Annotated in this window: 46 protein-coding genes (2 of these 46 cut by a window edge); 15 read left to right on the top strand and 31 right to left on the bottom strand. The window is 32.2% G+C overall.

Annotated features, from left to right (window positions below; all coding sequences use genetic code 11):
* Positions 1-1,601, bottom strand: the 5' portion of a protein-coding gene (locus tag IPK88_06990; protein ID MBK8243152.1) for a tail fiber domain-containing protein. Its footprint begins 658 nt before the window's first position; 1,601 of the gene's 2,259 nt are visible here — the first part of the coding sequence; its start codon is at positions 1,599-1,601; its stop codon lies off the left edge, out of view.
* A gap of 349 nt (positions 1,602-1,950) precedes the next feature.
* Here IPK88_06990 and IPK88_06985 point away from each other — a divergent pair, with 349 nt between their 5' ends.
* On the top strand, positions 1,951-4,926 hold the full coding sequence (locus tag IPK88_06985) for an insulinase family protein (GenBank protein MBK8243151.1): 2,976 nt from the start codon (positions 1,951-1,953) through the stop codon (positions 4,924-4,926).
* An 808-nt stretch (positions 4,927-5,734) separates the two neighbouring features.
* Here the strand turns inward: IPK88_06985 and atpG are convergent.
* The 6 genes from atpG to atpB all read right to left on the bottom strand — a co-directional run bounded on the left by atpG (position 5,735) and on the right by atpB (position 11,026).
* The gene (gene atpG / locus IPK88_06980; GenBank protein ID MBK8243150.1) at positions 5,735-6,631 is read right to left on the bottom strand and encodes an ATP synthase F1 subunit gamma; all 897 of its coding nucleotides are present in this window, start codon (positions 6,629-6,631) and stop codon (positions 5,735-5,737) included.
* A 14-nt stretch (positions 6,632-6,645) separates the two neighbouring features.
* A complete protein-coding gene (locus IPK88_06975) occupies positions 6,646-8,232 on the bottom strand; it encodes a F0F1 ATP synthase subunit alpha (GenBank protein MBK8243149.1) in 1,587 nt (528 codons plus the stop codon).
* A 12-nt stretch (positions 8,233-8,244) separates the two neighbouring features.
* Positions 8,245-8,814, bottom strand: a complete 570-nt coding sequence (atpH, locus tag IPK88_06970; GenBank protein MBK8243148.1) for an ATP synthase F1 subunit delta — start codon at positions 8,812-8,814, stop codon at positions 8,245-8,247.
* A 10-nt stretch (positions 8,815-8,824) separates the two neighbouring features.
* Complete coding sequence (gene atpF / locus IPK88_06965; protein ID MBK8243147.1) at positions 8,825-9,352, bottom strand: F0F1 ATP synthase subunit B; 528 nt, start codon at positions 9,350-9,352, stop codon at positions 8,825-8,827.
* 65 nt (positions 9,353-9,417) lie between these two features.
* Positions 9,418-9,624, bottom strand: a complete 207-nt coding sequence (atpE, locus tag IPK88_06960; protein ID MBK8243146.1) for an ATP synthase F0 subunit C — start codon at positions 9,622-9,624, stop codon at positions 9,418-9,420.
* 22 nt (positions 9,625-9,646) lie between these two features.
* Positions 9,647-11,026: a F0F1 ATP synthase subunit A gene (gene atpB, locus IPK88_06955; protein MBK8243145.1), complete on the bottom strand. Its 1,380-nt coding sequence runs from the start codon at positions 11,024-11,026 to the stop codon at positions 9,647-9,649.
* A 224-nt stretch (positions 11,027-11,250) separates the two neighbouring features.
* On the opposite strand from atpB, the gene IPK88_06950 reads away from it, so the two are divergent.
* The 7 genes from IPK88_06950 (at position 11,251) to IPK88_06920 (ending at position 26,298) form a co-directional block, all read left to right on the top strand.
* Positions 11,251-12,993, top strand: coding sequence for a hypothetical protein (locus IPK88_06950; protein MBK8243144.1), 1,743 nt, complete (start codon positions 11,251-11,253; stop codon positions 12,991-12,993).
* Positions 12,994-13,013: 20 nt separating this feature from the next.
* On the top strand, positions 13,014-13,511 hold the full coding sequence (locus tag IPK88_06945) for a sigma-70 family RNA polymerase sigma factor (GenBank protein ID MBK8243143.1): 498 nt from the start codon (positions 13,014-13,016) through the stop codon (positions 13,509-13,511).
* Positions 13,501-14,886, top strand: coding sequence for a hypothetical protein (locus IPK88_06940; GenBank protein MBK8243142.1), 1,386 nt, complete (start codon positions 13,501-13,503; stop codon positions 14,884-14,886). Before IPK88_06945 ends, IPK88_06940 begins: the two co-directional genes overlap by 11 nt.
* A gap of 107 nt (positions 14,887-14,993) precedes the next feature.
* A complete protein-coding gene (locus IPK88_06935; GenBank protein ID MBK8243141.1) occupies positions 14,994-17,708 on the top strand; it encodes a T9SS type A sorting domain-containing protein in 2,715 nt (904 codons plus the stop codon).
* A 469-nt stretch (positions 17,709-18,177) separates the two neighbouring features.
* Complete coding sequence (locus IPK88_06930) at positions 18,178-20,823, top strand: T9SS type A sorting domain-containing protein (protein ID MBK8243140.1); 2,646 nt, start codon at positions 18,178-18,180, stop codon at positions 20,821-20,823.
* A gap of 432 nt (positions 20,824-21,255) precedes the next feature.
* Positions 21,256-25,086, top strand: coding sequence for a T9SS type A sorting domain-containing protein (locus tag IPK88_06925; GenBank protein ID MBK8243139.1), 3,831 nt, complete (start codon positions 21,256-21,258; stop codon positions 25,084-25,086).
* Between the two features lie 126 nt (positions 25,087-25,212).
* Complete coding sequence (locus IPK88_06920) at positions 25,213-26,298, top strand: VWA domain-containing protein (GenBank protein MBK8243138.1); 1,086 nt, start codon at positions 25,213-25,215, stop codon at positions 26,296-26,298.
* Positions 26,299-26,413: 115 nt separating this feature from the next.
* On the opposite strand, the gene IPK88_06915 is transcribed toward IPK88_06920, so the two are convergent.
* From IPK88_06915 to IPK88_06895, 5 genes are all read right to left on the bottom strand, one after another.
* The gene (locus tag IPK88_06915; protein ID MBK8243137.1) at positions 26,414-27,016 is read right to left on the bottom strand and encodes a TlpA family protein disulfide reductase; all 603 of its coding nucleotides are present in this window, start codon (positions 27,014-27,016) and stop codon (positions 26,414-26,416) included.
* 125 nt (positions 27,017-27,141) lie between these two features.
* Entirely contained in the window at positions 27,142-27,654 is a 513-nt protein-coding gene (locus IPK88_06910; protein MBK8243136.1) for a DinB family protein, read from the bottom strand.
* A gap of 11 nt (positions 27,655-27,665) precedes the next feature.
* Entirely contained in the window at positions 27,666-28,427 is a 762-nt protein-coding gene (locus IPK88_06905) for an rRNA pseudouridine synthase (protein MBK8243135.1), read from the bottom strand.
* The gene (dnaB, locus tag IPK88_06900) at positions 28,402-29,898 is read right to left on the bottom strand and encodes a replicative DNA helicase (GenBank protein ID MBK8243134.1); all 1,497 of its coding nucleotides are present in this window, start codon (positions 29,896-29,898) and stop codon (positions 28,402-28,404) included. Before dnaB ends, IPK88_06905 begins: the two co-directional genes overlap by 26 nt.
* Before the next feature lie 341 nt (positions 29,899-30,239).
* Positions 30,240-30,899, bottom strand: coding sequence for a hypothetical protein (locus tag IPK88_06895; protein ID MBK8243133.1), 660 nt, complete (start codon positions 30,897-30,899; stop codon positions 30,240-30,242).
* Positions 30,900-31,063: 164 nt separating this feature from the next.
* Here IPK88_06895 and IPK88_06890 point away from each other — a divergent pair, with 164 nt between their 5' ends.
* The 4 genes from IPK88_06890 to IPK88_06875 are packed head-to-tail and all read left to right on the top strand — an operon-like array spanning position 31,064 to position 36,111.
* Entirely contained in the window at positions 31,064-31,972 is a 909-nt protein-coding gene (locus IPK88_06890; GenBank protein ID MBK8243132.1) for an ATP-binding cassette domain-containing protein, read from the top strand.
* Positions 31,965-33,278, top strand: coding sequence for an ABC transporter permease (locus tag IPK88_06885; protein MBK8243131.1), 1,314 nt, complete (start codon positions 31,965-31,967; stop codon positions 33,276-33,278). The genes IPK88_06890 and IPK88_06885 overlap by 8 nt, the downstream gene beginning before the upstream one ends.
* 43 nt (positions 33,279-33,321) lie before the next feature.
* Complete coding sequence (locus IPK88_06880) at positions 33,322-34,272, top strand: hypothetical protein (protein MBK8243130.1); 951 nt, start codon at positions 33,322-33,324, stop codon at positions 34,270-34,272.
* Between the two features lie 30 nt (positions 34,273-34,302).
* On the top strand, positions 34,303-36,111 hold the full coding sequence (locus tag IPK88_06875; GenBank protein ID MBK8243129.1) for an excinuclease ABC subunit C: 1,809 nt from the start codon (positions 34,303-34,305) through the stop codon (positions 36,109-36,111).
* A 7-nt stretch (positions 36,112-36,118) separates the two neighbouring features.
* Here the strand turns inward: IPK88_06875 and IPK88_06870 are convergent, their stop codons facing one another.
* From IPK88_06870 to pyk, 19 genes are all read right to left on the bottom strand, one after another.
* Positions 36,119-37,129, bottom strand: coding sequence for a tetratricopeptide repeat protein (locus tag IPK88_06870; protein MBK8243128.1), 1,011 nt, complete (start codon positions 37,127-37,129; stop codon positions 36,119-36,121).
* Between the two features lie 43 nt (positions 37,130-37,172).
* Entirely contained in the window at positions 37,173-38,534 is a 1,362-nt protein-coding gene (locus IPK88_06865; GenBank protein ID MBK8243127.1) for an NADH-quinone oxidoreductase subunit N, read from the bottom strand.
* 3 nt (positions 38,535-38,537) lie between these two features.
* Positions 38,538-39,989, bottom strand: coding sequence for an NADH-quinone oxidoreductase subunit M (locus IPK88_06860; protein MBK8243126.1), 1,452 nt, complete (start codon positions 39,987-39,989; stop codon positions 38,538-38,540).
* A gap of 11 nt (positions 39,990-40,000) precedes the next feature.
* The gene (gene nuoL / locus IPK88_06855) at positions 40,001-41,878 is read right to left on the bottom strand and encodes an NADH-quinone oxidoreductase subunit L (protein MBK8243125.1); all 1,878 of its coding nucleotides are present in this window, start codon (positions 41,876-41,878) and stop codon (positions 40,001-40,003) included.
* 34 nt (positions 41,879-41,912) lie between these two features.
* Positions 41,913-42,242 (bottom strand): NADH-quinone oxidoreductase subunit NuoK, encoded by a 330-nt coding sequence (gene nuoK, locus IPK88_06850; GenBank protein ID MBK8243124.1) that lies wholly within the window; start codon positions 42,240-42,242, stop codon positions 41,913-41,915.
* Between the two features lie 20 nt (positions 42,243-42,262).
* Positions 42,263-42,763, bottom strand: a complete 501-nt coding sequence (locus IPK88_06845) for an NADH-quinone oxidoreductase subunit J (GenBank protein MBK8243123.1) — start codon at positions 42,761-42,763, stop codon at positions 42,263-42,265.
* A complete protein-coding gene (locus IPK88_06840; GenBank protein MBK8243122.1) occupies positions 42,760-43,221 on the bottom strand; it encodes an NADH-quinone oxidoreductase subunit I in 462 nt (153 codons plus the stop codon). Before IPK88_06840 ends, IPK88_06845 begins: the two co-directional genes overlap by 4 nt.
* Positions 43,222-43,274: 53 nt before the next feature.
* The gene (nuoH, locus tag IPK88_06835; protein ID MBK8243121.1) at positions 43,275-44,297 is read right to left on the bottom strand and encodes an NADH-quinone oxidoreductase subunit NuoH; all 1,023 of its coding nucleotides are present in this window, start codon (positions 44,295-44,297) and stop codon (positions 43,275-43,277) included.
* The gene (locus IPK88_06830; protein MBK8243120.1) at positions 44,294-45,262 is read right to left on the bottom strand and encodes a (2Fe-2S)-binding protein; all 969 of its coding nucleotides are present in this window, start codon (positions 45,260-45,262) and stop codon (positions 44,294-44,296) included. The genes nuoH and IPK88_06830 overlap by 4 nt, the downstream gene beginning before the upstream one ends.
* Before the next feature lie 81 nt (positions 45,263-45,343).
* Positions 45,344-46,681, bottom strand: a complete 1,338-nt coding sequence (gene nuoF, locus IPK88_06825; protein ID MBK8243119.1) for an NADH-quinone oxidoreductase subunit NuoF — start codon at positions 46,679-46,681, stop codon at positions 45,344-45,346.
* 2 nt (positions 46,682-46,683) lie between these two features.
* Complete coding sequence (locus tag IPK88_06820; GenBank protein MBK8243118.1) at positions 46,684-47,187, bottom strand: NAD(P)H-dependent oxidoreductase subunit E; 504 nt, start codon at positions 47,185-47,187, stop codon at positions 46,684-46,686.
* A gap of 42 nt (positions 47,188-47,229) precedes the next feature.
* Positions 47,230-48,456, bottom strand: a complete 1,227-nt coding sequence (locus tag IPK88_06815) for an NADH-quinone oxidoreductase subunit D (GenBank protein MBK8243117.1) — start codon at positions 48,454-48,456, stop codon at positions 47,230-47,232.
* 9 nt (positions 48,457-48,465) lie between these two features.
* On the bottom strand, positions 48,466-48,972 hold the full coding sequence (locus IPK88_06810; protein ID MBK8243116.1) for an NADH-quinone oxidoreductase subunit C: 507 nt from the start codon (positions 48,970-48,972) through the stop codon (positions 48,466-48,468).
* Positions 48,973-49,518 (bottom strand): NADH-quinone oxidoreductase subunit B, encoded by a 546-nt coding sequence (locus IPK88_06805; protein ID MBK8243115.1) that lies wholly within the window; start codon positions 49,516-49,518, stop codon positions 48,973-48,975. It lies immediately after the preceding gene.
* Positions 49,519-49,552: 34 nt separating this feature from the next.
* Positions 49,553-49,942 carry an NADH-quinone oxidoreductase subunit A gene (locus tag IPK88_06800; GenBank protein ID MBK8243114.1) on the bottom strand — a complete coding sequence of 130 codons (390 nt, stop codon included), beginning with the start codon at positions 49,940-49,942 and terminating at the stop codon, positions 49,553-49,555.
* A gap of 257 nt (positions 49,943-50,199) precedes the next feature.
* Positions 50,200-51,354, bottom strand: a complete 1,155-nt coding sequence (locus IPK88_06795) for a peptidoglycan DD-metalloendopeptidase family protein (protein MBK8243113.1) — start codon at positions 51,352-51,354, stop codon at positions 50,200-50,202.
* A complete protein-coding gene (locus IPK88_06790; GenBank protein MBK8243112.1) occupies positions 51,347-52,120 on the bottom strand; it encodes a DUF4292 domain-containing protein in 774 nt (257 codons plus the stop codon). The genes IPK88_06795 and IPK88_06790 overlap by 8 nt, the downstream gene beginning before the upstream one ends.
* A complete protein-coding gene (locus IPK88_06785; GenBank protein MBK8243111.1) occupies positions 52,117-53,802 on the bottom strand; it encodes a hypothetical protein in 1,686 nt (561 codons plus the stop codon). Before IPK88_06785 ends, IPK88_06790 begins: the two co-directional genes overlap by 4 nt.
* 131 nt (positions 53,803-53,933) lie before the next feature.
* The gene (gene pyk / locus IPK88_06780; GenBank protein ID MBK8243110.1) at positions 53,934-55,358 is read right to left on the bottom strand and encodes a pyruvate kinase; all 1,425 of its coding nucleotides are present in this window, start codon (positions 55,356-55,358) and stop codon (positions 53,934-53,936) included.
* A gap of 151 nt (positions 55,359-55,509) precedes the next feature.
* Here pyk and IPK88_06775 point away from each other — a divergent pair, with 151 nt between their 5' ends.
* The 3 genes from IPK88_06775 to rnc all read left to right on the top strand — a co-directional run.
* Positions 55,510-55,746, top strand: coding sequence for an acyl carrier protein (locus IPK88_06775; GenBank protein MBK8243109.1), 237 nt, complete (start codon positions 55,510-55,512; stop codon positions 55,744-55,746).
* A gap of 89 nt (positions 55,747-55,835) precedes the next feature.
* Positions 55,836-57,077 (top strand): beta-ketoacyl-ACP synthase II, encoded by a 1,242-nt coding sequence (gene fabF / locus IPK88_06770; protein MBK8243108.1) that lies wholly within the window; start codon positions 55,836-55,838, stop codon positions 57,075-57,077.
* A protein-coding gene (gene rnc / locus IPK88_06765; GenBank protein MBK8243107.1) for a ribonuclease III crosses the window boundary here: on the top strand, positions 57,071-57,671 show its 5' portion. The gene runs 155 nt beyond the window's last position; only the first 601 of its 756 coding nucleotides appear in the window; it begins with the start codon at positions 57,071-57,073; its stop codon lies off the right edge, out of view. The genes fabF and rnc overlap by 7 nt, the downstream gene beginning before the upstream one ends.

The following is a 57,671-nucleotide window of genomic DNA, read 5'->3' as shown; positions in this document are numbered from 1 at the left end:
CCATTAGTCTGTAATGCAGTAGCATTAACACTCAATTGTGAAGCTGCAAAATATCCACCTGGTCCTTGATCAGAAGTTCCGAAAACTCCTGCTCCATTTCCTGCATTGTATCCTGATATTACATTTCCAGATGCATTAGCTCTCGCTAATATGGCGCTTTTAGTTGAGAAGTTAGTCCCCACTGTTAATAAAGTATTCACATCAGGAATTAAATTGCCAATACCAACACTTCCTTCAGGAAGGATGGTTAATCTTGGAATGGCTTTAGTCGTAAGGTGTAATTTACCGTTTAAATTGACATTAGATGTTCCCAAATCATAATCTTCGTTTTGACCACTCACAGATCCTATATAACCTCGATATTCATTATTTTCATAAATGCGTATGGTGGTATTTGATGGACTATTGAAATCTGCAACATTTGAACTTGTACTATTCACATCCATTGCTACATCTGGATTAAGTACACCAATTCCAACATGATCATCTAAAGCTGTTAACAATGCCGGTCCCGAACTACTTTCCAAAAAACAAGCAGCAGAGTTACCACTTTTAGCATGTAATCCATAATTATTCGAAGATTCAACCTGGATTCCTTTACCGGCAGTATTTGTGATATCAATCAATGTTTGACCCAAACCAAATGTGTTCAAATAAGGTATTGTTATTCCTGTTCCTCCAAGATCATTGCCAGGTGTCCAGGATAATCCGTTCCATTTTAATACCTGACCATTCACCGCGCCTTGAGGAGCTAAAGTCATAGGATTAGAAGGTAAACCATTTCCTGAGAGACTGGATTGGGTTTGTACAACTTGATTTCCCCAATTATCACCAACTCCTCCTCCTGTATTATCTGTAGCGGGAACCCAACTTGTTCCATTCCATTTAAGTACTTGACCATTTGTAGCGCCTTGTTGACTTATGCTCAACCGATTATTTGCTGTACCATCTCCAGCTATTGTTGAATTGGTCAAAGCTACCTGATTCCCCCAGTTATCACCTGTTCCACCTCCACCCATGTTATCAGTTCCAGGTTCCCAGGTGTTATCTATGGCATTCCATTTTAAAACCTGCCCACTGGAAGGTTGAGAAGAAGAAACCATCCTGCCTTGTAATCCAACAACCTTATTGGCATTATGTGGACCTGAAGCGTCTCCTCCTAATGGTAAATTGGGTATAATCCCGTTAGCGGTAGTAGCGTGATTAGCTTCCAATGCATAAGGAACACTTATTAATTGAGTTGGAGTACCCATCCTGACATAATTAGTTCCACCTGCTAGATCCATTTCTATAAGTAAATAATAGGTCCCTCCTGACCATAAAATAGCATTAAAAATACCGGATTGAACTAATCCTTTGCCTATTTTAATTGTAAATAATCCAAGGGAACTGGTTACTACATTGTGTATTTCAGAATACATTACCGGACCAATGGTATCATTTTGAAGGATAGACATTTTTAAACTAATCGATTGATTAGGATAAATTGCTCCTGATCCATTTCGAGCAACTCCTTGATAATTAAATGCTTGCGGTGCTTGTCCAAAAACTTCAGTGCTGAACATAAAGATACTGAACATTAAAATGATAAAATTCTTCATATGATTAAAGTTATTTGATGTTATAATAAAAACTTAAAATTGGAGCTTTATTCCTGAAATCAAAAAGGCTAAATCAGGCATTTATAAGCCTTAAAACCTCACTTTATAAACTGTAAAAAGTGCCTTAATTCTAATGTTGAAAGGCCTTTTGTCAAAATATACAGGAAAAGAAGCCCTAAATTATTTTAACAAATGTGGGTTTATCAGCTATAAAGTTACACATTATTATTGATTAGGAAAAAAAATTTTCAGTTACCAAAATTCTATTTAATATATAATAAATTAATAATGGATTCAAGACAATAATTTGTTAATAATTCCGTAGGAGTTTGATCAAATAAAATTATTTATGAAACGGTTGAATTGTATCCTTCTTTTTTTGAGTTTATCATTTTTTAGTTTAAACCTATTTTGCCAAAATAGTTATCAAGTCACATCCAACACAAGTAAGGACGGAAAGTATCATTGGACTGAAGTTACAAATGACCCTTCTCATACTCGATTTTATACTTTAGCAAACGGGTTTCAGGTAATCTTAACAGAAAATCATAATGAACCAAGAATTATGTGTCTCATAACTACAAAAGCTGGAAGTAAAAATGATCCTCCATCTCATACAGGATTGGCACATTACCTAGAGCACATGTTATTTAAAGGGACAGACCAATTTGGAACATTAGATTATACTCAAGAAAAAATGCTCTTGGATCAAATCGAAAATTTATATGAAGTTTATAATTCAACTCAAGACCAACAACAACGAAAATCAATTTACCATAAAATTGATTCCATTTCTGGAGTAGCTTCTAAATTTGCAATTGCAAATGAATATGATAAAATGCTAGGAAATATTGGTTCAAATATGACTAATGCGTTTACTTCATTTGAGAATACTACCTACATGGAAAACATTCCATCAAATAATCTAAATAAATTTTTAGAAATTCAAAAGGAACGTTTTAGAAATCCTGTTTTGCGTTTATTCCATACCGAGTTAGAGGCAGTTTATGAAGAAAAAAATATTTCTTTGGACAATGGTTCGAACAAAATATTTGAAACCATGTTCGCAAGTCTATTTAAACATCATCCTTATGGAACACAAACAACTATTGGAACCATAGAACATTTAAAAAATCCATCTCTAAAAGAAATACAAAAATATTTTTATAAATATTATATTCCAAATAATATGTCAATGATATTATCTGGCGATTTTCAAATGGATCAAGCCATAACATTAGTCGACCAATATTTTGGGGATTGGGCTAGTAAAGAAATTCCAGATTTTAGCTACATACCTGAAGTTCCGAGAACAACAATTGAAGAGTATAATGTCACAAGTCCTGATGAAGAAAGTATGGCGATAGGATTTTTAATGCCTAATCAAAATGACAAGGAAGCAATAGTAGCTGATTTGGTAAGTAGCATTTTATACAATGGCAAAAGCGGTTTAATAGATAAAAATTTAGTTAAAAATCAAAAAGTGTTATCGGCTTTTGGTTTTACTTATTTATTAAAAGATTATGGAATGATGTATTTTGGTGGAAATCCTCTAGAAAATCAATCATTAAAAGAAGTAAAGAATTTGGTCATTGAACAAATTGAACATATTAAAATGGGAAATTTTGATGAAGATTTAATCAAAGCAAGTATAAACAATCTAAAAGTTCAACGTATTAAGGAACAAGAAAGTGCTACAAATATGGCTTTCGTATTAAATGATCTTTTTACTGTAAACAGATCATGGGAGAACTATTTAAGTAGTATGGATGATATGAACAAAATTACTAAAAAAGATGTGATCCAATTTGCAAATAAATGGTTCAAAAATAATTATACCGTAGTCTACAAATTAACAGGAAACGATACTACGGTTCAAAAAGTTGACAAACCAACTATCACACCAGTATCTGTTAATAGAGAATCTCAATCACCATTTCTCAAAAAAATCATTGATAATCCTTCTCCCGCAATCAAACCTGTTTTTGTCGATTATAAAAAAGATATAAAATTTGGAGAAATTAAAAAAGACCTTCCAGTATGGATGGTTCCTAATACTAGAAATAAATTATTCGAATTATATTATGTATTAGATATGGGCTCCAATCATAATCAACTCTTACCATTAGCTATTGAATATTTAAAATTTATTGGCACTTCCAAAAAAACGAATGAACAAATAAACAAAGATTTTTACAATCTTGCAGTGAATTTCAATATGTACTCAAGTAAAGATCAGACCTATATCGGTCTTTCTGGTTTAGATGAAAATTTTGATGCAGCTGTTCAATTAATGGAGGAAATATTGAATGATCCAAAACCAGATCAAAAAGCACTTGATGAATTAATCAAATCGAAAATTAAATCTAGAAATGATGCTACGTTGAATAAGGATATTATTTTTTATGATGCTTTAGATGAATATTTAAGGTATGGTAAAAATAATTCCTACAATAATGTCATTAGCAATCAGAAACTAAAAACCATCAAAGCGAATGAATTAACTTCAATCATTAAATCTTTAAAATCATATAAACATCGAATATATTATTATGGACCTAGATCTTTAAACACGGTAGTTCGCGATTTTAAAAAATCACATAAGACTCCTGAAATTTTAAAAAATTATCCGGTGGAAAAAAAATATCAAATGCAAGTACCTAAAGAGAACACCATATATTTTGTCAATTACGATATGGTACAAGCAGAAATACAATTAAATCGAAGTGATAAAAAATTTGATTCGAAATTATTGCCTTATGTAAAGGCATTTAATGAATATTATGGAGGCGGTATGGCTTCAGTTGTATTTCAGGATATTAGAGAATCTAAAGCATTAGCCTACTCAACTTATGCATCATTTGTGAGTCCGGACAAAAAAGAAGATCCGTATGAAGCAACATTCTATGTAGGTACACAAGCTGATAAATTAGGTGATGCTTTAACCGCAGTAAATCACCTACTTAATGAAATGCCTGAATCAGAAAAAAATTGGGAAATCGGAAAAAAATCTATTAAACAAGGCATTGAAACCAAAAGAATTTCTAAAAGTCAAATCATGTTTAAGTATGAACAAGCATTGAGGTTGGGATTAAAAGAAGACAGTCGAATCGAAACCTATAATCAAATAGATCAAATAAGTTTGAATGATATCAAACAATTTCATAAGGAACATCTTAAGGACAAACCATGGAATATGAAATTACTTGGTTCTAAAGATAAAATCAACATGGAAGAATTAAAAAAATACGGAAAGGTAGTAGAATTAAGTCTCAAAGACATTTTTGGTTATGATGTCGAAAAAACTGACGGTGTAAAGCCTTAAAATATTGGTTTTCTAATTGATTTCTTTTGAGTATGTTAATGGCTAAAATTAATTCTAACGTATTAAATAGTTTGATAGCACAAGATTTAAAATAAGGTTTATTTAGAGTCACGATCATTTTCTGGGGAGCAATGTATATTAATTATATTATTTCAGAATCTAGAAAGGATACATTTAGTACCAATAAATTATGTGAAACTTAAAATGCGTTGTGTAAGCTTATTCAGACATTGTTTACTTATAGAACTTGACACTCGTTCGCATGATAGATAGAACCATGATGAGTGCTTAGTATTAACATCTATCTAAACCTCTGCTTCCATAGTATCTTAGTTGGTATCAAACCTACCCTAAAGGAGTACATACTTGTGGTATACTTGTGCCTAAGGTCATGGCAGGGTATGATTCAATTATAGGTTCTCCAAGACAACATCCTTAATAATATCTACCAAGACAATTAAAATAAGGTATCTCTGTAAACCTCCCTCCCTATTTACGCTTGACATATGCTAGTTTAGGAAAATTAAATAAGTCTTCTAATAATTAACGAAAAATCCGGAAATATTTTACGTCTGCGGCCTCTGTTGTTATGCTCTAAATGTCAAAATTAATCCACCTCAGTCCTTTTGCAACATTTTAAACAATTCCCTTCAATTCATGATTTTGAGTATTATTTCTACTTGCGTTAGTCCCCAACTTTTAAGGCTAACCCCCTTATTTATTTTAAAAAATTCTATTAAATGATTGCATCATCAATATAAATACACATGATGACTTCAAGAAAGTAGGATTGAGTTTTTTCTTGAAATTAACCTCCCAATGCCGCAGCACCACCAACGATTTCAGAAAGTTCTTTGGTAATGGCTTCCTGACGTGCTTTATTGTAGTTGATCTTTAACTCAGAAAGAATTTCTTCAGCATTTTCAGTGGCTTTATCCATTGCTGTCATACGGGAACCATGTTCTGAAGCTAAATTATCTAAAACACATTTATAAAGTTGCGACTTTAGAATGGATGGAATCAACTCTTTCAATAAATCAGCTTGAGTTGGTTCAAAAATAAAATCCGGCTTGGAAGAAGCACCAGATGTTGCTGGAATCTCAGCTTTTTGTACAGGTAAAAACTGCTCACCTTGTGGAAATTGAGTGGCAGCATTTTTAAATCTATTGTAAAAAACTTCTATTTGATCTGTATTTCCTATCGAAAATTCGTTCATGATAAAAATAGCAATATCAGATACCTTCTCGTAATTCATCTCGCTGAATAAATTAACATAGGTACTATTCATTGCACAATTAGGAAAACGTCTTCTAAAATATTCAAACCCTTTTTTACCAATACATAAAAATCCTAATGTTCCATTTTTTGCTTGTTCAAAATAATGGTCTGTAATGGTCTTATGAGCTAACTTAATAATATTAGAATTGAAACCGCCGCACAAACCCCTATCCGATGTAATGACAACCATTAGAGGTTTCTTTTTTTCGGTTGCTTTTCCAAAGTTTCCAGCTCCCTGGCCATCAGAAAACGACATAATATTGCTCATCATTGCATTAAGCTTATTTGCATAAGGTCGCATCTGAACAATACTTTGTTGAGCTCGGCGCAATTTAGCAGCAGAGACCATTTTCATAGCCTTAGTGATCTGCTGGGTTGAGATCGTTGACTTGATCCGATTACGTACTTCTTTTAAATTAGCTGCCACGTGATGGTACTTTTTTATTTACTTGACTTCGAACTTAAATCAGCTGCAAGGTCTCTTAATACTTTTAAATCTGCTTCGTCCAATTTACCATTTCTTAGATTTTCTAAGACAGATGGGTGAAGTTGAGTTAAACTTGTAAAAAACACGGATTCAAAATCTTTTACTTTTTCAACCGGAATATCTTTAAGCAAGTTATTTGTACCCAAGTAGATAATAGCAACTTGTTTTTCAACTGTTACCGGACTGTATTGTGGTTGTTTAAGGACTTCAACATTTCTTTTCCCTTTATCCAATACAGCTTTTGTAGTAGCATCTAGGTCAGAACCAAACTTGGAGAATGCCTCTAATTCACGATACTGTGCTTGATCTAATTTTAAGGTACCAGATACTTTTTTCATGGATTTAATCTGAGCATTTCCACCGACACGGGATACTGAAATACCCACGTTAATCGCTGGTCTAATACCAGAGTTGAATAAGTTGGATTCCAAGAAAATCTGTCCGTCTGTAATTGAAATTACGTTAGTTGGAATATAAGCTGAAACGTCTCCTGCTTGAGTTTCAATGATGGGAAGCGCGGTTAATGAACCACCACCCTTAACGATTCCTGCTTTTTTCAAAGATTCAGGAAGATCGTTCATATTACGTGCTATTTCATCATTGTTGATCACTTTTGCTGCACGTTCAAGAAGTCTTGAGTGAAGATAAAACACATCTCCAGGATATGCCTCACGTCCTGGTGGTCGTCTTAACAATAATGACACCTCTCGATAAGCCACAGCTTGTTTACTCAAATCATCATAAATTACAAGTGCCGGACGACCTGTATCTCTAAAATATTCTCCAATACAAGCACCTGCAAAAGGAGCAAAAAACTGCAATGGAGCTGGATCTGCAGCTGAGGCAGAAACTATAGTAGTATAGGGCATGGCACCATATTCTTCCAATGTACGAGCTACTTTAGCAACTGTAGATGACTTCTGACCTGAAGCAACATATATGCAATAAACAGGTTCTCCGCGATCATAAAATTCTCTTTGATTAATAATCGTATCTATAGCAATCGCAGTTTTACCCGTCTGACGGTCACCGATAATCAATTCTCGTTGTCCACGACCGATAGGAATCATAGAATCTATAGCTTTGATTCCAGTTTGAAGCGGTTCTGTAACTGGCTGACGAAATATTACACCTGGAGCTTTACGTTCAAGCGGCATTTCATAGGTAACTCCTGTAATTGGACCTTTACCATCTATGGGTTGTCCCAAGGTATTAACGACCCGACCTGCGAATCCTTCACCTACTTCTATGGAAGCGATTTTTCTTGTTCTTTTTACTTTAGATCCTTCACGAATTCCATTCCATGGACCCATCAAAACGACTCCGACATTATCTTCTTCTAAGTTAAGTACAATGGCTTGTACGCCAGTCTCAAATTCTACCAATTCTCCCGATTGAGCATTGGTCAAACCATATACCCTTGCGATACCATCCCCTACCTGGAGTACTGTTCCTACTTCTTCCAATTCAGCAGCTGTGTTAACACCTGAGATTTGTTGTTTAAGTATTGCTGATATTTCCTCTGGTCTTATATTTACCATGATCTATTCTATTTAAGATTTAACAACTAAATTAATATATGATTTATCGTATAGATTCTTTTTCATTAAGTCAACCTGGCGTTTGGCGCTGGAATCGTATTGTTGATCCCCCATTTCAAATATAAACCCACCCACTAATTCAGGCTTTATCTTTTGCGTTACTTCCATAGTTTCCCCCGCACTCAGCCACGATTTAAATTGATCCTGAATAGCTGATAATTGCGTTTGATCCATTTGAGTAGCAGTAGTTAAAATAGCAGTTCTAACCTTATTTTTTACTTTATACTGTTCAATAAAAGCGACACATATTTCAGCTAAGATGGACTCTCTGCCTTTGTTGATTAAGAGTTCTACAAAGGATTGGGTTAAAGCATTTATTTTACCGCTTAATAAAGACCTAACTATTTGAATTTTGGTATCTGCCTTAATAACAGGACTTTTTAACATCAAGGCAAAATCCCTGTTCTCACTTACATTAGCAAAGGTCAACATGTCTTGATAAACCGCTTCAAGCTGGTTATTATCCTGAGCTAGGTCCAAAATTGATTTTGCGTATCTACCTGATATTTTGTGGCTTGACATAGAATTTCTATTAATTCATTTTTATTTCATCCATCAATCGGTTGACATACTCTTGTTGAGTTTGATCTGAGGCTAAATTCTTACGAATTACTTTTTCAGCGATTTCAATTGCCATTGCCCCAACTTGATTTTTAACATCTACAAGTGCTGATTTTTTAGCGATTTCTATATCATTTTTTGCATTTACAACGATACGCTGTGCCTCTTCTTTAGCTTTATCACGACCTTCAGCTATTAGTAAATTAGCTGCATCCTTAGCTTCTTTTATAATACGCATTTTCTCTTCGCGCGCTTCTGCTAGGATAGTCTCATTCTCAGCTTTAAGTTGAGACATTTCTAATTTTGCATTCTTAGCACTATCCAATGATTTTTGAATATCATCTGCTCTATCATTAAGTGCTTTAACTATAGGTTTAAAAGCAAATTTTCCAATGATTAACCAGAAAATTAAAAAAATGATCGTTGACCAAAACAACAAACCAAACGTTGGTTTGATGGGACTAAAATCGAGCCAAGGAGCTATAAATAAAAAATCCATATTCATACTTTTAATAAAAAAGACAGGTACACAGACCAACCGTCCTGTACACTGTCAAATGATTTTTAAGCTACTAGGTAAGCCAATAAGATCGCAATCAATGCAGCACCTTCTACAAGGGCAGCAGTTAAGATCATATTAGAACGAATATCACCAATGGCTTCTGGTTGGCGAGCAATAGCTTCCAATGCTTTACCTCCGATAGTACCCACTCCGATTCCTGCGCCGATTGCCGCAAGACCCATACCGATAGCTACAATTGAACCTGTCATTTTATAAAAATTTATTGATTAATTAATGATGTTCTGCTTTATGGTCTGCATGATGTGCTTCCTCAGTTGCAGCACCTATATAAGATGCTGTTAACAAAGTAAATACATAAGCCTGAATAAATGCAACAAGCAATTCAATGGCCATCATAAACAAACTCAGCAAGACAGATCCTATAGAAGCACCCCAAGCTGCTCCAGGATTTTCTCCTGCTTTTCCAAAAATAAATATTAAACTTACAAATATAATAATCACGATGTGACCAGCTGTGATGTTGGCAAAAAGCCGCAACATCAATGTTACTGGTTTGATAAAAATACCTAAAATTTCAATAGGAGTTATTATAGTTTTTACCGCGGCTGGAATTCCTGGCATCCATAATATATGTTCCCAATAATGTCTGTTACCTTTAAGATTTACAACAATAAATACGATTATAGCCAAAACTAAGGTTACGGCCAGGTTTCCTGTCACATTGGCACCTCCAAAAAATGGTATTTGCCCAAACAAATTCAATCCTAGAATAAAAAAGAAAATAGCCAATAGCAAGGGCATATAAGGCAAATACTTAGCGCCAAGAAATGGTTTAGCTACTTCATCCTGGATAAAAAGAATGATGGGTTCGAATAATTTTTGAGCACCAGTTGGAGCTGTTCCGGGATTCTTTTTATAGCGCCTTGCCATAGAAATAAATAACCAGGATAGGAATCCAATGACTAAAAGCATAGCAAATACATTTTTACTAATTGAAAAGTCATAAAAAGAACTAATGCCTCCTCCAAAAATTCCACCATCAGCTGTACTCGCTTTATCTAATGGATAGGTTTTTCCCTGATAATTTACAAAGCAAAAATCTTTCTTTTTTCCATTAAAATCCCTTTCTTCAACTGAATATTCTCCAATTTCAACCTCACCCATAGGAAATGTAGGGTCTGTTACTCTCATAACTTTACCTTCATTCAGAACATATCTATCTATTGCTACATGCCCTGATCCATGATGTTCATCATTAATATGAAAACGGCCAGAAGAAAATATAGACCATCCTTGTTCACTGCTGTATAAAATACATGGTAACGGAAAGTTCCATGGACCAATGCTATATACATTCAAATCTGATATATGATGAAAAGCGACTTCTTTGGCATTAAACTCTTTATGACCATGGTCTGCAGCATGGGCGTCTATTAGACCAACATCATTTCCGGTTTGTTGGGGCGCCGATGCTGGAGTTTGACTGCGATCATTTGGTTGACTATGGTCGTGACCACTATGATCATGACCACTATGATCTTCTTGGGTAATAGTATTTTGATGAGTTTCTGTGCTAGATTCCTCATGCTGAGCCAAAATTCTACCTGTGGCTACAAAAAAAAGTATTACTAATCGATAAATATAACTCATACTGGCAAAGGCCTTTTTGAAAAACGCTGCAAAGTTAAAGCACTAAATTCAATTTAACTAATCCTATTCAGGCTTATTTGTTAAGAGTTTGTTTATGAAATTAAAATTGATGAAGTCAATTTAGATCAAGTTCAAATTGAACAAAAGACAATAAATATTAAAATATCAAGCAGCGTTTTCCAAATTTTAGGATATTTAAGTAAATTGTTTTAAAATTCCATAAAATGGCAAAACGAATCATTTTACTAATATTGCTTATTACCTCATGTTATAAAGATAATTTCCACGAAGAAACAACCATATCTCCAAATAACCCTAAGATCAATTTATGGAAAAAGATTTATGGTCAAATTCTTAATACTAATAATGAACCCATCAGATTTGCAAACATCAAATTCAAATCGAAGACATTCCAAACTGATGAAAATGGAAACTTTTCTTTTACCGATTATATCTCTGAAGATCGTTCAATTTTAATTGCAACTCATCCAGACTATATAGATGGTATCATTAGTGTGAAAGCATATAAAGATGGAGATCAACGAATAATAACCAAATTAAATTTTAAAAACAATTTCTACACCTATTTTTCAGAAGATAAGATAACAATACATCCGAATAATGGATCTCTAATACATTTTGATGAAAATAGTTTTGCAAATGAAGACAGTTCCATTTATTCAGGTGCAGTAAACATTCATTTTAAATTATGTGATCAAACTAATGACATACTTAACAATTTACCGAACGATAAAACATCATTAAAAGATAAAAAAGATAAACTTATCTTAGGTGATATGCCCTATTTATTTCTAGAAGTAACTAATAAAAATGGTGTACCCTTAAAATTGGTAAAGCCAGCTCACATTGAAATTCAAATTCCGAATAATCTTCAAAACCTAAGTCCCTATATTTTAGATACTTGGCACTTGGACATATTGGATGGTATTTGGAAAAACGGATCAAAGGCTGTTAAAAAAATAAATAGCTATCAAGCTGAAATAAATCAACTTGGATACATAAAAATAGATAATGCTAGACCTTACGCTATAATAAATGGTCAATTTAGTGGCATTACAAATTTGCCTTATTTAATTTTATATTTAACTACATCAAATTCTTCATACCAACTTCAATTGAACGATGCTGGATATTATTCAATGAAAATTCCAATAAATGAACCTTTTCATTTATTTTTAGAAAATAAATTTAAAGAAACGCTTTTCTCCAAGTCATTCTCAAGTCTGAACGAAGATGTTACACTTCCAGAATTTAATTTATCCTTATCTCATTCAGTACCAATTAAAGCTAAAATCGCAGATTGCAATGGAGCATTTTCAGAAAATAATTGGATTATTCTAAGAGAATTAGGTAAAGTAAATGACTATATAATGCGTCCAGAAAGTTCAGGAGATATAAATGAAATTGTCAAATCTGAATTTACTGGTGATTATGTTTTATTCAGTTCTAGCATCATGCAAACTGCAATTAACAAAGCTAATCCCATATTTTTTAAAGTAGCTGAAACCATTAATTTGACAAAAATTATGACATGTCAAACCAAGGATGGCCAAACCGAAATGAAACTATCAAATAACCAAGGATATTCTCAAGGTTCACATTTTTTTCCAAATAATGCATACTATTATATAGGTCCAGATAAAAACAATGGATTGATAGATGTTGATTGGATTGATACTTATAGTCCTTTTGATGAAGTAACTTACTCATTAACTATACAATTAAAAAATGGAGAAGGAAGTATCATGAATAATGAAATCAGAGCAAATTCAAAAGGTAACCCACCCATTTATTTTAAATTTGGAGCCATAGAAAAGGCTCAAATCAAAATTTATGATAGACCTCAATTTTTGAATTCAATAATTATAGATATCAATAATATAAATGCAACAGACCAGAATGGTAAATATTACAATATTAATGTAACTGGAATATATCTTAAATAAATATTTCATAAAAATTAATTGTGGCCAAACCTAATTCTATACTTTTCGATCTATATGTGAATAAAGTGTATGCTTTATGTAGAAAATATACTTCAGATATAGACATTGCTAAAGACATGATGCAAGAATGCTTTTTACACTTGTATGAAAATGTAGATAAATATGATTCGAACCAGGGGAATATGGACGCTTGGATATATAGAGTATCAACAAATGTAATACTCAAGCAACTTGCAAAAGTAAAAAAAATCAAAGTAAATGAAGCAAAACAAATTGTAAGTAGTTCAGAGGATTTAGAAAATGATATAGAACCAATAGATACAAAAATGCTTTTTGCAACGCTTGATGATTTACCCAATGGATACAAGGAAGTCTTATGTCTATATGTCCTTGAAAACAAATCACATAAAGAAATTGCATTAAAATTAAATATCTCTGAATCTACATCAAGATCTCAATTATATAGAGCCAAAATATATTTTAAAAATAAATTCAAAAATTCTTCAAATGAAAAATAATGATTCAATTGAATGGGGAGATATCAACCTTTCATTAAAAGAGATAGATAAGTTAGAAGAATGGACCAAACTAAGTGCCAAACTAAGTAAAAGAAAAAGAAAAAAAAGATTTCTCCTCATTATTTGGAGCGGAATTGGTCTATTTGGACTGATGATAATTGCCAATCTTAATAAATCACATAATTACCAAATTTCCGAAATCACATTTCAAAATGAAAATATAAAAGTTAATCAATCAAATATCAAAAGTGATCAATCTATAAATTTACAAAAAAAGAAAATTGATCATTTAGATTCTAAAATTACTAATTTACAAAAAGAAAATATTATAGATACTAAATTGAATCGAAAACGCAACAATTCAAATTTTAACAAGCAAAGATATTTAATAAATTTGATGCCAGTTTGTGATGATAATCTCACCCAAAAACTTGAAACTTCTCTAATGAATTATTCTATTATAAGTAATAGTAATTCCCAAACAACATACATCAATTTAAATATAAATCAATCTCTTACTAACAATCAAGAAATTCTTGAAACCAATTTAATTGAGTTAAAACCAAATATAAGTACAATTATATTGTCTCATAACAATGAAAATAAAGATCTGAATTTTCAAAATACAAATAGCATAATGATTAATAAATCAAATTCAAAATGGATTGATCAGATGGAATTAAATATAGGATATGGAGTAAGTTCGTATCAACAACAAAATAAAAATCTTAACAGTAATGACTACTTTAATCGCAGGAAAATGATTGAGAAGGGTTTTGATGCAATAGAAGCTGAAATTTCATTTTCTAAAAAAATAAAATTTAATTCTAAATTGGCTTTGGGTTTTTCAGCTAGAATGAATCACTTCAAAACTATAGAAGAAGGCTATTTAGAATCTAACGAATTACTTAGAGATCAAGTCACTGAAATAAATAAAAATGGCGACATTATTAATGAGGAAGTTCATGGAGAAATAGAAGGAAAAGTCATTAGAAGTTATAATACACAATTTTATAATAGATATTTATCTCTTTGCATTCCAATTTCCATTTCCAAACAATTTAGAATTAAATATCTAGGTAATTATCATATTGAAACTGGACTTTTGCTGGGATTATATAGCGATATTAAAGGTTATCTGCCTTCTGATGTAAAACGCTACAAATTTGAGAATATAAATAAAAGTATTAACCGAAGAAGAGTATTTGATGCATATAGATTCAAATTATCTAAAACCATCTGGTTAAAAAATTCCATTCATCTTAATCCCTATATTTCATATACACATGATATACAAGATCGATTGGATCATCCCAGTATTTCGCAATTCAATTACCAATTAAATTTTGGTATTTCTATTAAATTGAACAAATAATGATATTTGATCAATACCCCAAACAATTTTTGTAAATCATCAGATTAATTTTAAATATTCAATAAATGATTTCAATATATAGACTAATTATAAATACAATAAATAAAATGAAGACACTTATAAAACTTTCTACTTTACTTTTAAATTGCTCTTTTCTTCTTGCTCAGGATCCTATATTGGTCGCCCCACCAGATATTGTTTTGAGTTGCTCCTTCAATTTTGATATATCAAAATTAGAAGATTATTCAAATATAGAATTTGGTAACATAGTTCTTGATCAAAATAATCGTCAAAAAATAATAACTAATGATATCGTTTGTCATAAATTATGCCTAGAAAATATGATCTCAGGATATCCAGGATATATAAAAACAAATCAAATTCCACCAAGCAGTCCCAATCAAGCTTGTGAATTTTACCAACATCTATTTGATACTACACAACCCAGTCAAAAATACGAACTACTTTGGGGAATTTCAGGTTATGCTCTTGGAAGTTCTCAACTAACTATAAGTATTCAAATTATTGATTTGAGAAAATGCGGAGTTGGCAAAATAAATAGAATCTTCAAAGCAACAGATGGAACAAAATCTTCAACAGCAATTCAAAGCATTTGGATTGTGAATTGTTATCCATTTGATATTAACAAAAATAATCCAAAAGATCCAAAGGACGCCATAAAATGGCCGGATAGCCTTGTAACCATAAATGGTTGTGGCGCAGATCTTAGTCCTGATAATCCACAATTAGGGAAGTGTACTATTGAAAATAATGCTGAGAACAATTGTTCCCTTCTCTCGATTGAAAAATTTGATGAAATATCAACTTCAGAGCCTCTAGTTTGCTTTAAAATAACAAGAAAATGGGTAGTCATTGATTGGTTCCAATATGATCCATTTGTAAGCCAAAACTTTGGAAAATGGGAGTTTATTCAAACCATTTATATAATTGATAATGAACCTCCATCTATTGCGATAAATGTTCCACAATGTATAGAAGTCAATATAGGTAATTCAGCATTCGTTGATTTCAAATTATCAGGAAAAGACAATTGCACTCCAGAAGATTGGATATTCTATGAATACCTAATTGATATTAATAATGATAATATGGGCCCTATTAATGGCTATGATTGTAGTGTTGGTAGACTAAGCAAGCGTCAAGTTCAAGCAAAAGACACGCCTAACATATCCATAAATCCATATGCCATAAATCAAAAAGACCCAACCAATCCCAATGGAAATTATCCAATTGGAAAGCATAGGATAATATTAAGAGTTGAGGATGGTTGTGGAAATAAATTCACTAAAAGTCAATTATTTGCAATAAGTGAATCTCAAAAACCCATTTTAACCTGTCTCGCTTCGCCTGTAATAAAAAGTCTAACAAATTTAGGTAAATTGCAAATCTACATTGATGATTTAGTCATAAGTAAATCTGACAATTGTTCGAACAAACTCACTTTATCATTTGATGAAAATTTATACATTCCATTTGTTACTTTTAATTGCAGTGACTTTGAAAAGGAAGGATTTCCAACTTCAATTTCTAGAACTCTTGACATTTGGGTAAAAGATGAAGCAGGTAATACAACATCATGCCAGACTAAAGTTGAAATTCAGGATAATCAAAGAATTTGTAATTCAGAAACTAAATCTGTAAGTGGCAATATTTATACCCTGTCAAATAAACCATTGGAGCAAGTTGATTATAAAATAACTTCAAACAACAAATTATTGAACCAAGGCAACACTCAATGTACAAATCAGTTTGAATATTTAATTAAGAAAAATGATACACCCTATGGATTAAATTTGTTCAAAAAAGAAGCGGCAAAATTTGGAATAGATGTATGGGACATTGCACTAATAACAAAGCATATCTTATTAGGTAGTCCATTTACTTGTTTAGAATCATTTGCAGCTGATGTAAATAATTCAAACTCAATTACTGCAAGCGATATCTCAGAAATCAATAAACTTATATTAAATGAGTCGACCAATTATACTAAACGGAAGTATGATGAATGGAATTTTTTTGATGACCATTGTAGTGTTGAAATAAAAAATGCACAAATTGATAGTTCATTAATTAACATAATTGGCTTTAGGTTTGGTGATGTAAATGGTAATTCCTTCAGTCAGTGTTCGGATACCATAAAACCTATTTTACCAAAGATTAATATCAATTATTCAAACCATTCGATTAGTCAGTCAAATTTATATAATCTTGCTTTCAAAAGTCCAAATTTTACAAATATGTGCTGTCTTCAATTAGATTTAAAATTTGATCCAACCCAAATGAAAATTAATCAAATAATTCCAAATAAAAATATTGACTTTCGCTATGCTATTTATTCAGATCACATTACTATGATTATAAGTCAAAAAAATCCATTAATTCCAATTACCCTTTCTGGTAATGATTCGCTTTTTATCATAGAATTAGAAGCCTTGGTAAATTCAAATTCAATCGACTTCTCTGCCTCAAATTTATTTACAGAAGGTATTGCTTATGATTACTTGGGAAAACCGTATGATATATTGATTAATAATCGCATGACCCAATCTTCAAATGAAATTAAAAACATTAATTTTGTTTGTTATCCAAATCCAGTAGATCGCGATATCATTCTTCAGTGGAACGAATCGGTTGATAACTCAATTGTTGAATTAATAAATGCTGATGGAAGAGTCTATTTCAAAAATAAATTTAATTCTAATTTAACAATTCAGGATCAGCTATTTCCCAACAATGGAATTTATTTCATTAAATTAACTAAAAACAATAAAATAGTTACTAAAAAAATTATTAAGATTTAATTTTATTCCATGGAATACAAAATGAATAATTTAAAACAGTCTAAATATTATTAGATTTATTAAATAAATTAGATGAATTCGACAAATATGGTAATCATTATCTAAACTTTGTTCGATTGTACAGAAAAAATATTCATAATGAATAATTGGGTATTTTGTACAAAAAAATTTGTAAAATGAAATTGATATTTATTTGATAATTATTATTTCCAAAAAGAATTTTATGTATTCCTTAAAGGTCAATCGTTGTGACTATTTCAATATTTTGGTATTAAATATGAAAAAAATTGAAAACATATTACTAGGAAGTATTAAGCTTAACATAATAAAATATAGCTCTATGTATATTTAAAAATGACCTATATGTTAAAACAAGAATAAACTGGTTTAATATAAAATTAAAATTGGGCATTAATCATAAATTACATTCATAAAAATTGTAGATTTACCATCAGATAAAATATATTATATGAAAAATAACACCTTTATACTAGCTTTCTTCATCTATAATTCAATACTTTTCTCACAAAGCATGCTTGCTCCACCTGATTTAGTACTTACTTGTAATCACGAAATCAACATTGATAAATTAAAAGATTACACTGATCTAACATATGGTAATGTTGTTTTAGATAAAACACTTCAAACTAAAATTATCACATTAGATAAAGTATGTCGTGGATTTTGCAATGTCGACTCCTTAACTGGATATCCAGGTATAAAAAAAGCTTGTTTTTATTATAACCAATTATTTGATACTTTTCATCAAGATCAAAAGTATGGAATGGTTTGGGGTTTTTCAGGTTATGCATTGGGAAGTTCAAATCTCAAAATTAAAATTCAAATTGATGATTATCGCAAATGTGGAAAAGGAAAAATCAATAGAATTTTCCTCGCTGAAGATAATGGTGTCACACTTTCGGATACGCAGATTATATGGATCGTACAATGCCATACTTTATATATAAATGCCAACGACCCATATGATCCTAATGATGATGTTGTTTGGCCTGATAGTTTGGTAACAATATTCGGTTGTGGTGCGGATATAAATAATGATACCCTGATTCCAAGAATGTTACTTGATTCAATATGCCAATTAATTACGATTGAAAAATTTGATGAAATTTCGACTAATGATCCAAGCGTTTGTTTTAAAGTTTTGCGAAAGTGGGTGGTTATAGATTGGTGTCAATATGATCCTTTCAAAAATCCAAACATTGGAAGATGGGAATACGAACAAACCATTTTGGTGCATGACACTTCGGCTCCCAGAATAAAATTATTTGTGAAGTCATGTAATGAATCTTCAAGTACGAATCCAAATGAAGTCCATTTTGAAATACTGAGTGACGATCAATGTACTCCTCCAGATTGGTTGTTCTATTCTTATAGGATTGATATAGATAACGATGGTTTAGGAAAATATAATGGCTTTGATTGTAGAGTAGGAACATTAAACAAAAGACAATATCAAGCTAAGGACACCGTTCAATTTTCTGATAATCCGTATGCCCTAAATCACAAAGATCCATTTATTCCTGATGGCAATTATCCTATTGGGACTCATAAAATAGTTGTGGAAACTGAAGATGGGTGTGGCAATATCTCAACAAACACCCAATTATTTACTGTTAGTGCAGGTGAAAATCCTAAAATAGAATGTAAAGTTGGAATTAATATCATTCAATTATCAACTATTGGGAAAGCAAGTGTGCTTGCAGAGGATCTCATTCTGAATATAAGTGATAATTGCGATCAAAATTTAAAACCCTCCTTTTCAAAAAATAATTATGTTCCTAGTATTACTTTTAGTTGTGATGATTTTGAAAAGGAGGGATTTCCAAATACTATTCTAAGAAATTTGGAAATATGGGTTAAAGATGGGGCTGGTAATACAGACATATGCTTTGTAGATGTGCAAGTACAAGATCTCCAAAAAATTTGTAATATAGATTCAACATTCATAAACGCTGAATTTTTTACATACGCCAACAAGTCCTTAGAGCAGGTAGATTTCAATGTTGTTCCAGGCGATATTCCTACTTGTAATAACGAGTTTAATCAAAAGGTAAAAAAAGGAAATACACTGACTTTAAATCCGGATAAAATAGATCAACTACTCAATGGTCAAGACGTTTGGGATGTTCACTGCATGAATAAATATCTTTCAGGCAAATTCAATTTTAACGCTATTCAAAAAAAAGTTGCAGATTTAAATTCAAGTGGAACAATTTCGAGCTCTGATATTTCTGACTACATTAAAGTGATATTAAATACAAAATCAGACTTTCTGAACAATGGATCAAAACAATGGCAATTTACAAATGAAGATTCTATTCCAAAATCTTCATTTGAATTAAGCAATTCCATTCATAAATTATATGGATTTAAAATTGGAGATGTCAATTTCGATGCTCTCAGTCAATGTAAAGATACCACGAAACAAAAATTACCCACACTGAAATTCGAAACAAAAGGTGTCCCGCTTTTAAAAGATAAAAATTATATCATAGAATTCAGATCTTCCAATTTCAAAGATTTATGTTGTCTTCAATTGGACATTCAAGTAGACACACAATTGATAAAAATTATTAATACACAAATTAACCCTCGTTTTAATTCCAAACATCTAGCTATCCATAGTGGTCATGTCTCTCAGATTTTCTTAGATGCAAATCTTATAGGCTTGCCAAACTTACTTGCTGATGAAGTCGTTTTTTCAATAGAAGTAGAAGCTTTAAAAGTTACCTCTAATTCCAATCTTGCTTTTTCAATTTCTGATCTTAAAACGAAAAGTATAGCTTACGATATTCATGGAAATCCATTGGATATTAGTTTAAACAACAAAGTTAATGCTCAGATAAATATCAAGCCATCTGAAAATCTTATCCTCTATCCTAATCCAATGAACGACCAATTGACCATTCAATGGAAAGAGGCATTAGATGATTCATTCATTGAAATATACAATAGTAATGGAAAGTTATGCTTTAAAAGTAAATTCAAATCCGATATCATACTTTCTGAAAATAACTTTACTGGTCCAGGAATGTATTTTTTGAAATGTACCAAGGGGAATAAAATGATTACTAAAAAAATAATTAAATTGTAGTTTATAATTCTTGTACAGTTTATTTGAATTGATAATACTACTTTGATATTAACCAGCCATTACTTATATTTATTTACTTGATTAATAATTTAAGTTTATTTCTACTTTGATACCAATTCCAATATCTTTTTATCCCCAATATAATTTTATTTTTTTTTCGACATTAAATCAATATCATTTTTATTAAACATTTTTCTATATTAACTCAACACTAAATTTATTCCTCATAGAAAAGGACCCAAATGGACTCTTAATTTTTTAAGCCTTTTCATTTATACCCTATAAAATACCTTTCTGTATTGACCATTTGAATTATTTCTTAGCTTCTTTTTATTAGAATTGGCTAATTATTACACATAAAAACTGAAATATTGTTAAATTCATAATTTTTATTCGTATATTGAACAATATTTCACAATAAAATTTTAATTTATGAAAACTTTAATCGCTTCGAAGTATTCCCTCATTTCATGGATTCTCATAAATTGTATTGTTTTATTGCTTTTGTCAGGGAATGGGTATACTCAAACCTTCCAGCGAATTTATGGAACATCTCTTGACAACTCATTTTCAAAAGTTATTCCAGATGGCACTGAATATTATGTGCTTGGTCAAGATCAACCCAGTATAAGCGCTTTACCAAGGGCGACTGTCACTCGCCTTGCTGCAGATGGATCGATCCTTTGGACCAAAAGTCTGGATATTCCTTCTCAATGGAATGATGCCATTCGAGTTAAGAAGGGTGATCTGATACTTGTTGGTAATTCTTTGCCTGGTGATGCTACCGCAAAAAGTATTATGGGTAGAATCACAGCCACGGGAACATATACTTGGCTGAAATCTTATGATGATCTGGGTGGAAGAGATATTTTTCTACGCATTATTGAAAATCCAGTACCACAAAATACTAATTATCCCTACTATATATTAGGTGCACAATTGGAAATTCTCGGTCTATCGCAAACTTGGGATGATGTTGTCATGATGAATATTAATGATAATGGAAATTTCAATTGGAAAAAAATATATACAAGTAATTCAGATGATGAATTTTTTAGAGACTTCCTTGTATTGCCAAATGGGGAAATGCTTATTTCAGGTAGTAGATTAAATCGCCAGAGCGATCACTCGGGAATATTTTTTGCAACCAGTAATGATGGAAGCATCCTGTCCGGAAAAATCGCAACTTGGATGAACTATCCTGATATTGCATTAGCTCAAAGTGGTGGTTTTTATATGGCTTCAAACAGTGAAGTCGGACAATCTCCATTTATTTCAAAATTCGATCAAAATTATACCCAAATATGGCAAGTTCAAATTCCCAAATTAACAACAATAAGTCAAATTTGGGAAGCATCACCTGGAATCATTTATACAACCGGTGTAGGTTCTTTTGGAAGTTTAACACGCACTGTAATATTAAAACTTCAAGATAATACGCCAAACATTCCCACATTATTATGGACAAAATATTATAATTCTGGTATTAACTTTATTGGTGGTTCTTTGGGGTTAATGCCAACAAATCAATTAGCTTTTACCGATGGAAGAATGACTAACTCAGGATTTGGTGCTAAAGATGCATTTATTTCAATAAGTGATTTGGAATTGAATACCTGTGATGTAAGCAATGAAACTGTTTCATTAACACCAACAAATCTTGCTCCAATTAATCAAATAATATTTCCAATAAATACTACTGATACTGTTGCAGGTGTAAATATTTCAAATAGTTTTATTACATGGGGAGAGAAGGATCCATGCCAAACCTGTTGTGCAGATTCTACCACATTTTCAAATCTTGTTAATCAAGGATTTACAGTGGTAATTACTAATTGTAAAGTTACTGTAACTGCACCGCAATTTGATACCTGTCATTTATTTAGTACCCCTCCTTCACTTGATGGAGCAAATGTTTCACAGGTGATCACCAATCCTAATGGATCGTGGACCTATAATTTTACTCAAAATGGTACACATCAGATTTGTGTCAATGTATTTGATGAATGCAATAGTAAAAAAATGTGCACCTTATTCAATATTACTGCTTGCGATACCTGCATTTGTGGTCCATTTGATTTAAAGTACAATATTGGTCGCGGTCCACTTTTACCATATGATTGTGGTGATACTTTATTAGTACCTGCTTCTACCGCAATTCTACCCATTCACTTTTTGTCTTCCTTTACTTGTTTGGATACGAATTGTCCACAAACAACAGTTGATTTGATTCTTACAGGCCCACCTGGATTTATTCCTATCACAATTTCTAGTGTGCAGGCTACTCCCAATTTTAATATACCATTTACAAATTCAACTTTTTCAATAACAGGAATATACACGCTTACAATAAATGGACATTGCGGAAGTAATATTTGCCCATGTATCATTTACTTTAATGCAGATGGACATGATTGTTGTTCCAATCCATTTGATTTTGAATTGGGAATAGCGAATGCTGTAACTTTAACTGTAGATAATAATAAATGCAAAGCCACACTCAACATTGGTAACTTACCTAATTGTGATTCGATAGGACCTATATTTTGGGGAGATGGAACATCAACTTCTGGTCATTTTGGTGCTGGAACTATGACCATGCATAGTTATGTCAACAGTGGAACTTATTATATTTCGTGGACTGCACTTGAATATGATTATTCAGTAGTTCCACCTAAGCCTTGTTTTGATAAAGTGTTTAGAGATTCGATAAAATTAATATGCGACACCTGTCAATGCAAATCATTTTCTCTTCTTTCTTTTGTTAACCCGAACTGGCCAACGGCAATTATACCAGTATCTTGTAATACCTTGCCTATGCAATTACCTTGTTCAAAATCAGGTCAAAATTTCTTTTTTCAAGGAAACCTAAATTGTAATGCTTCCAATTGCATTCGAGATTCTATTCATTGGAATATTATGTCAACAATTGGTGGACAAATCATCACTAGTGGAACCACCGATATCAATTCTACGACTGGACAGTTTAATATAAATTTGAATTCGACATGGTTTAGTTCAGGGGTTCAATATATGTTGAATATTTCTGGTCAATGCGGTTCTAATATTTGTGTTTGCAAAATAAATTTTTCATTTGCCAATTGTCCATGTCCATGTGATTCACTAAATCAAGATGTGCTTCATGGATTTTTTGTAAGTGGAAATTCTTCAAATTGTAATAGAACAATAAAGCCCAAAGATCTATGTTCAAATGATAAAATCACCTGGTCAGTTTCCCCATCTATTACTCCAATTCCTGGAAATTCCATAGGCAATAATAGTCAAATTTTCCAATTTTCTATACCAGGTATTTATACTGTGTGTATGTCTGTAACAAGAATAGATCCGGTAAAATTGGATACATGTAGAGCTTTTTATTGTAGAAAAGTAACTGTAAATTGTTTTCCAAATCCACATTTCAGATTATGTGAATCTAGCACTATAAAAAATGGAGATTTCACTGAAGGTCTCGTCAAAGGTGTATTAAGTAAAAGTCAATTAGCTAAAAGTCGAGGCAAAATTGCTAATTGGACATTATTTCCAAATGATGGAGATGGACTAGTCATTGTTGAAGACAGTTCTGGAGCATCCGATGATGGAAGTGTTCTTCTGATCGGAAATAAAAATAATTTTGCAGGTATTTGGCAACAAGTTGATTTGCCGGTGGACAAATATATAAATATCGGCTTTGATTATATTAATTATAAGAGAAATAGACTTCTTGATCATCTGTTAGCTGTAGACATTGTTATGCGTTTGCAAAGCGATTCTACATTAAATCCTGCAAGCTCTGCAGAAATATTAAGAAAAGCTATGAAAGATAAACTAGATGATAAAGAAAATAGTTATCAAAGATTTGACACGTCAATAAATGATCAGCATGATCCAATATTAAAATATCTGGTAATTTGTCTTCAAAATCAAAATGATTCTGTTATGTCTGTTATCGGTATTGATAATATTGAGATGTGCAGCTCTAGAGTACCTATCTGGGTTTCTACTCACAATGAACAGCAAAAACGAATAAGAATTTATCCTAATCCTAATAATGGACATTTTTCAATTGAAATGCAACATTCTGTCACTTCCGAAATGATATTTCAAATAATAGATGTAACAGGTCGAAATATTTTGGAAAAGCGATGTGATCCACTTATTCAAACTCAAAATATCGATGCAAGTATTCTGGATTCAGGTTTATACTTTCTTCAAGTTATTTCGAAGGGTAAAATCATAGCAGTTGAAAAATTAATAAAACAATAGCATTATCCAAATAAAACTGAAATCCAAAAATCTAAATTGGTAGTTTGGAATTTATTATCATAATTTTACTTAATTAGTAGTAGACCTACCAATCTAAACTTTATATTTGTCTAATTTTAATAATTTATGCTTTCTGAAGATTCAAGATGGAGATTGGTACTTGGCAAAACAGAAGATGAAGATGATGCCATTGAATTGAGTTCGGATGATGAAGCAATAGATGATCTATTGTCATCTTTATATACTCATGGTAAAACGGGAGGATTAGGAAAATCTTCTCATAAAATTCGCAAATGGATGGATGGTCTAAGAAGCTATTTTCCTCCTGGCATTGTACGTATTATGCAACAAGATGCATTAGAACGTCAAGGTATCAAAGAAATGTTACTCGAACCAGAGTTATTGGAACAGATAGAGCCTGATATTAATATGGTTGCAACCATATTGCAGTTGCAACAATTATTGCCTGATAAAACCAAATCTGTAGCCAGAACATTGGTACAAAAATTAGTTAAGGAGCTTGAAAAAAAATTAAAACCCAAACTTCAATTTGCTGTCCAAAGCGGACTATTCTCAAGAAGCAAACCAGTTCACCCAACCGGATCCATTATTGATTGGAAAAAAACGATTCATAGGAATATAAAAAATTATCAACCCGATCAACTATTCATTATTCCAGAGGTCTGGTATGGATATAAACAAGGTTATAAAATAAATGAAATCATTCTACTTATTGATAAAAGTGAATCTATGATTTCTAGTGCAATATATGCTTCAATCATAGGATCTATTCTTGCTTCTCTTAAATCCGTACAAACACATATTATCTTTTTTGACACAGCCATTTCCGACGTGACCAATCAATATCATGACCCAGTGGATATTTTATTCAGTGTTCCAATGGGAGGTGGTACGGATATAGCTTATGCTATGAATTATGTCCATCAAAAAATCAAAATACCATCTAAAGCAATACTTTTTCTAATTAGTGATTTAGATGAAGGAGGATCTATAAAAGATCTGCTGAGTATGACCCAATTATTATTAAATCAAGGATTACAAATTCAATGCCTTTTAGGGTTAAATGATTCAGGAATGGCTGAATATAATCACAAGGTAGCATCAGAAATGGCGAATTTAAAAATTCCTGTGTTTACCTGTTCTCCTGAAGAATTTCCAAATCTAATTGCTAAGGAACTTCAACGAAATTAATCAATAGGAACAGCTCATCCAAAAATAGGTATTACATAAATTTCTTATAATACATTAATTGGAGATGCTCATTTTAATTTATTGGAACTATATGAATTGAACAATTAAACCACAATTACTTTTTATTCCCTTGAACCATTGTTTTTAATTGTTGATACATTCCATCAGCCGATGGTGTTTCATTGGATTCACCACGTATATAATTGGTGATGACGCCTTTTTCATCAACATATAAAATAAATGGATATCCATACATATGCTCAAAAGTAAAATCCATTAATGGTCCACAATTTACCAGTACTGGAAAATTAAATGGTACACTTTTGATGACTTCAGATAATTCATCTTTTGTATCTCTGGCGAATGAAAGAACTTCAATATTTTGATTTCTAAATTCATCATAAAATTTAATTAATCCTGGCAATTCTGTCATACAATTTGGACAAGTTCTATACCAAAAATGGAGAATAGCTTTTTTTCCATATATAGAATTATTATTAAAGATGGTGCTGTCTAAAGATGCTATTTCAAATATTGGAATTTTAGCACCTATTAATAAGGCAGGGTCATAAAAATTGGTCGTGTCGGTTCCCTTAATGACTTTTTTGACACTGGTCCTTATTTCAGAAGTTCTTTCTGAAAAAGATAATATTTTATTATTTTTTTTACATGCTATAACAGCAATAATCACCATAAATACAATAGCTATTTTTTTCATTTTACAATTGTTATAATTTTAATTTTTATATAATCCTTTCAATATTTTATTTAACCTTAAATTATCAATCAACTTTTATTCTAACATCAATTCATTTCCGACTTTATTTTGTTATATCACTTTGATTATAAATATCGATCCTCTATTACATTTTTATGATGTACAGCGTGTCCTATCATGGCATAACCAATTGCTTGTGGAGAAAACCATGCTTCCGTTCCATGCGCAATAAAGGAAGATTGAACTTCATTCAAAGATTCAAAAAGAAATTTAGAACTTAATCTGATAGCTGAAAATTCTTCAACTAGTTTTGACATATCCATGTGATCTACATTGATATGATCTGCGTACCAATTTTCATCCATATAATTATATTTCGTCTTTTCGTCCTGTCTACCTCCAATCAAGGCACGATATGCAAAGACTCTTTCAGTATCATTAATATGCATCAATACTTGTTTGACAGTCCATTTATCAGGACCATATTTATAGTTGTGTTTTGATTCGGGAATGGCGCCAAAAAACTGTAAAATTTGATTTGTGTTTTCATCAAATAATTCAAAAAAATTTCCGTCTTCAACCAGATCAATATACTTTTTGAAATAAGGAACGTACTCCTTTGAATTTGGTTTTTTCATGGGCAATCTTTCTATATAAAATGTTTCAACATAATGACTTCTTGAGTTGTAAGATGTCTAAATTTTCCTCGTGGAAGATTTTTCTTAGTCAACCCGGCGTAATAGACACGATCCAATTTCTGAACTTCATAGCCTAAATGTTCAAAAATACGTCTAACAATTCTATTTTTACCAATATGAATTTCTATACCTACTTCATCTTTTTTACCATCCACAAAATCTATGCTATCTACTGTTGCAACACCATCATCAAGTAACACGCCTTTTTGAATTTTTTGAAAATCTGCAGCAGTTAAATTCTTATCTAGGCTAGCATGATAAATTTTCTTGACTTTATGAGAAGGATGTGCTAATTTTTGAGATAGATCTCCATCATTTGTCATAACCAATAATCCTGTAGTATTTCGATCTAAACGTCCCACTGGATATACCCTTTCTTCTATTTTACCTTCCAGAATTTGGGCTACGGTATTCCTGTCGCGTTCATCCTTGAGTGTGGTTATTGTATCTTTCGGTTTGTTAATCAGGATGTAAACTTTATTTTCTTCCGGCTTGATATTTTTGTCTAAATAAGCAATTTTGTCTTTTGGTTTTACTTCATAGGATGGATTCAATTCAACTTGATCATTAACTTTGATCTTGCCGGATTTGACTAAATCTGCCGCTTGACGTCTTGAACATATACCACAATGTGCCACATACTTGTTTAATCGCATGGGTCCTATTGAAGTTCTGGTCAAGGGTTTTTTAGAATGGGATGGTGTCTTCTTCATTGATTCTTGATGGTATTATTCTAACATTTGGTGTTGTACTTCCTCCAAACATGGTATGCTCATCAGTATATGGTATAAATTTGGCATATTGTTCTTTAAACATCATTTTGACTGTATCCGTTGCACCATTTCGATGTTTTGCAATTATTAGTTCAGTCATTCCTCTTACTGTTTCGGCTTGCTCTTCCAGATCATAATAATCTGGTCTATAAATAAACATAACCATGTCCGCATCTTGTTCAATGGCTCCTGATTCACGTAAATGGGAAAGCTGCGGTCGTTTATTTCCAGTATTGGTTTCGGCAGCACGGTTAAGCTGTGATAAAGCTATAACAGGAATATTCAACTCTTTAGCCAATCCCTTTAAAGCACGCGATATCGAAGAAATTTCTTGTTCCCTGCTTGATCGTTTATCATTGGAACCTATTGTCATTAATTGCAAATAGTCGATGATCACCATACTAACACCATGATTTTGATGTAGCCTTCTGCACTTAGCTCTTAATTCAAAAACATTTAGCGAAGGTGTATCATCAATATAAAGCGGTGCATCACTTAATTTTTCAATTGCAAAATTGAGTTGAGTCCATTCGTATTCCTCCAACTTGGCATTTCTCATTTTACCACCCTCAATTTCAGCCTCCATAGAGATAAGTCTATTAACTAATTCCAAATTATTCATCTCCAAAGAAAATAATGCGACCGGTCTTTTATAATCCATTGCAGCATTTCGAGCCAAAGCTAAAGTAAATGACGTTTTTCCCATACCTGGTCGGGCAGCAATAATGATCAAGTTGGATTTTTGCCATCCGGATGTTAATTTGTCCAAATCCGGGAAACCCGATGGGATTCCTGTAATACCTTCTGTTGAACCAGCTAAGGTTTCGAGTTGTTTTTGGGCTTTTCGGGCTAAAGAACCTACTGATTCATAGCCTCTACGCAAGTTTTTATCAGTAATTTCATATAAGTTTTGTTCAGCTTGATCCAACATATCCAACACATCCTTGGTATCTTCAAAGGAGTCTTTAATAATCAAAGTAGAGACTCTGATCAATTCCCTTTGTATATATTTTTGAGCAACTATTCTGGCGTAATATTCGACATTAGCAGATGATGTTACTTTATTAGATAATTCAAGAATATAAGGAAGTCCGCCTACATTTTCTAGCTCTTCAGCTTTGCGAAGTTGCTCTGAAACCGTTAATAGATCAACGGGTTGTGATAAATCAAATAACTTAATCATCACTTTAAAAATGGTAGCATGAGCGGATTTATAAAAAGATTCAGGACGTAATATTTCCATTGCAATAGAAATGGCGTCTTTATCTAACATTACGGCTCCTAATACTGCTTCTTCAAGGTTTATTGCTTGGGGTTGGAGCCGTTCATAAGCAAGATTTGAAAAGTCGACTGGTAGTTTCCCACTCACGACAGACATTGATTTATTGCTAGGTTTTGTTTGATTTTCCATAATTCTTAAAGCGTCACAAAGCTACATAGTAACAAATTAATATAATATTATATATAAATTAGTGATAATGTTAGTAACCTCAATTAATCTGTGCAAAACCTGTGTATAACTATACTGTAAAATTAATACAAGTAATCTATATATTAGAATAAATCTTAATATAAATAAATGGTGTCAAAAGCTGATTCATTTTCAAACACTTATTAAATAAATATATAATATTATAAAAAAATGTAATATAATATTATGATTTAAAAACGAGCTTGGGGCTAAATTAAAGACTGCTTTTTGATAAAAACTGTTGTTAGTAAATATTTATATATTTTTATTATATATATGTATTACTTTGATTTTCCGATCATGTTCAGTTTATTTTTTACTTGATCCACAATTTTAGATTGAGATTCTATTTCAGATACTGTTTTCTTTTGGTCTTGTCCATTAGTAATTATATTGGCTTCAGCCTTTCTAATCTTTTCTTTAGCGTCTTCGATATCTTTATTATAGGATATGTTATCCTTCTTTAACTTATCCAAATTCTTTTCAAACTGCTTCAATTTGTCTTGTTCATCTTCGAGTTCGTTTCGCACTTGCTCTCTTTGAACTTCATACCCAAATTCTGTTATAAACCTTTGTGCTTCCGCAAATTCCTTAGGGTGGTCCTTGGATCCTAAAAATCCTGATTTAATATCAAAAAATACTATAATGGATTGATCCTCTATTACAGCATATAAATCCATAGGTAATTCCCCAAAAATAGATTTAATCTTAGCACCCTCAATAAAAACTTCTTTTGCCTTCTTGTTTTTATTCAATTTACCATAATCATCCGTATATTTTTTCCAAATTTTATTTATTAATTTATCATCTGCATTCGGTATACTTACAGAAATACCATTTTGAATTCCTAAGCTCATTTGTCTATTTACTTCCTGAGATTGAGAAGTTAACAAATTAATACTGGAATTAAATAAAACGAAAGCTAATAAAAAAATTTTCATATACAGCGGATTGTTGATGTAATTAAATAAAAAATCAATTCACCCTTTGAACAATTAAATCGTCGAAATAGTTCCATACCACAATCTATGAAATTTTCTGTTCAGTCGAAAAAGCATATTCAATTAACTTATTGGACTTATATTAGCGTCTGAATAAGTAAGATATGAATGATCTATTACAACTCACAAAAATTAATAAAGAATACTCATCTGTAAAAGCAGTGGATAATGTTAGCTTTTCAGTTGCGGGTGGATCAATATTTGGTTTATTAGGTCCAAATGGTGCTGGAAAAACTTCGCTCATCAGAATTATTACAGGCATCACCCATGCAGACTCAGGGCAAGTATTATTAAATGGCTTAGATACTTCTGTAATAAAAAATCCTTCGATTGGATATATGCCTGAAGAACGTGGTCTATATAAAAAAATGAAAGTAGGTGAACAACTGGTTTATTTATGCAGACTCAAAGGATTTTCAAAAATAGATGCTGAGGCTGCTGTCGTTTATTGGATGAGAAAATTTGAAATTGAATCCTGGTGGAACAAAAAAATAGAAGAACTATCCAAGGGTATGTCTCAAAAAATTCAATTCATCGCTACGGTTGTACATAAACCTTCATTAATTATTCTTGATGAACCTTTTTCCGGATTAGATCCCATTAATTCAAACTTAATAAAAGATGAAATCATTAGACTTAAAAATGAAGGATCCAGCATATTATTTTCTACTCACCGAATGGAACAAGTTGAAGAAATGTGTGAAGAAATCGTGTTAATGAATAAAGGAAAAGTGGTATTAAATGGCCACGTTAACGATATCCGGAATCGATTTAAAGAGAATATTTATGAAATTATGACTTATGAAGAAATTCCAGAATCAATTTATACATCACTGAAATTAAATAATCATAAAGCCAGATCTATAATAATTCAATTAGAAGAAAATCAAAAATTGAATGATATTTTAAAATACCTAATAGATCAAAATATACAAATCAAGTCACTACGGGAATTACTTCCCACTTTCAACGATATCTTTATTCGTACAGTAAATGAAGTGAATTATGAATAAAATTAATCTTATTATTAACCGAGAATATTTGACTAGAGTTAAAAATAAAAAATTTATTTTAACAACGCTACTAACTCCTCTTGGTTTTTTATTGTTCTTTGTAGTAGTTGGTGTAATTTTTAGTTACGAAAGTAAAAAAAATTACCGTGTTGTGGTATCAGATCAAAGTACGGTTGAATTAACACTTCCTACAAATACTAAACGATTTGAGTTTAGTACTTCCAATGAACCTCTTGATTCATTAAAAGCAAAATTTCAAAGAAACGAATTGGATGCCATACTTGTATTGCCCAGATTCGCAGGTGCTGACGTTAAAAACTATACTGCATATTACTATTCAGATAAACCTTTAGATATTGAGATGGAATCTCGCCTAAATAAATATCTTGCGACAGGCATGAGAAATCATAAAATTAAAATTCTTAATTTAAATAATTCTGAACTTGACAAATTAGAAACGGAGATTACCATAGATCCTGAACCTATATCACCTGATGTCAGTGATAAATCATCATATACAAGTAAAATTGCAACTGTAATTGGCGGTGCAATGGGTTATATCATTTTTTTTATTATCTTTTTATATGGTGCAATGGTAATGCGCTCAGTTACTGAAGAAAAAATAAACCGTATCGTTGAAGTCATTATTTCATCTGTTAAACCTACAGAATTAATGCTTGGAAAAATCATTGGTGTAGGACTAGTTGGTCTTACTCAATTGGCGATATGGACGATTATGATACCCATCATATTTATTGTCGGTATTCATATAGCAGGATTTAATCCTGAGGAAATCAAGGCTGCTGCAGATACCTTACCAAACAACAATCTAAATCAGGCTGAAGAAATGTCAATGATAATACATGAAATTGGTAACCTAAATTGGTTAAAAATAATTTTCATTTTTGTTCTCTATTTCTTAGGTGGCTATTTTGTTTATGCAGCATTATTTGCAGCAATTGGTGCGGCTGTTGGGGATGATATAAATGATTCTCAGTCCTTAACCATACTCATAACCATTCCAATCATTCTTGCTATTTACATTATGTTTCAAGCCATTAGAGAACCAGATAGTGCATTGGCTTTATTCGCAAGTATTTTTCCATTGTTTTCACCCATTGTTATGCCAGCATTAATTCCTTTTGATCCACCTTTATGGCAAATTGGATTATCACTTTTAACACTGATTTTATTTGCCTATTTTGTTGTATTTATAGCAGGTAGAATATTCAGAACCGGAATTCTTATGTACGGTAAAAAAGCAACTATAAAAGAAATTATGAAGTGGATGTTCGCGAAACAATAACAGCAAAGCATCTCATAAAATGAAACTCAGTGGATTCACGTTCATGAAAAATACGGATAAATTATATTATCCGGTTAAAGAATCAATTCTATCGGTATTAGAAATTGTAGATGAATTTGTTATAGCCTTAGGGGATTGTGATCCGGATGATCAGACCTTAAATTTAATTCAATCTATAGAAAGTCCTAAAATCAAGGTTATTCATACGATTTGGAATCCCATTATGTATCCCAGTGGCAGTGAATATGCGCACCAAACTGATTTGGCTAAATCGCAGTGTTCAGGTGATTGGCTGCTCTATCTACAATCGGATGAAGTGATCCATGAAAAATATTTGGAAATCATAATTAAATATTGCAAATTCTATTTATTAGATCTACGAATCGATGGATTTTTGTTTAGATATAAACACTTTTTTGGAGATTATAATCATTACTTAAATAATAAAGGTTGGTATGACAAAGAAATCAGAATCGTGCGAAATCATTCTGATATTCATTCATGGGGTGATGCCCAGTCTTTTAAACGAATCACACCATTCATTGGTAATAATTATTTAATTAAAGATAACACTAAAAAATTAAATGTCATTGAAATTCCAGCAGATATCTATCATTATGGTTGGGTAAGACCTCCGAAACATATGCAAATCAAATCTAAGGTAATGGACAAAATGTATCATGATCCATTATCTATTGATAAAATATATGAACAAAAGTCAGCGCACTTTAATTATGGAGATTTATCAAAACTAGATATTTTTCAAGAAACACACCCTAAAGTAATGTTTTCGTTTATTGGAAAAATGAACTGGAATTCAGAATTACACTACAATAATAAATTCAAACTTAACCGCGAATTAATGAAACATGAAAAATGGAAATATAAATTGATTGCAAAAATAGAAAAATTACTGTTAAAAAATAAAAGACTTTTTGCTTACAAAAATTGGAATATAGTGAATTCCAATTCTATACCTTTTCCAAAAGACTAGCGCTTACATTTTTTTTAAAATTGGTATACAATGACTTATGAAGAATTCAAACTCTTTGCAACTGGAATAACAACTGAACCTGGTGTTTATAGATTTCTGGATTCTAAAGGTGTGATATTATACGTTGGAAAAGCAAAGAATTTAAAAAACAGGTTAAACTCTTATTTTGGAGATAAAAAATACATAACCGGCAAAACAAAAGCCTTAACAAAATCAGCACATAAAATTGAATTTACAATAGTCGAAACAGAACATGATGCACTACTTCTCGAGGCCACATTAATAAAAAAGAACCAACCTCGATACAATGTTATGTTGAAGGATGGTAAGACATACAGTTACATTTGTATAAAAAATGAACCATTTCCTAGAGTCCTATTCACAAGAAAAATAATTAAAGATGGTAGTGTCTATTTTGGGCCTTACACATCTAAATTTAGAACTGAAGTTATTTTGGAATTGATTAAAGGTTTATTTCCATTAAGATCATGCGCATTAAATTTAAATCCCAATCTAATTGCAAAAAATAAATATAAAGTATGTTTAGAATATCATATTAAAAACTGCATGGGACCATGTGAACATTTCGAATCTGAAATTCAATATAATGAGCGCATTTTTCAAATAAAAAATATTTTAAAAGGGCATTTTAAACCCGTAAAGGAATTCATCAAATTTCAGATGAATAAATATGCTGAGACTCTTGATTTTGAAAAGGCTCAATTATGGAAATTAAAATTATCAGCTTTTGAAGATTATCAGAGTAAATCTACAGTAGTAAGTCATACCATACAGGACGTAGATGTCTTTTCGGTTGCAAGTGATGATGAAACCGTTTATATAAACTTTATGAAAGTTATTCAAGGCGCCATTAATCAAACCATTACCATTGAAGCAACAAAAAATCTTGATGATGATCTTGCCAAAATTTTAACTCTAGCCATTCAAAAAATACGGGAACAATTCAATAGTATAGCTCCCGAAATTATTGTTCCAATGCAAGTTGAAACCATAGAAAATCAGGTAAGCATTACAGTACCATTACGTGGAGACAAGAAAAAACTATTAGATCTTTCACAAAAAAATGCACAGTATTTTTTAATGCAGAAAAAACGTGAGGCAATGAATAAAACTGCAAAACAATCTCCTGCAGAACGAATTCTTACAACACTTAAAACAGAATTAAGTATGACTAGCATTCCATTGCATATTGAGTGTTTTGATAATTCTAATATACAAGGTACAAATCCAGTTTCTGCTTGTGTAGTATTCAAAAATGCCAAACCATCCAAGAAGGATTATCGGCATTATAATATTAAAACGGTTGTTGGACCAAACGACTTTGCGTCTATGGAAGAAGTTATTTACAGAAGATATAAAAGATTAAAAGATGAAGGACAAACCTTTCCACAGTTAATCATTATCGATGGCGGCAAAGGTCAATTATCTTCAGCCATGAAAGCCATAGATGAACTCCAATTAAGAAATCAATTTACAGTTATAGGAATAGCAAAAAAACTTGAAGAAATTTATTTTCCTGATGATCCAGTTCCCTTACATATAAATAAAAAATCCGAATCTCTAAAACTTATTCAACAACTTAGAAATGAAGCCCATAGATTTGGAATTACATTTCATCGCTTAAAAAGATCGAAATCAATGATTACTTCTGAACTTGATCAAATAAAGGGAATTGGTACTAAATCAACTAAAAAATTACTAAGCCATTTTGGTAGCGTATCAAATATCAAAACAAGTACAATGGAAGATATAACTGCGATTGTTGGTGCAAGTATGGCACAAAAATTAATTGAATTTTTCAATCACAAATCAGATTAATAAGTATTCAATTATTCTGTTTTTCCAATCGACTCAAACTTTTTTTGGCTTCAGTATAATTTTGATCTAATTCAATAGCTTTCCTATAGTCCACTAAAGCTTCAGTTTTTTTCAATAATTTTTCATAACACCTACCCCTATGATAATAGGAACTGGCTTCTTGATCATTTAATTTAATCGCATCGGTAAAGTATGTAATTGCGAGGTCATTAGAATCAGATTTTGAATATAATAATGCCAAATTATAATAGCTTAATTCATAATTCGGAAAATGGCTAATATTTGATTTATATTCAAATATCGCTTCGTTTAATTTTCCAAATTTCTGCAACGCATATGCCCGGTTATGCAAGGTTTCAATATCCGAAGTATCCAATCGAATTGCATTTTCATAATATCTTAAGGCAAGTGGATTATTTAAAGAAGTCATAACATCTCCCAATTGAATCCATGCTTCTCTTAAATCCGGATTCAAATCTACCGCTTTTTGGTAACTATTTATAGCACGACCAGTATCTCCCATTTCAGATAATATATGACCTGCTAAGTAGTACCCGTCAGCATTCTGTGGATCTAAAATAAAAACTCTGTCCAAAGTTGCAATAGCATTCATATGCGATTTCAAAATAAGCTGAAGTTTGGCTTTCTTTAAAAAAACTGGAATATATTCTGGAAATTCAACGATGGCTGTATCTAAAATAGCCAATGCTTTTTTAGAATCATATGCCATCAAATAGGCATCTGATAAATAGAAGTAATAATTCGCTTGTTTTGGGTTTAAATATATTGCCTGTTTAATATCGACAATGGCAGAATCAAATTTTTCGTTTTCAAAATAAAATTTTGCTCTATCTATATAAAGTGAATCCGAATTTGAATGCTCAAAAATACGATGATTCAAAACTTCCAGCGTGTCATAATCATTGGAAAAATGAGTACTCAGAATTTTTTGTTGATCAGATTTGCATGCTATTAAACAAAAGTAAAAAAAAAGAAGTACTCCAAGTCGAATCTGCATAAGAATCATGAGATTAAGTTAAGTTGCTGACTTGTCCATTGAGTTATTTTAGCCAATCCACTAATAACGTTGGCATGGTCCCGAATGCAATTGTCAAAACTGATAAGATTACAAACAAAAATTGATACATCCATCCTATATTCCAATTAATAGCATTGATTTTGTTGGTAAACATCATATTGATCAATCTAAAATAATAATACATGGATACCACCGCTAAAACTAATGCTATTACCACTAACGTAATGGAATTGTTATATGCTGCGTTGTTCAATATAAAAAATTTCGCCATAAAACCTGCTGTTAATGGAATACCCCCAAGGGAAATTAAAGCTATACTAAAAACAATGGCCAAAAAAGGATTTTCCGAATATAAATTCTCTGCAGCACTTATTTGATCAGTTCCTTTTTGCTCTTCAATAAAATGAATTGAAAAGAAACAGACCAAGGATGCTAAAGTATAAGCCACTAAATAATAAATTACTTGCCATGCATTTTGAGGCGTAATATTAATAAATCCAATAACAATAAATCCGGCTTGAACAATACTGGAATATGCGAGTAGTCGTTTCATGCTTGTTTGACCAAGGGCCATAATATTTCCTAATAACATCGAAGCCAAGGCAATTAAGCTAATTAACCAAAACATCCATGATGGTATAAATCCACTTCCCAAAGTTATAAATTGATACAAAGCTCCAAAGGCGCCAATTTTAACAATAGTAGCCATAATTCCTGTGTAGATGGTTGGGGTACCTTCATAAACATCTGGAGCCCAAAAATGAAACGGAACTAAAGCAACTTTAAATGCCAATCCACAAAAAATAATGAGAACACTCAATTGGGATAAAGATGAAAAGTTAATATTGGTGAGTTTATCTAAATTCATCGTTCCTGTCGATACATAAAACAAAGCAATACCAAACAATAAAATAGCACTACCAAAAGCTCCCATTATAAAATATTTAAGAGAAGCTTCATTTGAACTCAATTTTCGTCTATCTGCACCTGCCAATATATACATTGCAATTGATACTATTTCCACACCCAGGAACAGTATAATCATATCTCTATAGGATACCATCATGATGATTCCCACCAATGAAAAAAGAAACAATCCCGTAACATCTCCAACTTCTTCATTTCCTCTTTTATTAAATAAATTAAAAAAGGGCAAAATAAAAATCGCTGCAACTAAAATAATAATTGATAGGGTCTTTGAAATGGAATCCACACTCATCAACCCTTGCATCCATTCATTCCATAATTGTACATTATTAACTAAACAAAATACAGAGAATATTAAACCTAATAAACCAAATGGAATGATCAGCCCACGCTGCTTTTGAAATCCAAGATATAACGTAATGGTTGCGACTATGGTTAAAATGACGATCGATAGCATGAATTATTGATTACTTTTTACGTTAATAAATTGGCTTACTGCAAACTTTGATAGATCAATCCAGGTTTTAGGAAAAACACCCAATGAAATAACAAGTATTACAACTATAATAAAAACATATTCTTCATTCAATCTCAATGGTAAACTAATCTTATTATTTCCAATAGCTTCACCAAACATTGATTTTTGATAAAACCTCAGCATGTATATAGCACTTAATATTATGGTCAATCCACCAAGTACGCCATACCAAATATTAACTTTTGTCATCCCCCACAACATATAAAATTCACCTACAAACCCACTCGTCATAGGAAGTCCTATTGATGCTAAAACAATAATGAAAAAATAAACTGCAATTCTTGGGTTATCTTTAGCTAATCCTGAACTTGCCATTATTGATTGTTCGTCTGTTCTTTGTATTAAAACATCGGCAACAAAAAATAATGCTGCAGCAACCAATCCATGAGAAAACATTTGGAATAAACTTCCTTGTTGAGCTGTAATATCATTACTTAATATAGCTGCTGTAATTAGACCAAGATGCGATAATGATGAGTATGCTAGCAATTTGGTTATATCTGTTTGTCTCCATGCAATCAATGCCCCATAAATTACTCCAAAAATACATAACGGGATTAGATATGGACTTAATTGTTGAAGCGCATCAGGAAAAACAAAATTAAATCTCAATAAACCATATACACCCATTTTTGACAAAATACCTGCAATAACCATCATTGTTTGGCGATCTGCTTGTGAATAGAGTTTTACTTGCCAACTATGAAACGGAAAAAGTGGTGATTTAATGGCAAATGCAATAAACAGCGCGGCAAAAATCCAATATTGAGTGTTTAAATCAAATGTGAAATAATATAAATTAGACCAATCCAAAATCTGATTTGCTCCTAATTTATAATGCATAAAAATTAGACCTCCTAACATGATCAAACTACCAAAAACGGTATAAATAAAAAACTCAAATACCGCCTTCTTTCTTTCTACACCTCCATACATTAAAACAATGAAATAAATAGGAATCAAGGTAATTTCAAAAAACAAATAAAACGTCAATGGATTCTGCGCACTAAAAAAGCCTAAAAGCGCTGACAATGTCAATAACATCAATCCATAATAGGATGATTTTTTTTCCTCCTTCTTTGTAAATGTTGCAATTAAACTTAGTGGTATTACCAATAAAGTTAATAAACTCATTATAATGCTTGATGCATCCATTCCCACATGGAAAGTAATACTTGTTCCCGGTATCCATTTAAAGCTATCATTATTAGTCATCTCGTGCATAGCATTGAAACCACTAATAAGAATCAAAAAATAAAATAGACTGATTAAACTTGCACCAACTGCAATAATCCCAGCCCATTTTTTACTTGAAACAAATGCTAGAATTGAACTGATCAGAGGAATTAAAATTAGAATTAATACGGAATACATAGTTCAATAATTTATTTCAAAAAAAGAAGAAAAAATGCGATCAATCCAATAATCATACTTATTATATACCAACTGATATTACCGGATTGAAACGACTTTAAACCTACACTACCTTGATTGAGAATGAAACCTGGTGAATACACAACCCTTCGTACAAACTTGAACTCAAATACATCTTTAAACCAAGTACCGATAAATTTCAATGGTCGTACAATAATGAAATCATAAATTTCATCTAAATAATATTTCTTACTCAAAAACAAACCTATACTATTAGGAATTTTATTAAAAGTCTGTTCTGTAGCATTCCCGTATCGTTTATAAGTAATCCATGAAATTATTGCTAACACTAATATTGTTGTTGCCCAAAGACTATATTCAAAAAAATGTGAAATTTCATGCTTAGGTTCTTTGATTACGGTCGATAAATATGAACCTATGAAATGTGTTTGATGCATAATTTCTGGCATACCGAAAAAGCCCCCTATTATAGAAAATAATGCCAATACAAAAAGCGGAACTAACATAATTGCAGGTGATTCATGCACCTTTTCCCATTTTTGCTCACTTCCTCTGAATGACCCAAAAAAGGTTGCAAAATAAATTCTAAACATATACCACGCTGTACATACTGATGCGCAGGCTAAACCAAAAAATAACCAAAAATTAGAACTATAAGCTTTCGCCAATATTTCATCTTTTGAAAAGAATCCAGCTAATGGTGGACATCCTACAATAGCCAAAGTTCCAATTAAAAAAACAAGGTGCGTCCATTTCATTTTAGACCGTAGCCCCCCCATATTTTGAATATCTTGTTCACCATGTAATCCATGAATTACACTTCCTGCACTTAAGAACAGCAATGCTTTGAAAAATGCATGTGTCATTACATGAAAGATGGCTGTAATATATGCACCACATCCTAATGCAACAACCATATAACCCAATTGACTTACTGTAGAATAAGCCAATACTTTCTTGATATCATTCTGTTTTAACGCTATAGTTGCTGCAACTAAAGCTGTAGCTAATCCAATGCTTGAAATGATTGTATTAGTTAAAGGAACCAACTCAAATAAACCATGCATTCTACTGATTAAATAAATTCCGGCAGTAACCATAGTTGCGGCATGAATTAATGCCGACACAGGTGTTGGACCCGCCATGGCATCGGGCAACCACGTAAATAAAGGAATCTGAGCTGATTTTCCTACTGCACCAATGAACAAACAAATAGTAATCAAAATAATGTTTGGGTCATTAATTTTAGTCTCTGCTAATTTAAAAAGTATAGATTGTATATCTAAAGTATCAAAAGTAAATGCAATTAAAAATACCCCAATTAAAAATCCTAAATCACCAATCCTATTCATAACAAAAGCTTTTCGAGCAGCTTTGTTATAATCCACATTTTTAAACCAAAAACCTATCAATAAAAAGGAACATAAACCAACACCTTCCCAACCCACAAATAATATCATGATATTAGATGCAGTAACTAATAAAATCATTGCAAATAAAAATAAATTCATATAAGACATGAACCTTGCAAAACCTTTATCATCATGCATATATCCTCCAGAATAAACATGGATTAAAGTTCCAACACCTGTTATTATAAATAACATGATAATGGTCAAATGATCTATATAAAACCCAAAATTGACATAGAGTTCTTTTTCTATATCAAACCACTGATACAATTTATAATTATATGGATTATCAAAATAAGTGTAAGCTAAAAAAGTTCCAACTAAACTCAATAATGGCATTACTATAGCAATAAACGTTACTATGCGCTTATTGATTAGCGTACCGAATATACCATTTATTAAAAATCCAATAAGTGGTGGCCATATAATCAGCGGTATGATAAAATTTGGATCCATTTCTATTTTATTCTAATTGTATAATATTGTTTATTTAACCTTTTAAACGGTTAAACATGTCAATATTAGTTGTTTTTAAATTTTTATATACCATTACAATTATAGCTAATCCAACAGATACTTCAGCTGCTGCAACTGCCATAGTAAAAAATACCATAATTTGACCTGCTGTATTACTATAATATATCGATGCAGCTACAAACATTAAGTTGACTGCATTTAGCATAATCTCAATACACATAAATACAATAATTATATTTTTACGGACCATCACACCAACCAGACCAACTACAAATAACATGGTACTTAAAATAATATAATGTGTTAATGGTATTGTTTGTATAATTGAAGGTATATGATTCATTATTTTATTTTTTTGAATACTTATTCTTGAATTTCCTTTCTATTTAATAATACTACACCAACCATTGCTATAAAAAATAATACAGCACTTAATTCCATTGGCAATAAATAATCGCGATACAATACTTCACCTAAATTTTCAACCAATCCCAAATTAAAATTCCCATTGAGATCAACTTCTTTCAGTTGTGTTTTTTCAAGTGCTGAAATGACCACTAAAAATAAACATCCACCAGATATTAGTGCAGCAAACCAAGGAACATAGTTCTTATAAATTTCAATCTCTTTATTCAAATTAAGAAACATGATCACAAATAAAAACAACACCATAATTGCTCCGGCATAAACAACAATATTGACCAATGCTAAAAATTGGGCATTCAATAAAATGTAATGCGCTGAAATTAAAAAAAATGTAGCTACTAAAAAAAGTACACTTTTTATTGGATGCCTTGATACCACAACCAAGGTTGCACAGATTATAGTCAAAGCTGATAAAATATAAAAAATCTTGTCTATCATGATTTAGATTGAAGAAATGGTTCAACTAATCGATCTTTACCAAAAATAAAATCGCTTCTTTCATAACTCGCCTGAGCCATTTTGTCGTTTTGTAAAAAAATTGCAGCCTTTGGACATGCTTCTTCACATAATCCACAAAATATACACCTCAACATATTTATCTCATATACTGCAGCATATTTCTCTTCTCTATACAAGTGTAATTCACTAGAAGTACGTTCTGCGGCAGTCATGGTTATTGCTTCAGCAGGACATGCAAGTGCACACAATCCACAAGCTGTACACCGTTCCTTACCTTCATCGTCGCGTTTCAAGATGTGTAATCCTCTAAATACATCACTCATTGGACGTTTTTGTTCAGGATATTGGTAGGTCACTTTTCTTTTAAAAAGATGACTTATTGTAATTGTCATACCTTTTATAATAGCAGGCAAATAGATCCGTTCCCAAAAATTCATTGGAATACGTTGCATTACCTTTCGTCTATTTGTCAATTGATATACTCCCATAATTACATACTTTTAAATAATATTACACCTCCCGTAAGTAATATATTAATTACGGCTAAAGGGATTAATACTTTCCAACCCAAATTCATTAATTGATCATATCTAAATCTTGGTAATGTCCACCTTACCCACATAAAGAAAAAGATAAAGAAAAAGATTTTACCAAAAAGGACAATTACACTTAAAATAACCTTTAGCATTCCGGGTTCCATTTGACTTACAAATGGAAAATGATACCCGCCAAAATACAAAGTAGCTAAAATAGCACTACTAATAAACATATTAATGTATTCGGCGAACAAGAAAAAGCCTAACTTCATTGAAGAATATTCAGTATGATATCCACCTACTAATTCTGTCTCACATTCAGGTAAATCAAAAGGCGCTCGGTTCGTTTCAGCAAATGCACATATGAGGAAAATTAAAAAACCAAGCGGTTGATACAATACATTCCAATTTCCTCCTTGTTGTTGATTAACAATTTCTCTTAATGACAAGGAAGAAGTCATCATTACCAAAGCTATAATGGAAAGGCCCATTGCCAATTCATAACTTATATTTTGTGATGCCGCTCTAATTGCGCCCAACAAAGAGAATTTATTATTTGATGCCCAACCTCCAACCAACACACCGTATACGCCTAACGAAACGACACCAAAAATATATAATAGACCTACATTCAAATCTGTAGCTTGTAATGATACCATTTCATTATTGTACATAAAATCAGGACCAAATGGTATCACAGCACTAGTCATTAAAGCCGTTACCATAAAAAATCCAGGACCCATTAAAAATAACCATCGGTCTGATTTTAGAGGAATAAATTCTTCTTTAAAAAATAATTTACCTCCATCAGCTAATGGTTGCAGAAGACCAAATGGACCTGCGCGATTGGGACCAATTCGATCTTGTAAAAAAGCAGCAACTTTACGTTCCATATAGGTCGCATACATTGCAATAAAAAGTGAAACACCGAATATCACTAAAATAAAAATTAATTTAAACAAGATGATACTACTCATTCTGAAACAAATTTTGCGTCCACTAAAACAGCGGGCGAAACCACTGGTAATTCATACTTATTTGCTGAGATTACAGAATCATCCCCCATATTACGAGGTCCTTCAATAACCCAATCTTTCACTGATTTATGTTCGAATCGACAACTATTACAAATAAATTCTTCTACTTCTCCAAATTTATTTTTTCTCGCAGTAACCCTAATGACATCTTCTCCCTTCTTCCATACAACTGTCTTTCCACTACATGTAGGACATTCCCTGTGGGCATCATAAGGTTTAGAAAACCAAACTCTTTGTTTAAAACGATAAGACTTATCTGTCAAAGCTCCAACAGGACAAACATCTATAATATTTCCAGAAAAATCATTTTCTATAGATTGTTGTATATAGGTACTTATTTCTGAGACATCGCCTCTATTAATTACACCATGTACTCTTTGATTAGTTAGTTGCTCAGCTGCATAAACACAACGATAGCACAATATGCATCGGGTCATATGCAATTGGACATTGGGTCCAATGTCTATTTTTTCAAATTTCCTTCTCTCTTCTTCATATCTTGTTTCACCTTTCCCATTTTCAAAAGATAAATTCTGAAGATCACATTCTCCGGCCTGATCACAAATAGGACAATCCAAAGGATGATTTATCAATAAAAATTCAACAATACCATTTCTGGCGTCAATGACTTCTTTTGAAGCTTCATTCTCGACAACCATTCCATGCTCTACTTTTGTTAAACATGAGGCAACTAGTTTCGGCATGGGTCGGGGATTGGCTTCTGATCCTTGGGTAACTTTAACCAAACAAACTCGGCACTTTCCTCCAGTGTTTTTTATACTCGAATAATAACACATGGCCGGAGGATATTTATCCCCAATTAATCGGGCTGCTTGAAGAATCGTAGTTCCTTGTGGAACTTCGATACTTTTGCCATCTATGGTTACCTTTAATAAATCACTCATCTTTTATCTATTTGCTTGTTAGCTATTTACTTGCAAAAATTTCACATTTGTCAAATAATATATTTAATTTATTCTGTCATTTTAATGATTTCCAATCATTTCGTAATGTAAATGCATCTTACAACAGGACTCGGGATGTTTAACATGTTCTTCAAATTCTGCTCTAAAATGTCGAATTGCTGAAGCAACTGGCCATGCAGCAGCTTCACCCAATGGGCATATCGTTTTTCCCTCGATCTTACCAGCAATATCAACTAATAAATCCATATCAGTCAATTTACCATGACCATATTCTACTTTGTGAAGTACCTTTTCAAGCCAACCAGTACCTTCTCTACAAGGGCTACATTGACCACAACTTTCATGATGATAAAATCTTGAAAAATTCCAGGTATTCCGTACGATGCATTGATCTTCATCATAAACAATAAACCCTCCTGAGCCAAGCATAGTGCCAGTTATAAATCCACCTTCTGACAACGACTCGTAAGTCATTAATCTAGGTTCCCCTTGAGCCGTTTTTAAAATTAACGCTGCTGGTAATATTGGAACAGAGCTTCCTCCTGCGACAACTGCTTTTAATTTTTTACCATTTGCAATTCCTCCACAATATTGATCACTATAAATAAATTCTTCAACTGGAATGCCCAATTCTAATTCATAGACTCCTGGTTTATTTATATTACCACAAGCAGAAATTAATTTAGTTCCAGTACTTTTTCCAATGCCTATAGCAGCGTAAGCATCTCCGCCATGATTAACGATCCAAGGTATATTTGCAATAGTTTCTACATTGTTAACAACTGTTGGGCATCCATATAATCCCCATACTGCTGGAAAAGGAGGCTTGTTACGCGGATTGCCCCTTTCCCCTTCCAAGGATTCTAATAGTGCAGTCTCTTCACCACAGATATATGCTCCACCTCCCGGGTGCACATATAAATCCAATGAATAGTCCGACCCCAAAATATTTTTACCTAAAAATCCAGCAGAATAAGCTTCTGAAATTGCTTTTTCAAGAATTCTAATGACTTCCATCATTTCTCCGCGTACATATATATAAGAAGTCTTTGCACCTAATGCGTAGGAAGAAGTTATCATTCCTTCAATCAGTGAATGAGGAATGTGCTGCATCAAATACCTGTCTTTAAACGTACCAGGTTCAGATTCGTCAGCATTGCAAACTAAATAGCGAGGTTTATCTGATTTTTTATCTAAAAAAGACCATTTCATACCTGTTGGAAATCCTGCCCCACCACGACCACGTAGCCCTGATTTCTTGACTTCCTCAACAATTGCATCGGGAGTCATTTCCTTCAATGCTTTTCGTACGGATTCATATCCTCCTTTTTGACGATATACCTCCAAGGTATTGATTCCAGGTACATCAATATGTTCAAGTAATATTTTCTTACCCATGTTTATCCTTTTGCTTTTAATTCGGCAATCATTAGATCAATCTTTTCCTTGGTCAAATGTTCCCGATAATGATAATCTGGTCCAATTTGAAGAACCGGCCCTGAACCGCAAGCTGCTAAACATTCCACAGGTTTAATTGTGAATAATCCATCTGCAGTGGTTTCTCCACATGCAACTCCAAGTTTTTCTTCCATATAGTGAATTAATTCTTCAGCACCGACATTACAACATGGACCTGTTCTACATACTTCAAGTACGTATTTGCCCATTTTTTTTAAATGATACATACTATAAAAACTCGCAACTTCATACACTTCTATAGGTAATATCTCCAGTTCAGCCGCTACTTTATCCATAGCAGAAACGGACAACCACCCACCATTTTCTTCTTGTGCTAAATGCAATAATGGTAAAAGTGCTGATTTTTGCCGCCCCTCAGGATATCGCTTTATGATTTCAGCAATATTTGATTTCGCCTTTATAGAAAATTCAAATTCTTCGCTCATTTCTAAATTTCTGCTTTACAATTTATTAATTCTTTCATTTTTTTAGGCATCAAGTTCTCCGGCTATAACATTTAAACTACTCATTACAACAATAGCATCTGACAAATATTGACCTTGAACCATTTCAGGATAGGCCTGATAATAAATAAAACAAGGTCGTCTAAAATGCAATCTGTAAGGGCTTCTACCTCCATCACTGATTAAATAATAACCCAATTCTCCATTTGCGCCTTCTACAGCTTGATACACTTCTCCATCTGGAGCATCAATTTCGCCCATAACTATCTTGAAATGATAGATTAGAGCTTCCATATTTTTATAAACTTCTTGTTTTGGCGGCAAATAATAGTGATCGTTGTCAGCATGATAAACTCCCGGCCCCAATTCTTCAATCTTCTTCATCGCTTGCTCAATGATGCTGAGACTTTGCCATATTTCTTCATTCCTAACTACAAATCGATCATATGTGTCACCTGTAGTACCTACAGGAACATCAAATTTAAAATCTTCATAAGAACAATACGGTTCTGCAGTTCTGATATCATAATCAATTCCAGTTGCCCTTAAATTAGGACCTGTAAAACCATAATTTAATGCTCTATCGACAGAAATCGCACCTGTATTTATGGTTCTATCCATGAATATTCTGTTTCTTGACAATAGAGATTCGAACTCTCTCCAGACTGGTGGAAAATCTATCAATAATTGCTTAGTTAAAGCAAATACTTTAGGGCTAAAATCTCTTTCGAAACCACCAATTCGGCCCATAAAGGTGGTAAGTCTAGCGCCACATATCTCCTCGTATATTTCATATATTTTTTCCCGGTATTGATATACATAGGTAAATCCTGTCAATGCTCCTGTATCAACACCTAAAATACTATTACAAATTATGTGGTCAGCTATTCGGGCTAATTCCATGACCATTACCCTCATATAGTCTACTCTTTTTGGCACTTTGAGGCCAAGCAGTTTTTCTGTTGTAAGATACCAACCTGTATTATTTATAGGTGCGGAACAATAGTTTAGACGATCGGTAAGTGGTGTGATTTGATACAAGGGTCTCCTTTCCGCTATTTTTTCAAAAGCCCTATGTATATATCCTATGGTTTGTTCGCCACTAATGATTTTTTCGCCATCCATTTTAAGCACATTTTGAAAGATGCCATGAGTAGCTGGGTGGGTGGGGCCTAAGTTTAACGTACTATATGGAATGTTAGAAGTCTCAGGATTATGTATGTCTGCTAAAAATTCAAGATTAGTCTTCATCGTTTATATCTATCTTCCAAATTGAAAATCTGCTTTGTCATCTCTTGTAGGATCCTCTAGAGGAAATTCTTTTCTCATTGGAAAATCCACCATTTCGTCCATATTTAAAATACGTTTCAAATTTGGGTGACCAAGAAATCTAATTCCAAAAAAATCAAAGGTCTCTCGCTCCATCCAGTTCGCTGATCCATAAATACCCGTCAAAGTAGGCACTTCAGGTTTTTCAACTGGAACAAACACTTTAAGCTTAAGTCGCTTATTTAGGGTCATACTCTGCAGGTGGTAAACTACCCCAAGCTCTCGATTCGTTGAATCAGGATAATGGACGCCACATAAATCTGTTAAAAATTGAAACTTCATGGTTTCATCTTTATATAAATAGCTAACAACCTTATAGATATGATTGATATGGACTTCTATGGCCAACAGACCAAAAGATTCTTCCATAGATAGGATACTCTCGCCAAAATTTTTTTGCAGGAATTCCTGAATTTCAAGATTCGATATTCCTTCCATCTATTTAATCATATATTGTTCCATCAAATGTTTGTATTCGTCAGAATTGCGCCTACGAACACTCTCTTTACCTATTAAATCTTGAATCCGCATAACCCCATCAATAATTTGTTCAGGTCTTGGTGGACATCCAGGAACATAAACATCTACAGGAATAATCCGGTCAATACCTTGCAAAACACTATAAGTATCAAATATTCCACCACTAGAAGCACACGCACCTACAGCAATAACCCATCTTGGTTCTGCCATTTGTTCATAAACCTGACGTAAAACTGGACCCATTTTTTTTGCAATGGTACCCATAACCATCAATAGATCTGCTTGACGAGGCGTAAAACTCATACGCTCAGAGCCAAATCGAGCTAAATCGTAATGAGACGCCATAGTAGACATAAACTCAATACCACAGCAAGAAGTGGCAAAAGGTAAGGGCCAAATACTGTTCTTTCTTGCCAATCCAACTACATGATCCAAAGATGTAGCAAAAAATCCTGGTCCTTCTTCTCCTGGTGGCGCTTCAGTTATGGTTATTTTAGTACTCATTGATGGAAATTGATGGTTTAAAAAGGTTTATCAGCTACTCTTGAGTTTCTCGTTGTTGCCAATTAAGTACCCCTTTTCTGATTACATAATAAAATCCAGCCATTAAAAAACTTAAAAAAATAATGATCTCAATATACCCAAACATGCCTAATTTCTTAAAATTAACTGCCCATGGATACAAAAAAATAACTTCAACATCAAATAGGACAAATAAGATAGCTGTCATGAAATACTTTACCGAAAAGGGATTTCTTGCATTACCGATGCTATCCAGGCCACATTCAAAAGATGCATCATGCCTTTTTCCACTGGCCTTAGGACCCAATAAATGGGTTCCAACTAATACAAGTACTACAAAACCAAGAGCTACTAGAAACTGTATGATTATAGGCAAATAATCGTAAGGGATTGAACTTGAATTCATTTTTGTGCTTTAAGCAGCGCAAATATAAGGATTGTTCCATAAGATTTGCCCTAGAAAAGAGGCTCTATTTTTGTAAAACTTTGTAAAAACCTTAAATAAGTATATGTACCTCAATAATAGCTTTAAGAGAATTGTTTCAAACACTCTCTAAACTATAGAATTTATATACATTATGATGAAAGAATAAAAGATTTTAATTCTCATTGGCCAAAAAATCAAAAATTACTTCTATCCACAAATGAATTGTTTGGGGCTATTTATTGAATAAACTTTGCAGGGTCGAGTACTTTTTTCCCTTTCCATATTTCAAAATGAAGCTCATGTGAACCATTCGCTACCTGTTTACATTCTCCGAGGTTATTTCCTGATTCTAACCATTCTCCTTGTTTTACTAAAACTTTATCTAAATTGGAATACACTAGATAGTGGTTATCATTTCTGGTTAATACCATATAGCTTCCATTTGGAAGTTGACGAATTTGAATGACTTCGGCGGGTTGGACTACAGAAACAAATGAATTTTGGGATTGAATATCAATACCGTTATTTTGAATCAAAATACCCTTATTTATTTTATCCTTTTGGGTACCAAAGCGGGAAGTAATAACACCATTTTTTAATGGAAATCTCCATTTTTGATCACCAATTGGATGGTTAACATAAGATGGCGTTTTAGTAGAAAGGTCAATAGCATTCGAGACGGCTATATCCAATTGTGCCTTTTCTTTTTTATAAACGTTTAGCTCTGTTATCCATTGAGCTTGTTTTTTTTGAATTTCTAAGACCAGCATTTTCTGATGTTCTAGATCTTCATCTAGTTTTGTAAATTCTTTGGTCTGATTTTCTATAAGTAATTTGTGCTCATTAATTTTAGAAGCATACTCATTTTGTTTTTCAATCAATGCCTTTTGGGATTGGTATAAGACTTCATATTGAAGTTTTTTTTGTCGTTCCAATTGATTAATCCAAATCCATTTAAGATTACTAGGATCCAAATTACCCGTTGAAAATAAATCTATTTGAGAAGGATTACTTAACTTAAATTTCCATTTATCTCTTAGCGTTTTAAAATAAGCTTCTTTATAGGATTTAAGTTGATTAATTTGCAAAGCATTTGAATTTTGAAGGTTCAATAAATTCTTTGTATAATTAGCCAACTCTGTACTCATTTCCTTAACCAATTCATTCCTATTTTGAATTTGTGTTTGTATGAGCTGTGCGGTTTTAATGAATTCCTTTTTTTCTTGGTTTGATTGTTCTAATATAGATTCAACTTGTTGAATTTGTTTTTTTAATACTTCAATACGTTCATTTTTTTGAATAGGTACTATGAGTCCGGTTAAACCAATAAACAAAAATAAAAAGCCACAGCTTTTTAACAGCATTGGTAAATAAAAACAGATTCTATTCATATACAACTTCGCTATAATGACTTGGAATTTCAAATTTTAGCTTTTCAATTGGCTTCAATGATAATTCTTTCCATTGAATGTCAATTTTAATATCTCCGGATTTTGGATCGGTCACATCAAATGAAAGATGACTTGGAATATTTTTTTGTTCTAACAACAATGTTTGGATAATACTTATATTGACTTTTCTATCTTCAAGAATCATTTTCGTTTTTCTAGGTATATACGTTTTACGCTCCAATTCATTATTAATACTAAATAATTCAGAAGTTCCATGTAATAAGTATTCATTAGGATTCACCACTAAATTATAATGTAAATAATCTGATAAATAAATTCCACTAATTAAAAGATCTTGTATAAAATAATAATCCACCGGTAAATGATACTTATCTAACCATGTCTGAAGGGCTTGGCAACTCCAGGTTTGATTAAATCTATCAATCCATGTGACACTGTCTTTTTTTAACAAAATTCTCGCTATTTCAAAACCCAATTTCCTTACACCAATTACTATGCCCCGATCACTTTGACATTGAAGGGTAAGTTGAACTTCCTGATGATTTTCTGCATCTGAATAATTGAGTCTTCCCTTAGCTGTAAAGTCATTAAAAATTTGATTCTTTTGAATAATAGAAATCATTGAATCCAATGTTAACATAGGGATATGTTCCTTGGTCACCAAACTTTTTTGTCTATGACACCCAAAAAGTAATAAGAGAGAACAAAATCCAAAAACGGTATAAAAGTTAAAACTCCCTATCATCCTTCCAATTTTTGAATCAACTTTTTGTAATAATCTTTTTGTTCACTTAATGATTCAGCTTCCTGCAAATATTTTAAGGCTTGATCTTTTTGATTTAAGTTCAAATCAATTTGTGCGGCTAATTCTAATATTTCTGGGATATGTGCTAAAGTATTCCCTAAAGATAGTAATATGTTATCTTTAGCCATCAAATAGTCCTTCATATTATAATTAATCTGAGCTAACTTATAATGTTTAATGTATTCAGGCATTTGCTTGGTCTCAAAGGCTTTTTGTAAAATTTCTTTGGATACCAATTCTTTATTCGTTTTGGAAGAAGTGCAGTATTCAATGATACTTAAATCGTTAGGAATGATCTCCATGGCTTGAGTCCATTTTAGGTTACTGTTTTTTAAATCTCCAAGAGCTTCATAAATTTGAGCTTGTAGTATTATTGCCGCTCTCCTCATATTGGTATTGTTTTTATTCATTACCAATACTTGATTTACATTGGATATTGCATCATCGTATTGTTGTAGATGTAGATTAGATGTGGCTAATGCATAATATGGATAACTTTGGTTTGGAAATTGATCTAATGCTAGATTAGCATATTTGAATAAAGATATCCATTGATTGTTGTGGGTTAGGCAAAAAAGCAAATTATCCCAAACGCCAAATGGAACATTTCCTATTTCAACAGCTGTTTTATAATTTGATATAGCCTCCGAAATTTGATTTCCATGAAAGCAAACATCTGCAGCTAAGGTCCAACTTTTAACTTCATGTGGGTAGGCTAAAATTAAATTCTGGGAGATTGATTTCAAAGAATTGAACAGATTAGCATTTTTTGAAATGGCTAGTTCATTTAGGAAAGGTATAATCTTTTTAATTTTTTGATCAATTCCGATATTTGGATTGGCAACTAATCCATCTAATGATGATAAATCCATTTGAGAAGGCTCATCTTCATGATTCACATTAAAATAAGGACTATAAGGGTTTATTTTTTTTAATTTTTGTTCAACCGCTTTTATTTCGTCTACACTTTTTTCTTCTTTATAAAATTCAAGTAAGGTTATATATAATTCTTCATGGGTTGGGTAATCTTTTATCGAGGCTTCTAAAACTTCAATAGCCTTTTTATTCTTTTTCTTCAGTCTAAATAATTCTGCTTTTTTTAAAGCTATTGATGGCAATATCCCAAACTTGGATTGTGCCAATTCCATTATACGTAAAGCTTGATCTATATTATCAGCCTTTAAAAAATTCAGTGATGCATTTTCATAGAAAGCGTAATTATTTGATTCAAGATCAATTAATTGTTCATAGGCACTGGCCACTTGATCATATCTACCCAATTTTTCCAATAAATTGACTTGATAAATCCTAAACCATTTATTGGAACCATCGGCCCTGATGCATTCGTTAATTGCAAAAAGTGCATCTTCATGTCTTCCTTTGAATTGGTATAACCTTGATAAATAATAATTAGAAATTGCTTTAACTTCTGGTTCAAATTTTAATTTTTCTAATATGGCAATAGCTTTTTCAGGATTTCCAATTTTTTCTTCTTTCAATGCATCAATAAGCGAGGATTGAAATTGTAATTCTTTATCCGTTGTCTGTGCTAAAATAATTACCCAAGTGCTTGAAAATAAGCAACATAGTAAAAAAAAAGTAAAACGGTATTTTTGTTTCAATTTTATCAAATTATAAACTTACAATAATAAATCAAAAATGTTACTTGTTCTCAAATATTTGGATTACCATTTAACTTAAGATCTTATATCCAATTTTCTATACATAGGAACGCTTAAACCTTGAATTCATTTTATTCCACCTCAGTAACTTTTAACATGTTCGTTCTGAGCTTCTTATCAATTGGCATACTACCGGTATTAACGACCAGATCTCCAGGAAAAAGTTTTCCATAGAATTTAAGTATTTGAACCAAATCTTCTACTGTTTCATCCGTAGAGCTCATTTTATCATAAAAATAACAATGAACACCCCATACTAAATTTAATGTTCCAAGCATATGAGCTGCGCTTGAAAACATGTATATTGGACAATTAGGTCTATAAGATGAAGTTTTAAATGCTGTATAACCGGATATGGTTAGTCCAATGATCGCTTTTGCACCAATATCCTCAGCAGTTTTGGCGGCATTAAAACAAACTACATCATTGATAAAGGTTGATGATTTATCTGAGGAATTAGGCCTCCTGGTTTGGAAACTATAGTGATCTTCAGCTTCGGCTATGATCTTGTTCATAGCTTTCACTACGATTACAGGATGTTTTCCAACCGAAGTTTCAGCACTGAGCATTACTGCATCAGTCCCGTCTAATACCGCATTAGCCACATCCGTTACTTCTGCTCTGGTCGGACTGGGATTGTTAATCATACTGTCCATTAACTGGGTAGCCACAATGACAGGTCTAGCTCTTTGGATGCATTTATTTATGATCATTTTCTGGATCGTAGGCAATTTTTCAATAGGCATTTCAACTCCTAAGTCCCCTCTGGCAACCATAATGGCATTACTAACCTTAATAATTTTGTCAATATTTTTAATGGCCTCAGGTTTTTCAATCTTTGCTATAACTTTAGCATAATGGCCTGCTTTTTCAATCCTACTTTGTAAATCTTCAACATCTTCTGGTTTTCTGACAAAAGATAATGCGATCCAATTCACTGGTTTGGTTAAAATAAAATCTAAGTCCATTAAGTCCTTTTCTGTTAGACAGGGAAGGCTAACTTCAGTGTCGGGTAAATTAACTCCTTTATTTGAAGATAAAATTCCTCCATATAAGCATTTGAGGTGAACGGTATCTGTATTATTGGTATCTACCACCTCAAAGACCAGTTTTCCGTCATCAATCAGGATTTTTTCACCGGGTCTTACATCTCTGGCAAAATAATCATAACTCATATAGATCTGCTCCTTAGTCCCTATACATTTTTCATCTTTAAAGGTTAAAATGTCTCCTGGGGCGACCAAAAGTCCATTATCATGCATTTGACCGATCCTTAATTTAGGCCCTTGAAGGTCAGCCATAATCCCAATATGGACTTCATATTGATTATTTATTTGACATATATGATCTATAATTTTAGCATGATCTTCGTGTGTTCCATGGGAAAAATTAAGCCTAAAGACCGAAACACCCTCCAAAGCAAGGTCTCTTAAAGCCTCAAAACTTGAACAAGAAGGCCCTACAGTAGCCACTATTTTGGTATTTAGATGCATCATAATAAAAAAATTAAAAATATACTTAAAAGAAGGAACATTTGAACCTCTGTCAATTGTTTAGACAATGCGTAAAAATAATCCAAATAAAAAAACTAAAAATCTGTTTGGTATTCCGTTATTTTGCGCAACTATTTAAATTAAAAAGTTAAAAATGTCAACAATCGCAGAAAGAGTTAAAAAAATTATCATCGATAAGCTTGGGGTAGAAGAAGCTGAAGTCACTAATGAAGCTAGCTTTGTTAACGACCTTGGAGCTGATTCTTTGGATACGGTAGAACTCATTATGGAATTTGAAAAAGAATTCGATACTTCTATTCCAGATGATCAAGCTGAAAAGATCCAGACTGTGGGAAATGCCATAGAATATCTGGAAGCTAATTGCAAATAGGCTCTGTTTTTACAAAAAAGGAGTATCTTTATCAAAATTTGACTATTGAATTACATTCAATGGTATTTTTTGTTATATAAATTAGGTTCATGAGACGTGTAGTTGTTACAGGTATTGGTGTTTTATCACCGATTGGCAATAATCAGCAAGATTTCTTAAATGGCTTGCAGCATGGTATTTCAGGTGCAGGACTCATTACTAGATTCGATGCTTCTTTATTTAAAACCCGATTTGCTTGTGAACTTAAAAACTTTAATCCTGAAGATTTCTTAGATCGTAAAGAAGCCAGAAAGCTAGATCCTTTTGCTCAATACGCTTTAGTTGTAGCCGAAGAAGCGATGAAAGATTCCGGAATTGAGTTAGAAAAAGTGAATCGCATGAAATTTGGGGTTATTTGGGGAAGTGGGATTGGTGGTTTTTATACCTTAGAAACTGATATTTCAGAGGCTGCATTACTAACTGGTCCTCCCAGATATAGTCCGTTTCTAATTCCAAAGTTAATATCCGATATTGCTCCTGGCCATATTTCTATAAAATACGGTTTGATGGGCATTAATTATGGCACCGTTTCAGCCTGTGCTTCGTCTAGTCATGCCATTTCTAATGCTTATGACTATATTAAGTACGGCAAAGCAAATCTTATATTAACGGGGGGATCAGAGGCCGCTATAACCCGTGCTGGTGTAGGTGGATTTAGTTCTATGAAAGCACTTTCTGAAAGGAATGATGATTTTTCTACTGCTTCAAGACCATATGATCGAGATCGGGACGGTTTTGTATTAGGAGAAGGTGCCGGAGCTCTAATTTTAGAAGAATATGAACATGCTAAAGCAAGGGGTGCTAAAATCTATGCAGAAATTGTTGGAACCGGCCTTTCTGCAGACGCATACCATATTACTGCTCCTCACCCTGATGGCATTGGAGCAAAAGCTGCAATGGAATTAGCACTTGAGGAAGCTAATATGAATCCGGATCAAATAGACTATATCAATACACATGGTACATCTACTCCTTTGGGAGATATTGCAGAAGTAAAGGCCATTCAGCATGTTTTTGGTGAAGATGTTTATAAATTAAATATTAGCTCAACCAAATCCATGACTGGTCACTTATTAGGAGCAGCAGGAGCTATTGAGAGTATTGCAGGAATATTGGGAATGAATCATCATTTTGTCCCTCCTACAATTAATCATGTTACTGATGATCCGGCACTTGACCCAAAACTTAATTTTACTTTCAATGAGGCTCAAGAAAAAGTGATTAATGCTTTTATCAGTAACACTTTTGGATTTGGTGGTCATAATAGTTCAGTGATATTTAAAAGATGTTAGGACCCATTTTTAGACTATTTAAAAAAGCAAACCATAAATTTTTTTCGAAAGATAAATTTTTTGTTCAGCGTTTACATCATGTTCTAGGCTTTACTCCTTCCAATTTACATCTCTTTAAAGTTGCTTTCTATCACAAATCTACCATCAATAATCAGGGAAATGAAAAAACCAGTATTTTTCAATCCAATGAAAGACTTGAATACTTAGGTGATGCCCTGCTCAGTTTTGTAATCGCTGAATATCTGTTTAAAAAATATCCAAGTGCCAATGAAGGATTTTTGACTAAAATGAGGTCTAAAATAGTAAAGCGTAAAATGCTTAACTATTTAGCTGAAAAAATGGGACTTGACCACCTAATGATGGAATTTAATCAAACAGCTATTTCCCAATCCATGCTTGGAAATGCATTGGAGGCTTTAATTGGTGCAATTTATTTAGAAAAAGGTTTTGACTTTACCAGAAATTATCTCTTAAAAGAAATAGTTCGCAAATATGTTGATATGAATCATCTGGAATTGTATGATGATAATTTTAAAAGCCAACTATTAGAGTGGTGTCAAAAAAATACCAAAGAAATTGATTTTAGAGTTATTT

Origin of the sequence: Candidatus Defluviibacterium haderslevense (assembly GCA_016712225.1) — a bacterium.
GTDB classification, from domain to species: Bacteria; Bacteroidota; Bacteroidia; order Chitinophagales; family Saprospiraceae; genus Vicinibacter; species Vicinibacter haderslevensis.
This window is presented reverse-complemented; position numbering and strand designations above follow the sequence as displayed.

Bases quoted from the DNA above. Each gene is read 5' to 3' on its own strand.
- IPK88_06985 (MBK8243151.1), top strand. From the start codon at position 1,951: ATGAAACGGTTGAATTGTATCCTTCTTTTTTTGAGTTTATCATTTTTT.
- IPK88_06975 (MBK8243149.1), bottom strand. From the start codon at position 8,232: ATGGTAAATATAAGACCAGAGGAAATATCAGCAATACTTAAACAACAA.
- atpH (MBK8243148.1), bottom strand. From the start codon at position 8,814: ATGTCAAGCCACAAAATATCAGGTAGATACGCAAAATCAATTTTGGAC.
- atpF (MBK8243147.1), bottom strand. From the start codon at position 9,352: ATGGATTTTTTATTTATAGCTCCTTGGCTCGATTTTAGTCCCATCAAA.
- atpE (MBK8243146.1), bottom strand. From the start codon at position 9,624: ATGACAGGTTCAATTGTAGCTATCGGTATGGGTCTTGCGGCAATCGGC.
- atpB (MBK8243145.1), bottom strand. From the start codon at position 11,026: ATGAGTTATATTTATCGATTAGTAATACTTTTTTTTGTAGCCACAGGT.
- IPK88_06950 (MBK8243144.1), top strand. From the start codon at position 11,251: ATGGCAAAACGAATCATTTTACTAATATTGCTTATTACCTCATGTTAT.
- IPK88_06940 (MBK8243142.1), top strand. From the start codon at position 13,501: ATGAAAAATAATGATTCAATTGAATGGGGAGATATCAACCTTTCATTA.
- IPK88_06935 (MBK8243141.1), top strand. From the start codon at position 14,994: ATGAAGACACTTATAAAACTTTCTACTTTACTTTTAAATTGCTCTTTT.
- IPK88_06930 (MBK8243140.1), top strand. From the start codon at position 18,178: ATGAAAAATAACACCTTTATACTAGCTTTCTTCATCTATAATTCAATA.
- IPK88_06925 (MBK8243139.1), top strand. From the start codon at position 21,256: ATGAAAACTTTAATCGCTTCGAAGTATTCCCTCATTTCATGGATTCTC.
- IPK88_06920 (MBK8243138.1), top strand. From the start codon at position 25,213: ATGCTTTCTGAAGATTCAAGATGGAGATTGGTACTTGGCAAAACAGAA.
- IPK88_06915 (MBK8243137.1), bottom strand. From the start codon at position 27,016: ATGAAAAAAATAGCTATTGTATTTATGGTGATTATTGCTGTTATAGCA.
- IPK88_06910 (MBK8243136.1), bottom strand. From the start codon at position 27,654: ATGAAAAAACCAAATTCAAAGGAGTACGTTCCTTATTTCAAAAAGTAT.
- IPK88_06905 (MBK8243135.1), bottom strand. From the start codon at position 28,427: ATGAAGAAGACACCATCCCATTCTAAAAAACCCTTGACCAGAACTTCA.
- dnaB (MBK8243134.1), bottom strand. From the start codon at position 29,898: ATGGAAAATCAAACAAAACCTAGCAATAAATCAATGTCTGTCGTGAGT.
- IPK88_06895 (MBK8243133.1), bottom strand. From the start codon at position 30,899: ATGAAAATTTTTTTATTAGCTTTCGTTTTATTTAATTCCAGTATTAAT.
- IPK88_06890 (MBK8243132.1), top strand. From the start codon at position 31,064: ATGAATGATCTATTACAACTCACAAAAATTAATAAAGAATACTCATCT.
- IPK88_06885 (MBK8243131.1), top strand. From the start codon at position 31,965: ATGAATAAAATTAATCTTATTATTAACCGAGAATATTTGACTAGAGTT.
- IPK88_06880 (MBK8243130.1), top strand. From the start codon at position 33,322: ATGAAAAATACGGATAAATTATATTATCCGGTTAAAGAATCAATTCTA.
- IPK88_06875 (MBK8243129.1), top strand. From the start codon at position 34,303: ATGACTTATGAAGAATTCAAACTCTTTGCAACTGGAATAACAACTGAA.
- IPK88_06870 (MBK8243128.1), bottom strand. From the start codon at position 37,129: ATGCAGATTCGACTTGGAGTACTTCTTTTTTTTTACTTTTGTTTAATA.
- IPK88_06865 (MBK8243127.1), bottom strand. From the start codon at position 38,534: ATGCTATCGATCGTCATTTTAACCATAGTCGCAACCATTACGTTATAT.
- IPK88_06860 (MBK8243126.1), bottom strand. From the start codon at position 39,989: ATGTATTCCGTATTAATTCTAATTTTAATTCCTCTGATCAGTTCAATT.
- nuoL (MBK8243125.1), bottom strand. From the start codon at position 41,878: ATGGATCCAAATTTTATCATACCGCTGATTATATGGCCACCACTTATT.
- nuoK (MBK8243124.1), bottom strand. From the start codon at position 42,242: ATGAATCATATACCTTCAATTATACAAACAATACCATTAACACATTAT.
- IPK88_06845 (MBK8243123.1), bottom strand. From the start codon at position 42,763: ATGATAGACAAGATTTTTTATATTTTATCAGCTTTGACTATAATCTGT.
- IPK88_06840 (MBK8243122.1), bottom strand. From the start codon at position 43,221: ATGAATTTTTGGGAACGGATCTATTTGCCTGCTATTATAAAAGGTATG.
- nuoH (MBK8243121.1), bottom strand. From the start codon at position 44,297: ATGAGTAGTATCATCTTGTTTAAATTAATTTTTATTTTAGTGATATTC.
- IPK88_06830 (MBK8243120.1), bottom strand. From the start codon at position 45,262: ATGAGTGATTTATTAAAGGTAACCATAGATGGCAAAAGTATCGAAGTT.
- nuoF (MBK8243119.1), bottom strand. From the start codon at position 46,681: ATGGGTAAGAAAATATTACTTGAACATATTGATGTACCTGGAATCAAT.
- IPK88_06820 (MBK8243118.1), bottom strand. From the start codon at position 47,187: ATGAGCGAAGAATTTGAATTTTCTATAAAGGCGAAATCAAATATTGCT.
- IPK88_06815 (MBK8243117.1), bottom strand. From the start codon at position 48,456: ATGAAGACTAATCTTGAATTTTTAGCAGACATACATAATCCTGAGACT.
- IPK88_06810 (MBK8243116.1), bottom strand. From the start codon at position 48,972: ATGGAAGGAATATCGAATCTTGAAATTCAGGAATTCCTGCAAAAAAAT.
- IPK88_06805 (MBK8243115.1), bottom strand. From the start codon at position 49,518: ATGAGTACTAAAATAACCATAACTGAAGCGCCACCAGGAGAAGAAGGA.
- IPK88_06800 (MBK8243114.1), bottom strand. From the start codon at position 49,942: ATGAATTCAAGTTCAATCCCTTACGATTATTTGCCTATAATCATACAG.
- IPK88_06795 (MBK8243113.1), bottom strand. From the start codon at position 51,354: ATGAATAGAATCTGTTTTTATTTACCAATGCTGTTAAAAAGCTGTGGC.
- IPK88_06790 (MBK8243112.1), bottom strand. From the start codon at position 52,120: ATGATAGGGAGTTTTAACTTTTATACCGTTTTTGGATTTTGTTCTCTC.
- pyk (MBK8243110.1), bottom strand. From the start codon at position 55,358: ATGATGCATCTAAATACCAAAATAGTGGCTACTGTAGGGCCTTCTTGT.
- IPK88_06775 (MBK8243109.1), top strand. From the start codon at position 55,510: ATGTCAACAATCGCAGAAAGAGTTAAAAAAATTATCATCGATAAGCTT.
- fabF (MBK8243108.1), top strand. From the start codon at position 55,836: ATGAGACGTGTAGTTGTTACAGGTATTGGTGTTTTATCACCGATTGGC.